This is a genomic window from Serratia sp. CY76391 (assembly GCF_052166695.1).
In the GTDB taxonomy this organism is placed as follows: Bacteria; Pseudomonadota; Gammaproteobacteria; order Enterobacterales; family Enterobacteriaceae; genus Serratia; species Serratia nematodiphila.
This window is the reverse complement of sequence record NZ_JBJNOJ010000002.1, coordinates 1-57116: the sequence shown is the minus strand read 5'-3', so window position 1 is coordinate 57116 and position 57116 is coordinate 1. Positions and strand designations below refer to the sequence as shown.

The following is a 57116-nucleotide window of genomic DNA, read 5'->3' as shown; positions in this document are numbered from 1 at the left end:
CGCGAAGGTATTGCTCAGCAGGATCGGCGTTTGCAACACCCCCAGCTCGTTCAGCTGCACCAACCCCAGCGGCTTGGCGAAGCCGTTGAGCACCGCGCTGCCGCACGGCAACGGCTGGTTAAACAGATCGCCCGGTGGCACGATGGCGGTAACGCCGGTCTGGCATTCGCCGTCGGCCAGCGTGTGATGCCCGACGCTGACGCCCGGCACGTCGCACAGGGTGTCGGTCGGGCCGGCCGGATAGCGCGCGCCCGGCAGGCGGCGATGGCGCCGCCAATAGCTCAGCAGATTGTCGAGGCTTTGTTGTTCAAACGCCTGGCTGTCTGTCATGGTTCCCTCATCCGCCGTCAGCCCATCAGAAAACCAGAATATCGCGCAATGCGCCGCGCCGTAAATTGAAAGCCGAAGCGAGCAGCAAAAATAGCCTTGCCCCATCGCCATTTATTGGGTTTTTAGGGGGGAAACAGTGTAAATGGCCGGTGCCGCGGGTGATATCCCCCCTTATCCCAAATGTATAACCCGATCTGCCGACGCAATGGTCGTTTCACGGTGGGCAATGATCAGCTTAGTGATATTGAGTCTCTTGATGGCCTGATTCACCACAGCTTCGCTCTCCTTATCCAGCGCGCTGGTGGCCTCATCCAGAAACAAAATAGCCGGTTTTTTGTAGATTGCCCGGGCTATGAATAGCCGTTGTTTTTGCCCGCCGGACAATCCTTCCCCCAACTCGCCAATCAGTGTTTCATATCCCATAGGCATGCGTAAAATCACGTCATGCAGATAGCTGGCACGGGCACAGGCTTGCATCCAGGCATCGTCCACCTCGTCCGCAAACCCGCAAATATTTTCCCGGATCGAGCCGGAGAACAGTTTGTCGTCCTGCATCACGCAGGCAATCATTTTGTGGTAGTTGTTGATGCCGAGCTGGCGGATATCGACACCGTTCACCTCAACCCGCCCTGAATCCGGGGTAAACAGTCCGCACAACACCTTCATCAACGTGGTTTTGCCGGTGCCGGACGGGCCCACAATGGCCACGCTTTCGCCCGGCGCAACGCTGATGTCCAGGCCATCAAAGATAGCCGGTGACTGGCTGTCGTAGCGATAGCTCAGGGCATGGGTCGTCAATCCCAAAGGTTGCAGCCCCGCCGTGTAAGGGAGATCGGGTTTACGCGCCTCCCGCGGATGCAGGGCGATATCGGCAATGCGCTCGTTATGCAGGCTCATCATGCGCAGCTGCAGCAAAAATTCCGTCAGCGACCCGATGCGGTCGGAGAACTGGCCCCGAAAGGCGCCGAACGCCACGAACATGCCGAGGGTCATCTGGTTATCGATCACCAGGCTGGTTCCCAGCCACAGAATGACGATCTGATCGCACGCCGCTATGAAGGTGTTGATCCCGCCAAACAGCATGTCCATCCTGGTGACGCGGATACCCGTGTTGATGGTGTCGATTTCAAGATTGAGCCAGTGGGCGATGCGGCGTTCTGCCATGCCCTGCATCTTGACGGTAGCGATACCGTACAGCGTTTCCATAAAATACGAGCCGGCCCGCGCCTCTCTCACCAGCGCCTCCTCGGACAGCTGACGGTAATATCCATAGGTCAGCAGCCGCATCAACACATAAAGCGCAGTGAAACTGAGCACTACCCAGGTCAGCCAGCCGCCATACAGCACCATCATCACCAACACACCGATCACCATGATGCCGTCCATGATGGCGCCGACGATACTGGTGGTGAAAGTGCTGCGCAGCGTATCCAGTGAACCGAAGCGTGATTGAATGTCACCCAGCTTACGCCGTTCAAAGTAACCGAGTGGCAGGCGCAGCAGATGGGTGAACAACCCGGACTGCCACTGCACGTTGATAAGCGTCGCCATGACCAATCCTGACCATGCCCGCACCATGCCGATGGCAGCCCGCAACAAGATAAACAGCATCAATCCGGCGCAGATGAGCGACAGTAACCCGCGATCTCCGGCAGGAATGGCGTGATCCATCACCAGCTGCGTGCCGATGGGCATCACCAGGTTGATGGTTTCGAACACCAGAGACAGGCAAAAGATTTTGCCGAGCGCCCCCTTGAGGCCATGCACGCTGCCGATCAGCGTGCGAAGATGAATACGATGGCGGACGCTGTCGGCGGTGAATTCGCTGCCGGGCCAGGCCTCAAGCGCTACGCCGGTGAAACTGTGCGACAGTTCCGTCAGGCTGACGGCCCGGCGCCCGCGCGCCGGATCGTGCAGCACCGCGCGGTGGCCTTTGACGCTGACCAGCACCACGAAATGGTTGAATTCCCAGTGCAGAATGCAGGGCAGTTTCAGCGCGTTGAGTTCGTCCAGATCCAGAGACAGAGGACGGGTGCTCAACCCCAATTGCTCGGCGATACCGGTCAGTCCAGCCAATGTGGCACCGCGGGATGACAGATTGAACTGCCGGCGCAGCGCGATCAGGTCGATGTTTTTGCCGTAATAACCGCAGATCATCGCCAGACAGGCCAGCCCGCATTCCGACGACTCGGTCTGGTGCATCATCGGAACCCGGTGGCGCAGCCGCAGATCCAGTTGGCTGACCCGCTGTTTGAATGTGCTCCTACTCATTGACCGGCCCCGTCGCACTGTGTTTCATGTCGTAGAACGGCGACAGCATCCATTGATACATCTTCCTTTTTTCAAGAAACAGAGTGCTTTGCGCTTTCATGCCGTTTTCCAGGCTCAGACGTTTACCATCGTAAGTAATGGATTGTTTTTCCGGGATAACGATTACCTTGTAGTACGGCACGGCGGCGGTCAGCGCCGCTTTGGGCGCCCCCTGGTAGGTCAGCATTTCCTGCGGTGAGGCCGGGGCTTTGGAGATGACGGACACTGTGCCGGCGAACTGGCCGAACTTCTCCGCCGGAAAGGCGTCATAGCGCACATTGACCTTATCGCCGGCGGCAATGTAGGGGATGGCGTCGTTGGGCACCCACAGTACCAGGGCATAGCGATCGATGTTTTGCGGAATAATCTGCAGCAGACTGTCGCCAATGTTGACCATCTGGCCAACCGTGACGCTCAGCGAATCGATGCGGCCGCCGGCCAGCGCGCGAACGATAATCTCGCCAGTGGCATCGATGTTTTGCCGCTCCTTTTGCAGCTCGTAGCGCTGCAGCTCCATCTGGTAGATCTGGTTGTCGAATTCGGCAGCCTGGATATGGATCTGGCTCTCCAGCGCGGTGATCTGCAACGCATTCTGTTCGTTCTGGCCAGACAGGCCCAGCAGGTTGTTCTGCTGCTGGTAATACAGCGCCACCTGATTGGTGAGCTGATCCTTATTGATCAGCCCCTGGGTCTGATAGTGCCGGTAGTTCTCCATGTTTTCCTTCATGATGCGTATCCCTTCCTGGGCGCGTTTGAGGATATCGGTAGAGCGGGTGAATGCAGCGGTGTATTGCGCCTTCTGTTGTTCCAGCATGATAAGCGTGGCCTGCTTGCTGCTTTCCAGCCGGTTAATGATTTGCGCAATGCGCGCCAGCTGGCCATCGATATCCCGGCGTTGGTTGTCGCTGAGCACACCGCTACGGGTACTCTTGCTGACGTCGATCTGGTAAATCGGGGCACCGGCGGCAATCACCTGCCCTTCAGTGACAAATTGTTTGACCACTATCCCCTGGACGGCGGAATAGACATTGGCGGCCCGCGGATAAGTGCTGATCTCACCGGTCACGTTGACCCGCCGGGTATAGGTGCCGGCGATCGCGAAGGTGAGAAAGGCGATGAAGAAAAACAGGCAGAGCCCTGCCGTGAGCCAAACGGGAATACCGGGTAGCAGGAGTGCCCGGCCACGCCATTTCATTTTCTGATTATCGATCGCTTCCTGGCGAAACATGATCAGCGTCCCTTATTGATAGCTAACATTCAAATTCACAGGCTATTGTATTGACAATAAAACAAGCAGAAGGTCAGTTCTGCATTTCAAGCCATCCTTCTTATTTGCGCCACGTGGAATAGGCGCCATCAGGTGTATCTATGTTGTGTTGAAACAATGCAATTCCAAAGTCAGGGTTTTGCATATATTCCGCAATGCTGGATGGCTCAATCAGATATCCAATATTAAAGACCTCATAAGCCAACCCCAATAAAACCTCAACAATTAAACCCGGCCCAGTTAAGACCGGGGTCACACAATAGTCCCTTGTTATTAACTCGGTCCTCCATGGTAAGATTCTGGTCAGATAACACCTTGACCCATCATCAACATAACAGTTAAATATGCAATTGTTTTTTTCTAAAAAACGGTATCTTTTTTTCATTGTTCTAAGAATGATTCTTACCGCCTTGGATTTTTTGTGAGAGGACATGAAATTATTAAAATAAACACCTTTAAATCTTCTGAGTGATCCTAGCGCCAATAAATTTTTATGAACGTATGTTTCACCCAATGGCAATATCATATCCAGGGAAAACTCAGAGAGATCCAGTTCGATAAGCCTTTTTATTTTTTTAAATTCAACAGCATCTACGCCTAACTCATTTTCATCGCAGCTGAACACGGCTTCAGGCAGTGCCTCTTCTGAATTTATCTTTTTTAAAAGACATAGGGTCTTAAATAACAAAAGCGAGTCACTCTCGACAATGCCCTCTTTTTCTATATGTTTATTTAGTTTATGATATATGTTATCAATGTATGGAAGCGTATCAACATCTATATAGGTGCCACCATGCAGATAGATAATTAAAAGTCTGGCAATATCACTTGCACTGGCAATGTTATTCCTTAGTATAATCTCATAATAATAATACTTCATAAAATCATCGAAACCATTGCAAAAAAGCTCCGCTATGCACTTTTTTATAAAACCTCTGTTACCAAACCATGAGTCTTCAATCGCTTTTGGCGGTTTCTGATAAGGAATTTCATTTTTTATTAAGAATTCGATAACCAGCTCATCAAAAGAAAAACCTGCCTTTATTTTTGGGTATATATAATTAAAGGCGTTATTTTTTATTTTCAATTCAGCATTAACTTTATTTTTGGTTTTTTTTGCGTTGACGAAATCGCGTATGGCATTGTTTAGTAAATGACACAGTGAAGCGTCTCTGTCATACCAAAAGAATATCTGCTTATCTTTATTTGTTTTTTTCCATATGTCGATATAATGAGTATTTACTTCATTTAAGTCACCAATCCATATAAAATGCAGGATGCCTGGAACGGATGACTTTTCTGTCTTTGATAAATCGATACCCAATGCCTGATGGCTCATTTAAATTACCACAAAATATAGTATGGAAAACTTGAATGATTCAATGCTGGATTATGGCTCAGCTCAAAAAATAGACTATCGCCATAGCAATAACACAAATAGAACAGAACCATAAATCACCGGAAAAATTCCTCAATGAGTCCAAGTAGTCATTGCTGTTCTTATTTAGTTTATTAATGGCATCACTTTCATTATCAGCCTCTACTTCGACATGATGCTTTCTGAACCCCTTCTGCCTCATCTCCTTAATTATTCCTCGTGTAACCGCTTCCTTTCTTAGCACTTTTGATTCATCACCCTTTATAAAAACAACATATCTATTCATCATACACCCCATAAAAGCACAGAATGTTACTTCTGTGCTGGAATTCCATCTGTTAATTAGCGTTTGGTTCCGAATTCTCTGGCCTCTCTCGGCCCAGTACCATTGCCGCCATAACCATTTCCTGTAGAACTGCCATTCCCCCAGAAACCACTGGCGCCGGAACCGCTGCCATACGGGCTGTTTTTTGACAAGAATGACTGAAGTCCACGATCGCCGCCGTTATTTCCACCGCGACCTGAAGAGCCAGACCCTCCGTTATCAGACGACCTTTTTCCACTCCCATCGCGATCCTGCCATCCTCCCGACACCGCATCGAATTGGCTACTTAAAATTTCCTTCATAAATACTCTCCTATGGGTTTACTGGTTTTACAGTCATTAAAAATAGCTGTAATGGCAAAAGTAAAACACACTAATAACAATCCATAACCATCCTGTATTTCATGAAAAAACCAATAAGAAAAGTGTGTTCTAAACATTGCAACCCATCATATTAAAATAAAACCCAGAATAATATACCGAACCTAATTACACGCAGATGCTATCGATTCAATTAATTGAATCGCCAAATAATCTCAACGCCCAAGATTAATAACCCAATAAAGAAAAGGCGGCGAAACAACTGCGGGCGACAATGACGGCGCACCCTCTCCCCCAACCACATGCCGGCCAACGCCGGCAACAGCGACAGCAAGGAAGCGCCGAGCAGCGAGCCGGGCAGCGCCTGATGCCAGGCTAATCCGGCGGCCAGCGCCAGCGTCGAGACGGTGAACGACAGCCCCAGCGCCTGCACCAGCTCATCGCGCGCCAGGCCCAACGCATTCAGGTAAGGCACCGCCGGAATGACGAACACCCCGGTGGCGCCGGTCAGCGTACCGGTCACCAGGCCGCACAGCGGCCCCAGCCAAGGCTCTGCCACGGCGGAAATGCGCCCATCGAAACGGGTGAATCCCAACAGGGCATAGCCGATCAGACACATGCCCAGCGCCAGCGGCGCCAGGCGGCCGTCGCCGGCAGTGAGCGCCCCCGCGCTCAACAATGTGCCCAGCGTGACGCACAGCATCATCGGCCAGAGCCGCCGCCACAGCGCCCACAGCGTCGGCCCGCACAGCAGTTGCCACAGGTTGGTGATCAGCGAGGGCAACAGCAGCAGCGCGGCGGCCTGCCCCGGCGGCATCATCAGGCTGAGCAACCCCATCGACACCGTCGGCAACCCCAGACCGATCGCCCCTTTGACCGTGCCGGCCAGCGTAAAAATGCCCGTCAGGGCGACAATTTCGAGTAACGTCAGCGACATGCGTCTATCCTTATGGCGAATCAACGGCTCGATTGTGGCCAGCGCCGCGCCGCGGCACAATGCGGCAATGACAGAGCCTGCCTGCGGCAAAGACAGAGGGAAAACGCATGCATTTTGACTTTATCGATCTGCGGCTGTTGGCGGCGGTGCTCGAGACCGGCAGCATCACCGCCGGCGCCGAGCGCGTCGGGCTGTCGCTGGCCGCCGCCAGCGCCCGCATGCGCGGGCTGGAGCAACAGGCCGGCGTAGCGCTGCTGACGCGCAATCCGCGCGGCGTCCAGGCGACGCCCGCCGGTGAGCGCCTGTTGCATCACGCGCGAGTGCTATTGCAGCAGCGCGACCGGCTGCGCGGTGATATGGCCGAGTTCGCGCCGGGCCAGCGCAGCCAGCTGCGCATCGTCGCCAATACCGTCGCCGCCGACGCCTTTTTGCCGGAGCTGTTGGCGGATTTTCTGATGCTGCACCCGCACACCGATATCGCGCTGGAAGAGCTGCCCAGCCCGGCCATCGCGCAGGCAATCGCCGAACGAGCGGCGGATATCGGCATCGTCGCGGATCACGCCGATCTGCGCGGGCTGACAAGTTACCCTTTTCGCCAGGATCGTCTGGTGCTGGCGCTGCCGCCGGGGCATGCGCTCAGCGGCCGCCGGCAGGTCAGCTTTGCGGACGCCCTGCCTTTTGATTTCATCGGCCTGCCGGAAGAGAGCGCGCTGCAACAGCATCTTGAGCAATTGGCGATACGCAGCGGCGGCCCGATGCGGCTGCGGGCGCGTGCCGCTCATTTCGACGCCATCTGCCGCATGGTGCTGCGCGGCGCCGGGCTGGCGGTGGTGCCGGAAGAGAGCGCACAACGCCAGCCGGAAATTCGGCACAGCGCACTGCCGCTGACGGACGATTGGGCGACCCGGCGCCTGTCGATCGCGGTGCGTGACCCGGCGCAGTTGCCGCTGCCGGCGCAGCGGCTGGTGGCGTTCCTGCGCCATGCCTGAGGCGGCTCAGTGCGTGCCCGGCTCTGCGCGCAGCCGCGCAACCTGCGCCTCCACGTCGCGCCAGGCCGGTTTGTCGCCGGCATAGCGTTGGCGTAAATAATTCACCAGCGCCGTTACCTGCCGATCGGAAAAACTGTCCTTAAAGCCCGGCATAAAGCCCAATTCGGCGGTGGCCGGTTTGGGGATCCCTTGCAGGATCACCTTGATCAGGTTATCGGGGCGATCGCTGAAGATGTTGGTGTTATTGGCCAGATCCGGGCTGACGCCGAACAGCTGCGGCCCGCCGGCGGCGGCGCTGTGGCAGGCCTGGCAAGCGCCCTGAAACAACCGCTCACCGGCAAGTTGCCCCACCGCCGGCAATGCGCGAGCCGCCAACTGCGCCTGCGGTTCCACGTTCAGCGTCGACTTGGCGCTCAGCGACATCACATAATTGGCCATCGCCCGCAGATCGCTCTGCGGCAACGTCGCCAGCTCGCTCACCACCGGCCCCATCGGCCCGGCCGCCACGCCGTGCTCGGCGGAATGCCCGCTGCGGAAATACTGAAACAGCTGTTCCTCGGTCCAGGGTTTGTCCGCGTTGGCCAATTGATTCAGCGCCGGCGCTTCCCACCCGTCCACCATCCCCCCCGCCAGGAAAGCCACGCCGCCCTTTTCCGCCCCCAGCAGGTTGCGCGGCGAATGGCAGGCGGCGCAATGGCCAAGCCCGTTGACCAGATAAGCGCCGCGGTTCCATTGCGCGCTTTGTTGCGGATCGGGTTGATATTCCCCCTGGCGCAGGAACAGCGCGTTCCAGCCGGCCATCAGCGGCCGCAGGTTAAACGGGAAACGCATCTGATTGGCCGGGTTGCTCTGGCGCACCGCCGGTTGCGACATCAGATAAGCGTACAGCGCCTGCATGTCGCCGTCGGTCATTTTGCTGAAGGCGGTGTAAGGAAATGCCGGATAGAGGTGGCGGCCGTCGCGGGCGATACCCTGGCGCATCGCCCGATCGAACGCGGTAAACGACCAGTTGCCGATACCGGTTGCCACGTCCGGGGTAATATTGGTGCTGTAGAGCGTGCCGAACGGCGTCGCCATCGCCAGCCCGCCGGCGTTGGTCGCCCCTTCCGATGCAGTATGGCAAACCGCGCAGTCTCCGGCGGCGGCCAGCTGACGGCCGCGCTCCAGCGTGGCGGCCGACCAGGTGCCGGCGCCGGGCGTCGCCACCGGCGCGATCTCCGCCCGCCACGGCAAGGCGCTGCCGGCGATGCCCAGCACGGCGCCGAACAGCCCCGCCGCGCCGCCGAACCACCATTTGCCACGCTTCTTTTTCTTGGGCGGCGCGGCCTGCCGTTCGGCATCCGGCCCGTTCAGCGCCTCACGCAGCTTGTCCGAGGTGATCGGCAGCTCGCGAAAACGAATGCCGGTGGCGTCGAACACCGCGTTGGCGATGGCCGCCGCGCTGGGCACCGACGCCGACTCCCCGGCGCCCAGCGGCGGATCGTAAGGGCGCGGCATCATCACCACGTCCACCTCCGGCACCTCCGGGAAGGTCAGGATCGGGTAGGCCCCCCATTCTTTGGCGGAGACCGTCGATTCCTCAAAGGTCACGCGCTCTTTCAATACCCGGCTGGTCGATTGCAATACATTGCCGTGAATTTGGTGGCGCACGCCGTCCGGGTTAACCATCATGCCCGCGTCGTGGCCGACCACGATGCGCGTCACCGCCACTTCGCCGCTGGCTTTGTCGATCGCCACGTCGGCCACCCAGGCGGCCCAGGCCGCGCCAAAGCCGGGAAACTTGCTGTGGATGTAACGGGCATAGGCAAAGCCGCGCCCGCGCAGCACGCCGTCTTCCGCCGGGGTCTGCATCGGTTCGGTATGCGGCGTCCAGCCGGCGCGTTCTGCAGTGCTGCGCATCAGTTCACTGGCGCGTTCATCATTGATGTAGCGCAGCCGATACTCCAGCGGATCGACGCCGGCGGCGTGGGCCAGCTCATCGATATAAGACTCGTGGGCGAAGGTGTTGGGCAAGGCGGAAACGCCGCGCATCCAGGAGGCACGCACGATCGGCGCCATGTCCTCGATGCTGACGCGCAGCGCCGGATACTCATAAGGCGGCACCGAAGTGCGATCGCCCATTTCATAGGCCACCGGCAGCGGCTCGACCCGGCCGGTCAGCAGCAGCGCCAGCGTCGGCGCGCCGTTGGAAGGATAATAGGTGCGAAAATCGTAGGCGACCGGGTGCCCGGCGGCGTCCAGCCCGCCGTCCACCTCCATCAGTTGCGCCGTGCCCTTCGGTTCCCACACATGCTCTTGCTCGCGGGTCAGCTGCACCCGCACCGGCCTGCCCACCGCGCGCGACAGCAGCGCCGCGTCGGCGCAGACGTCATCGGCGCAATTGCGGCCATAGCAGCCGGCCGCCTCCATGCGAACGATCTCGATCTGCGCTTCCGGGTACTCCAGCAGCCAGGCCAGATCGGCGCGCAGCAGGTGCGGGTTCTGGCTGCCTGACCAGACCTGCAGACGCTCCGGTCGGTAGTCCGCCAGCGCGCAGGAAGGGCCAATCGAGGCATGAAGCTGATACGGCCACAGGTAGCTGCGGGTGAAACGCCTGTCGGCCGCCGCCAGCGCCGCGTCCACGTCGCCGGTATCGTGCACCACCCGGGTCGAATGCGGGTTGTCGCGCAGCGCCTGCGCCACGTCGGTCATCTGCGGCAAATTGCGCCGCCAGTCTTTCCAACTGACCTGCAGCGCCTGCGCCGCCTTGACCGCCTGCTCTTCGCGCTCGGCGACAATGCCGATGAAATCGCCGATCACCACCAGTTTGACGATGCCGGGAATATGCGCGATCGAGGTTTCGTCCACCGCCAGCAGGCTGGTGCCGACAAATTCGCCGCTGTCGTACCCGGCATAGGGCGGCCGCACTACCCGGCCGTGCAGCATATTCGGCAACCGCATATCGTGTACGTAAGTGGTTTCGCCGGTCGCCTTGGCCGGAATATCGACGCGCGCGGCGCTGGTGCCCACCAGACGGTATTCCGCCTGCGGTTTCAGCGGCGCGTCGCCGGAAATCGACAGCTCGACATGACCGCCGGCCACCAATTCGGCGTAGCTGAGCGCCTGCCCCTGCGGGCTGCGGATCACGCCCTCCTCCAGCGTCAGCCGTTCCACCGGCGCATCGAAACGTTGCGCCGCCTGGCGCAGCAGCCAACGGCGCGCTTCGGCGGCGGCGTTGCGCAGCGGCACGGCGGCGATCTGCAGCGTGGCGCTGGCGATGGTGGCGCCCTGATTCGGCGTGCGCTCGGTATCGCCCAACACCATTTGCACCTGATCCATGCGCAGGTACAACTCTTCGGCGACAATCTGGCCGAGCGCGGTGCGCACGCCGGTGCCGAGATCGACATGGCCGTTAAAGGCATAGATTTCACCGCTGCCGCACAGGGCGATAAACAGCCCTTGCTCCTTGGGCTTCAGCACCGGCGCTTGCCCCTTGGGCACCAGCCCCGGCGGCGGTTGCACGCTGTCGACGATCAGCAGCACGCCGTCGCGCTGCAGCAATTCGGCCTGGCTCGGCGATGGGGTACGGGAATCAGTCATGATCGTGGGCGTCCTCATCGCGGCAGAGAATGATGGCGCGCTGAACCGCACGCAAGATTTCAAGATGGGTGCCGCAGCGGCACAGATTGCCGGACAGCGCCTGACGGATCTCCGCCTCACTCGGGGCGGGATTGCGATCCAACAGGGCTTTGGTGGTCATGATCATGCCATTGAGACAGTAGCCGCATTGCGCCGCCTGCTCTTCAATAAAGGCGCGCTGCACCGGATGCGGGCGCTGGCGAGTGCCGAGACCTTCCAGGGTCACGATCGCCCGGCCGGACACGCCGAGGGCCGGGATCACGCAGGAGCGCGCCGCCACGCCGTCGATCAGCACGGTGCACGCGCCGCATTCGCCCAGGCCGCAGCCGTATTTTGGGCCGTTGAGCGCCAGATCGTTGCGCAGTACCAGCAAGAGCGGCGTATCCGCCATCACCTGCGCATGAAACTGTTCGCCGTTCACCGACAGCATCAGCGGATGCTCCGTCAGCGTGGTTTTCGCGCCTTCCCTGGGCGATTGCACTTCAGATATCGCCATTGTCTGCGTCTCCGCCTGCACTTGATGGTCTTATGGGCTGGCCTCTCGCCACCGACCACCAGGCAACCGACGTTGCGCGGGCGAATCAGCCGGTGGCAGGGTCTTCCAGCATTTTATTCAGCAGGAATATCAGCGCTATCCGTTCGGCCGGGTTCAGCGTGCCGAACGTCAATTCTGTGATTTTCGCCGCCTGCGGCACCGTTTCCGCCAGCAGCGCGCCGCCGGCGTCGGTCAGGCCGACCACCACCTTGCGCCGATCCACCGGATCCGGCGTCACCGTGATCAGATCGCGCGCCTTCAGCCGCTCGACGATGCCGCGGATGGTGGCTTGATCCACCGCCGTCACCTGCACCAGCTCGGTCAGCGAGCTCGGCCCCATATCGCGCACCGCGCACAGGGTGATGAACTGCACCGCCGTCAGCTGCGAATCGCCGACGTTTTGCTGGAAAATCGCCACGTGGCGCTGATAAACCTTGCGCAGCAGGTGCCCGACTTGCTCGGTAAAATGATAATTTTCGGGTTGGCCGCTCACGGCTGACGGGTATTCGGGGGGCGTCATTGCGTTACTCTCACCATCTATGGAATCCACGAGAATAGTACAAACCCCCGCCGTTGGCAGCAACGATTACGCCCGGCGCACGCGCGACGCCTCCGGCGCCACCACTTCCCCGTCCGCCACCACCGTTTGCCCATCGAGACGAATGTCGCAGCGGCGCAGCGCGATGTCCATATGGCAAGGCGTTTTGCGCGTGCCGCCCACTTCGGTATTCGGCCCGGTGGAGAACAGGAAGTTGCCGTAGAACGCACGTGCGTCCATGCACATGCCGTCGTTCTTGTCGTGCAGGCCCATCGCCGTCCACTGGGCGCGAGGCTGCAAACCCCAGCCGATGTGCGAGATGCCGTACACTTCCGGATCGTCGAAGTATTTCATGTATTCGCGCAGGTATTCCGCCTCAAAACCGCCGTGAATGCGGGTGACGAACCCTTGTTCGATCTCCAGCGTGATGCGTTCGCGCGCATAGCTTTTGAACGGCAGCAAGATATCGCCAACCTCCAGCACCAACACGCCCTCCGCCTGCTCCTCATTCGGCCAGGTGAACAGGAAACCGCTCGGCCAGTGATCCCAGCGCCCCGGCTCATCGGCATAGCCGTACTCGGTCACCGTCGGATATTGCCCGAGCGGCGCGCGGAAATCGCTGCCGGCGGCGGAGGTCACCTGCATCAGCTTCGCCTGCTCCAGCACGGCGGCGGCGGCCAGCACCCGCGCTTTGTCCTCCGCGTTGGGCAACATGCGCGCCAGCACCTCCGGCGGCTCCACCGCCAGCAGGATGCGGGTGCCGGTTTTCAGGATCTGTTCCTGCTCCGGCGAATGCAGCAGCATCATGGTATCGACGATCAGGTCGGCGGCCTCCAGCGCACGCTGCGCCGCCAGGTTGCCGGTCAGCGCGGTATCGCCGCAATAGGCGGTCATGTCGTTGCCCATCGCCCGCGGATGGTTGAACGCCGGCAGTTCGACGGCATACACCCTGGCGCCCAGCCGCAGCGCCGCGTCGGTCGCGGCGCGCACCGTGCGCGCATCGGAATAATGGCTTTTCAAAATCGCCACGCTCTGCGAAGCATCGACCTTCGACAGCGTAAGCACCTGCTCGAACAGCTGTACCAACTGGGTTTCATTGACCGCCATGGCCTGTCTCCTGTCACGTCAAGGGTATCCGACGCCCGCAAGGCGGCGGTTATTTTTCAAACAATTTAAAGTGAACACACTCATTTTATCTAAGTCAAAAAAGGAAGAGAAAGCAAGCCACAGATGGCCATCATAAGAAAGTCCTATTTCATGCCTTATCAATCCTGTGATTAACATGAGTTTAACAGTGATGCGCTGTCAATTAGCGTGAGCAAGATCTGATTTAACACTTTTGCAACTTTGCGTTATCTAGTGCATACACTATAAATCAATCGTCCAGCCACGCGTTGGGCCTACGCTGAAAAAAGCCAACAGACAGGGGAAACATGATGAGCAAACAACCACGCATCGCCGTCGTCGGCGCCGGGCTGGGGGGCGCCGCCGCCGCCGGGCTGCTGCAAAAAGCCGGCTTTACCGTCGATCTGTATGAGCAGAGCCCGGCGTTCTCGCGCCTCGGCGCCGGCATTCACATGGGGCCGAACGTGCTGAAGATTTTCCGCCGTCTCGGTATTGAGCAACGGTTGGAGCAGATGGCGTCTCATCCCGATTTCTGGTTCAGCCGCGACGCCGAAAGCGGCGACTACCTGTCGCGCATCGAACTGGGCGCCTTCGCCCGCCAGGAGTACGGCGCCGCCTATGTGACGGTGCACCGCGGCGATTTGCAGGCGTTGCAGCTCTCCGCGCTGCAGCCCGGCACCCTGCACTTCGGCAAATGCCTGAGCAAGATTGAAGATCGCGGTGACGAGGTGGTGCTGAACTTCGTCGATGGCACCTCGGCCCACGCTGATATCGTGATCGGCGCCGACGGCATCAACTCGCGCATCCGCGAGCATCTGCTGGGCGCCGAAGCGCCGACCTACAGCGGCTGGGTGGCCCACCGCGCGCTGATCCGCGGCGAGAAGCTGGCGAAATACAACCTGACGTTCGAAGACTGCGTGAAGTGGTGGTCGGCGGATCGCCATCTGATGGTCTACTACACCACCCAACGGCGCGACGAATATTACTACGTCAGCGGCGTGCCGCACCCGGCCTGGGATTTCCAGGGCAGCTTCATCGACAGCAGCCGCGAAGAGATGTTCGAGACCTTCGCCGGCTACCATCCGATCGTGCAGGCGCTGATCGAATCCAGCGAACAGGTCACCAAATGGCCATTGCTGAACCGCAAACCGCTGCCGTTGTGGAGCGAAGGCCGTCTGGTGCTGCTCGGCGATGCCTGCCACCCAATGAAACCGCACATGGCGCAGGGCGCGGCGATGGCGATCGAAGACGCCGCCATGCTGACCCGCTGCCTGCAGGAAACCGGCCTCGGCGACTACCGCACCGCCTTCCAGCTGTATGAAGCCAACCGCAAGGAGCGCGCCTCCAGGGTGCAGGCGGTGTCCAACGCCAACACCTTCCTGCGCACCCAGGAAGATCCGGCCTGGGTTTACGGCTATGACCTGTACGCGCAAGCGCTGAAATCGGAGAACGCCGCATGAGCACCTTCCTCTACGGCGCCCACGTTCACGCCAACAACATTCGCCAGCACTATCTGCGCTACGGCGGCCACGGCCCGGCGCTGATCCTGGTGCCCGGCATCACCAGCCCGGCGATCACCTGGGGCTTCGTCGCCGAGCGGCTGGGGGAAAAATACGACGTCTACGTGCTCGACGTGCGCGGCCGCGGTTTGTCGTCCAGCGGCCCGGAACTGGCTTATGACGCAGAGACCTGCGCACAGGACGTCAACGCCTTCACCGCCGCGCTGAACCTGGACAGTTACGCCCTGCTCGGCCATTCGATGGGCGCCCGCTTCGCCCTGCGCGCCGCCGCTTTGCGGCCCGCCGGCGTGCGGCGGCTGGTGCTGGTCGATCCGCCGGTTTCCGGCCCCGGCCGCCGCGCCTATCCCGGCCAATGGCCGTGGTACGCCGACTCCATCCGGCAGTCGCTGCCGGGCATGAGCGCCGAGCAGATGCGCGCCTTTTGCCCAACCTGGAGCGAAGAACAGCGCCAGCTGCGCGCCGAGTGGCTGCACACCTGCTACGAGCCGGCTATCCAACGCGCCTACGACGATTTTCATCAGGTGGACAGCCACCGCGACTACCCGCAGCTGACCATGCCGACGCTGCTGATGGCCGCGGGCAAAGGCGGCGTCATTCAGCCCGAAGACCGGGCGGAGATCCGCGCGCTGCAGCCGGAGATCGCCATCGTCGAGGTCGAGAACGCCGGACACATGATCCCGTGGGACGATTTCGACGGCTTCTTCCGCGCCCTGGGCGATTTTCTGGATTAACTGAGGAACACCGACATGAGCAACCACTACCGCATCGGCCAGATCGTACCCAGCTCCAACACCACGATGGAAACCGAGATCCCGGCGATGCTGGGCGCGCGCCAGCTGATACGCCCGGAGCGTTTCACCTTTCACTCCAGCCGCATGCGCATGAAACACGTCAATAAAGAAGAATTGGCGGCGATGGACGCCGAGTCCGATCGCTGTGCGCTGGAGCTGTCCGACGCGCGGGTCGACGTGCTCGGCTACGCCTGCCTGGTGGCCATCATGGCGATGGGGCTGGGCTACCACCGCGAATCGCAGGCCCGGCTGGCGCAGGTGACGAAAGACAATCAGGCCGCCGCGCCGGTTATCAGCAGCGCGGGCGCGCTGGTCAACGGCCTGAAGGTGATCGGCGCCAAACGCATCGCGCTGGTGGCGCCCTACATGAAACCGCTGACCCAGCTGGTGGTGGACTACATCCAGCACGAAGGCATCGAGGTCAAGGTATGGCGCGCGCTGGAGATCCCGGACAACCTCGAAGTCGGCAGGCACGATCCGGCCAGGCTGCCGGGGATCGTCGCCGAGATGGATTTACGCGAGGTCGATGCTATCGTGCTGTCCGCCTGCGTGCAGATGCCTTCGCTGCCGGCCGTCCCGACGGTGGAGGCCCAAACCGGCAAACCGGTGATCACCGCCGCCATCGCCACCACTTACGCGATGCTGACCGCGCTGGAGCTGGAGCCGATCGTCCCCGGCGCCGGCGCCCTGCTGTCCGGCGCCTATTGAGGAGGCAGAATGAACGACACCCTCAGCGACAACTATCGCGGCGTCTGGGGCCAGCGCATCGGCTTCGGCCGGCGCCCGGCGCTGCTGGCGATCGACTTTATGCAGGCCTACACCACCGAAGGCGCGCCGCTGTTCGCGCCGGGCGTAGTAAGCGCAGTCGAGGAAAGCCGCGAGCTGCTGGCCTGCGCGCGCCGAACGGGAATTCCGGTGATCCACACCCACATCCGCTATCATGCAGGCCATTTTGCCGATGGCGGCCTGTGGGTCAAGAAAGCGCCGGTGATGAAGGACATGGTGGAAGGCAACCCGCTGGCGGCGTTCTGCCCGCCGGTGGCGCCGCTGGGCGATGAGGTAGTGCTGAGCAAGCAATACGCCAGCGCCTTCTTCGGCACCGCGCTGGCGCCGCTGCTGGTGGCGCAAGGGATCGACACGCTGCTGATGATCGGCTGCTCCACCAGCGGCTGCATCCGCGCCAGCGCGGTGGACGCGGTGCAGCACGGCTTTCGCGCCATGGTGGTGCGCGAGTGCGTCGGCGATCGTCACCCCGGCCCGCACGAAGCCAACCTGTTCGACATCGACAGCAAGTACGGCGACGTAGTGCACAAACGGGAGGCGCTCGACTATCTGAACCGGTTATGAATCAACGATTCACCTGCAACGACAATAACGAAGGCGCAGACAGCGCCTCAGGCGACCGCCCGAAACAGGGCGGCGTCCATGCAACGCAAACACAACAGGCGCCTCCTGCGGAGGCCAACACGCACCACCTGGAGACAACATCATGGCCATTGTCGACACCCCGCTGGCGGGGAAAGCGGACGCAGAATCGCTGCTGCTGTACCGCAAAATCACCTGGAAACTGATCCCGTTTCTTTGCCTGTGTTATCTGGCGGCCTACCTCGATCGCATCAACGTCGGGCTGGCCAAGCTGCAGATGGCCGACGCGCTGCAGCTGAGCGAAGCGGCCTTCGGCCTGGGCGCCGGGCTGTTCTTCGTCGGCTATATTCTGTTCGAGGTGCCGAGCAACCTGATCCTGCAGCGCGTCGGCGCCAAGATGTGGATCGCCCGCATCATGATCACCTGGGGGCTGCTGTCCACCGCCACCATGTTCGTCACCACGCCGACGCAGTTCTACGTCATCCGCTTTCTGCTCGGCGTGGCAGAGGCCGGTTTCCTGCCCGGCGTGCTCTTTTACCTGACGCTGTGGTTCCCGACCTATCGCCGCGGCCGCATCATCGCGCTGTTCATGATCGGCCTGCCGCTCTCCAGCGTGATCGGCGGGCCGCTCTCCGGCTGGATCATGGGCCATTTCGACATGCGCCACGGGCTGCACGGCTGGCAGTGGCTGTTTTTGCTGGAGGGCATTCCCAGCGTGCTGTTGGGCGTGCTGACCTTCTGGCTGTTGCCTAATACCTACCAGCAGGCCAAGTGGCTGACGCCCGAGGAAAAACAGCGCATCGCCGACGATTTGGCGCGTGACGACGCCGAGGCCGATCACGGCAAGCACAGCTTCCGCGACGGCTTCTTCAACCTGAAAGTGTGGATGCTCGGCGGCATCGACTTCGCCATTCTGCTCAGCGCCTACGCCATGGGCTTTTGGATGCCGACCTTCATCAAAACCGCCGGCGTCACCGACATCACCACTATCGGCTACCTGACGGCGATCCCCAGCGTCGCCGCCCTGCTCGGCATGCTGCTGATCGGCAGCAGTTCGGATCGGCTGCGCGAACGGCGCTGGCACATCATCGTGCCGTTTATCGTCGGCGCGTTGGCGATGGCCGGCAGCACCTTCTTTACCCACAACGCGCTGGCTACGGTGCTGCTGTTCTCCATCGCCCAGGCGGCGATCATCGGCGCGGTGCCGGTGTTCTTCAGCCTGCCGGCCACCTTCCTGCGCGGCACGGCGGCGGCGACCGGCTTCGCGCTGGCCTGTTCGTTGGCCAACATCGCCGGGCTGGTGAGCAATTCGCTGATGGGGCTGGCGCTGGATCTGACCGGCAAGAGCGGCGGCGCGCTCTGGGCCTTCGCCGGCTGCCTGCTGCTCAGCTCGCTGCTGGTGGTGGCCCTGCCGGCCAAGGTGGTGAACCGCTGACTTTCGGCCAAGCCAAAAAAGACGAAGGGCGCATAACGCGCCCTTTTGTTTGCTTACCGGGAATGGCCGTACTTACTCGTCCTTCAGCCCGCGGTTGATCAGCATCGGTTCGATGCTCGGCTCTTTGCCGCGCCAGTCGATGTACAGCTTCTCCAGATCCTGGCTGTTGCCGCGCGACAGGATCATGTCGCGGAAGCGCTGGCCGTTTTCGGCGGTCAGGCCCCCGTGTTCGGCGAACCACTGGAAGGCGTCGTCCGCCAGCATTTCTGTCCACAGATAGGCGTAGTAGCCCGCGGCGTAGCCGTTGCCCCAGATATGCTGGAAGTAGCTGGAGCGGTAGCGCGGCGGCACATAGCTGAGATCCACCTTGTCTTTTTGCAGCGACTCGGCCTCGAACTTGTCCACGTCCTGCTGCGGCTGATCGGCGGTCAGCATATGCCAGTGCATGTCCAGCAGCGCGGCGGACAGCAGCTCGGTCATGCTGTAGCCCTTGTTGAACTTGTCGGCCTTCTTGATCTTGTCGACCAGTTCCTGCGGCATCGCCTCGCCGGTCTGGTAGTGCTTGGCGAAATGGCTGAACACTTTCGGATCGCTGACCCAGTGCTCGTTGAACTGCGACGGGAATTCGACGAAGTCGCGCGCGGTGTTGGTGCCCGACAGGCTCGGGTACTCCTGATCGGCGAACATGCCGTGCAGCGCATGGCCGAACTCGTGGAACATGGTGATCACGTCGTCATACGACAGCAGCGCCGGCTGCCCCGGCGCCGGTTTGGTGAAGTTGGCGACGTTGTAGATCACCGGCCTGGTGCCGTTGAGCTTCGACTGATCGACGAAGTTGCTCATCCAGGCGCCGCCGCCCTTGTTGTCGCGCTTGAAGTAATCGGTATAGAACAGCGCCAGCGATTTACCGTCCTTGTCGAACACTTCATACACCTTGACGTCCGGCTGATACACCGGGATATCCTTGCGCTCTTTGAAGCTGATGCCGTACAGCAGGTTGGCGGCGTAGAACACGCCGTTGTTCAGCACATTGTTCAGCTCGAAGTAAGGTTTGATCTGCGATTCGTCCAGATCGTACTTGGCCTTGCGCACCTGTTCGGCGTAGAACTGCCAGTCCCAGGCCTGCACCTTGAAGTCGCCTTTCTGCTGATCGATCACCGCCTGTATGTCTTTGGCTTCACGCTCGGCGCGCGCGGTGGCCGCCGGCACGATGTTGCGCATAAAGCTCAGCGCGGCATCCGGCGTCTTGGCCATCTGGTTCTGCAGCTTCCAGGCGGCGTAGTTCGGGTAGCCCAGCAGTTTGGCCTGCTCGGCGCGCACCTTGGCCAGACGCGAAATGGTCTGACGGGTATCGTTGCTGTCGCCCTTCTCCGCACGCGTCCAGGAGGCGTCGAACAGCGCTTTGCGGGTGTCGCGATCTTTCAGGCTCTGCAGCAGCGGCTGTTGCGTGGTGTTCTGCAGCACCAACAGCCACTGTTTCTCCAGCTTGCGTTCGGCGGCCGCCTGCGCAGCCGCAGCCAGCTCACCTTCGGACAGACCGTCCAGCTTCGCCTGGTCGGTTATCGCCAGCGCGCCGTTTTTGCTCGCCGCCAGCAGTTTGTTGGTGAACTGGGTGCTCAGCGTCGCCGCTTCCTGGTTCAGCGCCTTCAGCTTGGCCTTGTCGGCGTCCGACAGGTTGGCGCCCGCCAGCTCGAAGTTCTTGTAGGTCACTTCCACCAGCCGGCGCGATTCCGGATCCAGCTTCAGCGCATCGCGATCTTGATAAATGGCCTTGATGCGCGCGAACAGCTTGCCGTTGAGCATGATGTCGTCGTTCAGCGCCGCCAGCTTCGGCGAGGTCTCTTCATCCAGCTTCTGCAGCGCATCGCTGGTGTTGGCCGAGGTCATGGCGCCGAACACATTCATCACCCGCGTCAGCAGCGAACCGGCCTGCTCCAGCGCCACGAAGGTATTTTTAAAGTTGGGCTTGGCCGGGTTGTTGGCGATCTTCTCCACCTCTTCCCGCTTTTGCGTGATGCCCGCCTCGATCGCCGGCGCGTAGTCGCTTTCCTTGATCAGGTTGAACGGCGGCGCCTGGAACGGCAGACGGCTTTGATAGAAGAACGGATTTTGGGTCTTTTGCTTGTCGTGCTGATTGGCTTCACCGGTCACGGTAGCCTCCTTCGCCTGGCCGCTGGGCAGCGCGCTATGGTCGGCGTGAGGTTGGGTTTCTGCTGCCTGTGCCTGCGCGCCCAGCGCCATGCCGATCGCCAGCACCAATGTGGATAAACGCATCAAATCGAAACTCCTCCATGTTCACGGAATAAGGTCTCGGGGAATGGCTCCCTCTGAGTCATCACCTAGCTTAGGCGCAGTTGGCAGTTTGAGCAAAAACAAGTGATTAGAAGTTAACCGCCTCGCCGACCGCGGCCAAACGCTTCTTTGACATCTTTATTTTTCATCATCGACACATAGTCACAAAAGGTAATCATTTTATGATTAATTAATTCAATACTATGATAAACAAAGAGGAATCATAAAATACCCTGTTGACTTATCAGGTTACCCAATGTAACTTGGTGTAAATTTTGATTAATGGAGCTAATCAAATTGTATCTTATAACGGAAATAGTTCTTATTGTCATTTTCATCCTCATTATCAGTGCGATCTATAAAAACGCGAAGAAAAAAGGCGTGCGCACGTACCACATCGTTATGCTGTTCTTGATATTTCCCCTTGCCGTATTTTTAGACTACTGCCTGCAGCGCCAGGCGATCCTTTTGGATACGGCCGCCCTTAAAACCACGGCCAGTTATGGTTTGCCGATGGCGATTATTTTTTCGCTTGTTTTATCTATCACCTCTCGCAAGAAGGAGTTTAAATGAGAGCCTTAGCGGAAGTTGAATTGTCATGTATTAACGGTTCTGACGGCAACGATTCTTATAATCCGACTTCGCTCATTGTCGGTAGCCTGAGCACAATAGCGAAATTACCCACCCCCGTATCCTTAGCCGTGGGCGTCGGGACGGAAATAGCTATTCAAGCCGCACCACACATGCCGGTTAACGTTGCTATTCCACAGGTTCCTATGGGCCCAACCTGGAATGGCAGTGGCGGTGGCCGCCCTTCACCTTCGTCTTCACTTTCAACACCTGATTCATCAAATTAAAAAAAACAGTCTTATTATTCCTTGTGCAATAAGGCCGGGATTTAACTTACTCTGCACCAATAAAAATAACGATTAAAAAATGACAAAGCTCGCCATGCTTCACGAAAGCTTGATCCCTTTCGTCGCAAAAAAGACAGGTTCTCAATTACTCTGGCACAATGCATTAAGCCCTGCTGAACAAGACGAACTGAAAAAAGAGACCAGCTATCTCATCGAAGAAAATAATCGCCATGCTATTTTTGATGATGGTACGCCGCGCTTAAACGATGAAAAAGTCTTTTTCGCCGAACGTTATGGCGGCGGCGCTATTTCGCGCAACGGCGGCGGAGCACGCTGTGGCTTTGATGGGCGTTGGCAGGTTAAAGGTATTGGGGCTAATGCGTTAGTCGGTCAAGGGGCAAAGCATGTCGATGGCGAGTTGACGATGACCGGCGCAGTATTGGAGGCATTATGGGGGAACGTCATGGCCAAACTGCTGCCTTACGGTGCCGTGCCCAATAAAGCGATCTTGGTGACCGATAGCCCCTTAGCCGCCATTTCTCCTGAATCGGCGAGAAGTCCCCATAACCGTAAGGCGTTGCTGGTGCGTGAGCCCGTCGTGCGCCCTGCACATTTTTGCCGCGCACCCTACTATCATCCTCATGATGCGATGCAAAGGCAGCCTTCGGATATTCAGCGGGTCGAAAAGCTGATTGTCACCGCACCGGCTTTTCTGCCTCGTCCCCCGGAGTTTGACGCCGCAAGCTGGTTGGCATTGCCCCAGGAAGAACAAGCATTCTACGGACTCTGCGAGCTTGCCCGGCGTCTCGCGACGCAGATCGCGTACTGCCGCACCCGGCATTTGGTGATGATGACCTCACCCTCCAATTGCGATATGGCCGGTAGGCTGCTGGACTTTCATGGTGTTCGCAGTGTTTTTCCCGCAGAACGTCGCGATCCCGGGCGCAGCTACATTCAACACAACAAGCTCAATGAAGACGCCCCTTTGTTGCTGAGAGGCTTGCAAGATCTCGCTTTTTATTTAGCCAAGCATCAATTCGGCCCGGCATTTCTCGCGGCAGCGCACCAAGGCATCGGTGCGGCCTTCAACATGGCCTATAAACGAGCCTGCCTGCTGGATAATCTCGGTATGGCGGGTTTTGACCCTGCATTTTTACAACGCCTGTCTCTCACCGCCGAGTGGTTCGCCTTAGGCGAACGCTTGCAAAAAATGTTCGATTTGGCTCCCGGCGTCTTTACCCGTCGACAAGGTCTTGGCCTGGGGAATGCTCATCCGGCGATTGCCCTATTGCACCGGCTCATCGACGCACCCGTAAGGGTTCCCGCCGAACAACAGGGTACGACCGCGGAGGAGAGATTTTCTCTGGCGTTCCGTCGGTTATACGCGCAATACCTTCAGGAAACATCAGCAGTTCAAACCTCCGCCGGATTACAACTGGCGATGAAACAGACCGTCACCAGAAGGTTGGGTTCCCGCACGTTCATGCGCCGTGAAGTGATTTTTCAAGAAATTTCCGGCTGGCGCGGCGAAGTCAGCGAGATCACCGAACAATTGCAAACCTATCTCGACCGTTTCGAGCGCCAGGCGATCAACGTATTACAATAACAACGCTGAGGATATTTCGTGAGTTTTATCAAAGAAAACCAGCAGGGTAAAAGTAGGTTCAGTCAATACGAGAGCCTGGGCTTCGCCGTTAACTGTATGTTGATGAATAAAAATTACAGTTTGTACCATATAAAAACGTTGCAGCTATGGACTCAGGAAGCGATTAATCAAAACCAATTTAAAATATTATTCGACCATTTGGATAACCCGATAGGGTATATAACCTGGGCCTACCTGAGAGATGAGACGCTGAGTCGATTTATTAACGATCCGCAGTTTCTTCTCCATAACTCAGAATGGGATGAGGGCGGTACGCTGTGTATTTTAGATTTTTGCTGCAAGCCAGGCAGCGCGCATTTATGTTTGGAACACCTTAAAAGAGTTCACCCCATCGTAGAACGCCGCACGGTTGTGTGGCGCTCCCGCCGAACGGGCAGACTGATGACTGTAAAAAATAAAGAAAAATAATTGTCAGGGATGAGGCAATGAGCAAACATCAATTACTGGATTCACAGGCAGGATTTTACTATGGCACCAAGATCGGCGATGATAAATCGAGCTATAATATCGCGGAATATGTCGAAATAAATCACACTCTCGATATCGCAAGAATGAAACGTGCTATTCATCGTGTCATCAGCCAAACCCCTACGCTGCACGTTCTGTTTGATGAGAATAACGGCACGCCTTATCAATATTCCGTCACCGCCAATATCTCAGTGGAATGGGTAGATCTTTCGCAGAGCGCCAACGATATGGCCACCGCTATCGAATTAATGGAAGCGGATGCTAAGCGCCCCTTCTCGCTGGACGCAGCGCCGTTATTCAGACAAAAAATCATCAGGCTGGGTGAGAAACGCTTTCTGTGGTATTTCTGCAGCCACCATCTGCTGCTTGATGGTTACGGCACTTATTTGCTGATCCATCAAGTGGCGCAGGCCTACCGAGACCAGACACAACAACCGCAAGACGTACCGGCGATCGATGCCTTGCTCAGGGCTGAATCTGAGTATAAACAGTCAGCCGCCTATCAAGCAGACCGACATTTTTGGCAAGCGGCCAGCGCCTCACTGCCAGACCCGATGACATTAGCCTGCGCCAATATTCCCTCGGGACAGACCATCCGCCATGTGACGTCGTTGCCCTATCCTGCCGAGCGGCTTGCGCTGCAAACCGAACATCCTTCTTGGCTGGCGCGCACTTTTGTAGCGGTGATGGCGTATTTGTACCTATGTACCGGCGAGAAGCAGCAAACGATCGGCGTCCCTATGATGGCGCGAACAGACGCCCTGTCGAGGCAGGCGCTAACCTGCAAGACCAACGTTGTTCCTTTGACTCTCGATATTGAGGACACCGCTTCATGCCGACAGTTGGCGCAAACCATTGAACACGCGCTCAAGCAACTCAAGAAACATCAAGCGTTTCGTTACGAAGAGATAAAAAGTCTGAGGAGCGTCGCCAGCCGCTCGCCGTTGTTCAACATCGTGGTCAATATCATTCCCTTTGAAGCGGCAGCCTCATTCTCTCCCGCTCAGCGTAGTGAAATCCGTAACTTACGCTCAGGAGGCGCGCAGGATCTGGTCTTCAACATGCGTCCCGATCTCGATAACCAAACGCTGCGGCTGGAGATCGATGCCGACTCAGGGCTTTACGATGCGGCCAGTCTGGTGCGGCACAGCCTGGGGATACAGACCTTGTGCACCTTGCTGTACGACGATCCGGAAAATCTTTCCGTCGCGGCATTGCGACAACGTTTCCCGCTCTCGCTGCTGGGTAAAACAGCCAACGACAACGTGGTCGATATCATGCAGCGTATCGATCGTGCCGTCGTTCAAGCGCCGCAACGCACGGCGATCCTCACGCCTGAACACGCTTCGTCATCGCTCAGAACGCTGTCTTATGCCGTTTTGCAGCAGCAGTGGCGTGCGCTGGCCGATGTCCTGGCTCCCGTTCGCGCCGCACATACCGTACTGTTGCTCGACTTGCCGCAAGGGCCGGAGGCCATCATCTGCATGCTTGCTGCGTTGCAATTGAAAATGCCCTTCGTCAACCTGAATGCCAAAGGGGATGGAGCGGCTTACCGTCAACTGCTTGAACAGTTTAGCGACGCTATCCTGATTACCGATCGCACGCGTCCCTCCGTTCATTCCGAGCCTGGCGCATTGGCGCATTGGCGCGCATCGACACTCAATATGCCGACGGATTTCGCACACTTCACCGTGTTTCGCCGGCAAACATCGACTGAGGCGCCGGCGTTCCCGGTCGGTACCAGCTATATAATGTTTACCTCCGGTTCGACGGGAATGCCTAAAGGCGTGATAGGCGCCCGACATGCTCTCAACGTTTTTGTCGATGCGGCGATAAAATGCTATGGCATTCAACCGCACGAACGCGTGTTGCAATTTGCGCCCTTGCATTTCGATGCCTGCATCGAAGAAATTTTCATGACGCTGGGGGCCGGCGCCCACCTGTGTATCGCCCCCGAGACCGTCAAGCACAGCTTTGCCGCTTTCTTCACATTCTGCGACGATCATCACATCAGCCTGTTGGATCTGCCGACCGCCTACTTTAATGAAATGCTGTTCGCCTCCGGCGGTGAACAGACGCTACCGCCGGCCGTCACTACCGTTATCATCGGCGGCGAAAGCCTTTCACCGCGAGCCAAAGAACGCTGGTTCGCGCACTACCCCAAAGGCAGGAAATTATTCAACTCCTACGGCCCAACCGAAACAACCGTGGTGGCGACGGCCGCAGAAATCAAAAACGATGGCGCCGCCGTGACGATAGGCACACCGCTGGATGGTATATACACGGCGATCGTCGGCGAGGATCTCAGGCCGTTGCCGCTCGGCTGCAGCGGCGAATTACTGATAGCCGGAGCGACCGTCGGCCTGGGATATTGGCATCAGCCAACGCTGAGTGCGGAAAAGTTCGTCACCCTTGAGGCCAACGGCCATCTCATGCCCGCCTTTCGTACCGGCGATATCGCCTGCCAGCGCCAAGATGGGCAGTTGGTGTTCCTTGGCCGCAAAATTCGTGAAGCGAAAATCGCCGGGCAGCGCGTCAATATGGGTGAGATAGAAAGCTGTCTGGCCCGCTTGCCCTCCATTGTCGAGATTGCCGTACTGGCCAAAAGCGGCGACGCGGGAACGGAACTGTACGCGCATTATCACAGCCGGCAGCCGCTCAGTGAGGCAATGCGCCGCACACTGTACGGCGAACTGCCCAATGCCCATATTCCTCAGCGCTTCGTGCATCATCCAACGCCGCTGGTCAAACTGGCTAACGGCAAGATTGATTATCGCACCCTGGAGAGACAATCCCGGATGCCTGAACCCACACGGGAGTTGCGTTCGACGACATTCAACACCCTGGTGCATGAAGTTTGGCTGGCGACGCTGGGCAGTGACGATGGCGACTTCTTCACGCTCGGCGGCGAGTCCCTGCAGGCCATAAAAATCATTAACGTGCTTAACGCCCACTGTCGGTTGGATCTGAACCTGAGCGACATTCTTGAACATCCAAGACTCGCCGATTTCTGCCGACACCTGACGCAGTTGGCCCATGCACGCTATGGTCTGGATCCGCAGCATCTGGACATCCGTTGCGCTATCGGCCGCTGTCTATCAACCGAGGCGCCGACCAGCAGCAGGCTGTTTATTCAATCTCCCGAAGGCACAGATGAACGGCTTTTATTGGCCGCCCTCGCCGACAAACGCGGTGTGGACATTCTGTCACCGCAGGCGCTGCCGTTGCCTGCTGAATGGTCGCTGAACGCGGCCATATTCAACGTACCGAACGAAGCCACTCAATATGCCAGTTGGCTAGATGCACTTTCGGCCCTGCTGCACACCCTGCCCGGCCGAGTTAACCACATGATCTTTATGCATGATACGGCCGGCGGAGCCAGACTCACGCAAGGCCTGCTACGCGATTTCCGGCATGAGCGACTACTGTTGCTGCATAAAGTCGATGCGCGCCGCCAAGCCGTCGACGCCGGCGTTACAGAGTTGATAGCCCTCTCTGCGCGGCTGGGTTATTTCCCGCACATTCGGTTCGATACGGCCAATGAGCGATTGAACGGCTGCGTACTGAGGATCTTCGGTTTCGATGATGGCGAGAATATCGACCATCGCGCCGCCTTCACAATGGCGCAGCGGAGAAACCCGGGAGTGCAGTTGTGTAGCTTAGCGCATTGGCTGAATTTGATTTCCGCCCACAGCGACAAACGCCCGAATAAAAGCGGTCGAACAGCGAAAACTATCGACGTCAACATGGAAGGAGCGCACTGATGAGCGTCATCGGCTTGATCAATCTGATGGAAATGGCGAAACAGGGAGCAAAATTCGGCGAGCTGTCGCCTCGACGCCAAACCATCGAGCATGTTGACGCCGCCGCACTCAGTGCGGTGCAGGAAGACATTACCGCATTTTTATCTGTCTGTACGCCAGACAATTCAGAGCGGCACACCGGCGAGAAGCCTTGTTACACCGTCAATCACTACGCGGGCCAATACCTGTGGCTGTATGAAAACTTCACCAAGAACAGCCCGCTGTATAACATTCCGATCGCTAAAGAGATCCTGGGGCCCTTTGAACCCGAGCGTTTGCTCGCCGCGTTGAAAAAACTGCTCAAGCGGCACGGTGCGCTTTGCGGCCGCTACCGGCTAGACGGTGAAGCCATCACCGTTGACATCGTGCATCCTGATGAAACCATTTTCGAACACAGCCTCGAGGACATCAGCAGGCTGAACAGTGAAGAGCAGCAAGAAAATATGCTGGCGGCGCTTAACGCCCAGTGTACGATTCCGTTTGACCTCGCGGCTGAGTATCCCCTGCGCTGCCGGATCTTGAGAAAGAGCGCGCAGCACCACTATCTGTTCTTGACCTTCCACCATTGCGTGGTCGACGGCTGGACGGCCAATTTGCTGGTGGATGAACTGAGTCGTGACTATCAAGCGTACGAAGAGCATTGGCATTATGACAACGGCCAGGCGTTTTTCCGCTATCTTGAAGACCCTTTCCTCGCCGTCGCCAATGTCGATGACAGCATGGCGTTTTGGCGCGATGAACTGGATGGTGCACCGGAAAAACACGCGCTTGAATACGATATCGCCATCACCGCGGCAGGCAAAACACAGAATATCGTCAGAACATCGCTGACGAACGAACTGCAGTCGGCCCTGGCCCAGTTAGCCAAACATAACGGTACGACGCTGTTTACGCTGTTGCACTCCGCCTTCGCGTTACTGATTGCCAGAGAATCGGCGACGGATCGCGTGGTCATCGGTAGCCCGATCGCCAACAGGAACGAGCCGACGTTAAACGACGCCGTTGGCAGCTTCGTCAACACGATCGCTCACCAATTTATCATCACTGGCGACGACAGTTTCACCGCGCTGCTGCAAAAGAACGCCAATAAATTTGCGCGCGCTTTCAAACATCAGGGATTGCCCTTCTCTTACCTGGTTGAACAACTCAAGCCCACGCGCGGCAAGTTCCACCCCATTTTTCAAATCATGTTCGTCTGCCAACATCGCAAAAGCAACGAGCTAAATCTTGGCGGTGCGCAGGTTAACACCCTGCCAAGACGCTATGCGCCGCCCAAGTTTGATCTGGTTCTGGAAGTAATTTCTGGCGCAGAGGGCATTCAGTTGGAGTGGCAATACAACGCCAAGCTGTTTACGCCGGAGCGTATTAACGGATTGGCGCAAGCTTACGTTTTGCTGTTGCAGCAAATTGCCTGCGATCCTTCGCTGGCCGTCGACCACTATTCGCTGGCGCCAATGGCCGATAACCGGCAATTGCGGCAGCTCTCCGTCGGGCAGGCGATGCCGGTATGCTTGCGGCAACCTCTTTCCGATCGGCTGTTACGCGCTGCCCACCAGCATGGGGATCGCCCGGCGTTGTTCGAGGGAGATCAGGTGTGGCATTACGATCGGCTATTGCGGCACGCCGGCCTCGTGGCGCATTGGCTGAACGCCCATACCGCCCCTGGCACACTCATCGCCATCGATCTTCCACGCGGCGCTCATCAAGCTATTGCGGCGCTCGGCGTGATCCTCGCCGGACGCGCCTACTTGCCGTTGGCCGAAGGATTACCGGATGCCCGCGCAGCGGCCATTATGCGAATATCGGGTTGCGCCTGGGTTTTGAGCAATCGGGCTCACCATCGCGCCCGCTATCCGCAGACAACCCGCGTTCAGGATCTGGAGGCGCTGTTTTCTCCCTCTGCCACAGGCACAGCAACCTTCCCATCAGGCGAAGCGGAAGCACTCGCCTATGTCATTTATACATCGGGGACGACAGGCACGCCAAAAGGCGTGGCGATGGAACACGGCGCCGTCACCAATACCTTGCTGACCATGAATCAACTGTTTAACGTTTCACATCGTGACAACGTATTGGCGCTCGCCGACCTGGCCTTCGATTTATCGGTCTATGACCTGTTCGGCAGTTGGCTAGCCGGCGCATCGGTAACCGTGTTATCGCCGCACGACGCTAAAGAGCCGTCAGCATGGCTACATGCGATACGCCAGCGGAAAATCAGCATCTGGAACTCGGTTCCCGCCATCTTGCAAATGCTGGTGCAATACTGCGCACAAGAAAACATCCTTTCGCTGCCTCAACTGCGGCATATCTGGCTGAGCGGCGATCGTATCTCTCCGCGGCTGATCGCCGAAGCACATCGGCTTTGCCCCAACGCCACCATCACCAGCCTTGGCGGTGCCACCGAAGGGGCAATATGGTCAATTTATCATCCACTTACACGAGATACGCACTACAGAAACGCCATCCCCTATGGAACCGCATTGCCGAATCAAAGCATGTGGGTGTTGAATGAAAAACTCGAGCCGTGCGGTTTCGGCGTTACCGGCGACATTTATATCGGTGGCGTTGGCGTTGCCCGCGAGTATTGGCGCGATAGGCAAACCACCGCCGGCAGCTTTGTTCTTCTCCCAACCACCGGAGAACGCGTGTACCGCACCGGCGATCGTGGCCGTTGGCATCGCAGCGGTTACATCGAATTCCTCGGCCGCGAAGACCAACAGGTGAAACTGCAGGGTTTTCGCGTCGAATTGGGTGACGTCGAATTCGCGCTCAAAAGCAGCGAACTGGTCGCTGAAGCGTGCGTCGTCTGTCGCGATGAAACCAGGAACGGCACACCGTATCTGGAAGCCTATATCACATTGACCGAGGCGGGGAAAGCCAGCGTCCAGGCGGAGCAAAGAATACGCGAGCTGGTTACGGCCGCATTGCCCGCGTATATGGCGCCATCCCACTATCATCTTATTGAACGTTTCCCGCTTTCACGCAACGGCAAATTGGATCGCACCTTGCTATCGCCAGGCACCGAACGGAGCCAGGCCAGCGAGGTTGTTCCCGCCGCGTCCGCGGAACTCATGCTGCTACGTGAGTTGTTGGCGGATACGTTAGGCTGTGCTCCAGACAAGATCGACCCCTATGCCAGCTTCTTCAGCAATGGCGGCAGCTCGCTTTCCGGCATTACGTTTTTGGGTAACATCAAGCGCGCCCTTAATGTGGAATTAACCCTGGCGGAAATCCTTGGCTACTCACAGCTCGATAAACTTGCCGAGCGTCTGCGCGATAACGCGCCCCTGCCGTTATCGATGTTGTCCGGCGCAGCCGATCGCCCCTCTCTGCCCACCTTGTATTTGGTGCATGGTGCCGGTGGCCAGGTACATCAATATGCAAAGTGGACAAAACAACTTTACGCCTGCGCCAACATCATCACCATCGCCAGCCCGGGGTTGGCCGCGCCAGGCGCAGACGACACACTCACCCTGCAGCGATTGGCCGCCTCCCATTTGGCGGCCATACCGCGTGCCAAACGCGACACTGCCGTTATCGCCGGCTGGTCATTGGGCGGCCAATTAGCTGTCCATATGGCGGCGCAGGCTACGGAACAAGGCGCGCCCTTTGCGCATGCGGTGCTTGTCGACAGCGGTTTGCCCACCCAGCCCCCCTCAGTGAATCGAGGTTTCAGCGTGGCGCAAAGTTACCTCAGCCTGTTCGACTCTCTCGGTATTGCGCGCCATTTGTGTCGGCATCAAGAAACGGACGCGATAGACAGCTTCGCCAACGAGATAAAAATGCACTATGCGCTGAATCAGAGCGTGCTTGCGGAGAAGATCACGCTGGAACATGCCGAAGCCTTTTGTTGGGCGCTGAAAAAATCCTTTGATCTGACGAACAACGCCGGCCCTCTGCCACAGATAGCGATACCGCTGACGCTTTGGCTCAGCCAGCAACGTCAGCGTAAACACCCCAATCTTGCACAACGCTGGGAGAAGCAATCCTCTCATGACGTTCAACTCAATTATTGTGCAGAAACGCATTACAGCATTTTAAACAACGCTCAACTTCTTCGAGCGCTGTCGCGGATGCTGCGCGCGTTGTCCACATCATTGGAATAGCGCGAGAAGATACCCCTGGCCATTCAAACCTATCGAGGCACTGATGAAATTACCCAGCAGTTGGATTTTTTTGTTCTGCTTTTACTACACATTCATGGATATTTTTTATTCGTTATTTTTTTCCGAAGACAGGAGGTTTACCAGCACAATCATTCAATCCTTTATCTTTTCAACCTTGCTAGTGGCATTTTTCTGGTATCGGAAAACTGTAAAAACCAAAAACCAATAATATAAGGAAGTCGTTATGAGAGAACTTACGATTAATGAAGTGAACTTTATCGCAGCCGCTGGGGATTTCAGCTATGCGGAACTGGGCGGGGCCGTCGCTGCCGGCGCGGTTGGTGGAGCGATGACCGGCGCCATGGCTGGCGGTGTCGGTGCCGGCCCAGGCGCTGTTGCCGGTGCCGTTATCGGTGGTGCCGCCTATACCGCTGGCAAAATGGTGGAATCCATGTTGGGTGGCAATAAACAAACATCGACGAACAATCCTGCCGACAGTAACTAATACAGGAAGATTCGTGTTCATCATATGAAAAAGTCACTTATTGTATTGTTCGCCATTTTAATTGGGCTTGTTGCTGGCACGATTGCGGATTATTTCACCCTCAATCGCTTCTTGAAATACGCCCTTATCGCCGTTGCCGTTATCGGCACGCATAAATTGCTCAATAGCGATCGCGGGCAGCGCTCGGCATGATAAACGTGGCTTATTTGAAAATTTAATGATTAAGGAGCAAATATGCGCAATCTTACCTCTGAAGAATGTTCAATCATTTCCGGTGCAGGAGATCGCAGCGGTACATTGACGGTTTCCGCGGAAACTGTCGGCGCAGCGATCGGCGGTGGCATCGGCTCTATCGGTGGCGTGGCGGGCGGCGTTGTCGGCACCATTGTCGGCGGTGCTGTCGGTAACTACGTCACCGGCGATCGTGCCCCCGGCTCTGTTGGCCCATCAGGCATTCCCTGGGGCGGGAGCAACGGCGGCGGTACCATGTGGGGGAACAACAACAATACCGATTCGAACTGATCGGGGCCCTGCAAGCCACACGGCTGACCTCCCCGGTTAACGTTGGCTTCAGCGCCTAAAGCGTCATTTCATGCCAGGGTTATCGTTATGATAACCCTTTTTGTCATGGGCCCACCACAGGGGGAGCAACGCGGTTGGCGTAGCGAATGTCGAGATGAAGAAGCCAGGTGAAGCGAAGCTGACGTTACCCGAGTTGAATGACTCTATCCGCAGAGGCAATCGTCGATGGACGGTGCGCAATAATCACGCGGGTAATGTTCAGTTGTGAAATAGCGCGGTTAATATGTGTTTCATTATCGAGATCCAGGTGGCTGGTCGCTTCGTCCATAAACAGAATGCTGGGGCGACGATAGAGCGCACGGGCTATCAATAAACGCTGTTTCTGTCCGCCAGAAAGGCTTCCCCCCAATTCGCCGATCAATGTTTCGTAGCCCATTGGCATGTTTTGAATATCATCATGCATATTGCAACGCCGTGCGCACGCCTCAATACGTTTCAGATCCATTTCGGCGTCAAATCCTGAAATATTTTCAGCGATAGATCCCGCCAGCAGCTTGTCATCCTGCAGCACGCAAGCGATACATTGGCGATAATTATTAACGCCAATGTTGCTGATATCCATACCATCGACCAGCACGGCCCCTTCATCCGGCGACAGCAACCCACACATTAACTTCATCAATGTGGTTTTACCCACGCCGGAGGGGCCGACAATCGCCACGCTTTCTCCCGCAGCAATGCTGAGATTCAAATCCGTGATAATGGGTTTCGCCAAACGATCATACTGGTAGCGCAGATTCCGCACCTGAAGCTCTGCGGCGTTGCCTTTTGTGAAGAGCTGACGCGCGGGCATTTGCGGTTCCGGTGACGAAAGCACAATGTCCGCCACCCTTTCATTGTGCAAGCTTAACATTCGCAGCTGAAGCATCATGTCGATCAAGCTGCTGGCACGCTCCGAGAACTGCCCACGGTAGGCGTTAAACGCGATAAACATGCCGATCGTCATTTGATTGTCTATGACCAATGCCGCTCCGAGCCAAAGGATGATCACCTGATCGCAGGTGGCAATAAACGCCCCCAAACCGCCAAACATCATGTTTAACTTGGTCAGCTTGATACCCGCATTGATCGTTTCTACATTTAGATTCAGCCAATACTGTGAACGAGTTTCAGATAACCCCAACGCCTTTAACGTACTGATGCTATATAACGTCTCCATGAAATGAGACCCGGCCCGCGCGCCCTTCACCAACTGCTCTTCCGACAGCTGCCGATAATGTTGATAAGTCGACAGCCTGAGAATGACGTATATCGCCGTAAAGCCGAGCACCACCCAAACTAACCAGCCGCCATAGAGCAGCATCATGACAAATACCCCGACAGACATGATGCCATCAATAATGCTGCTGACGATGCTGGTAGTGAAAGTCGCTCTTATCGTATCCAATGAGCCGAAACGGGATTGAATATCACCCAACTTGCGCTTCTCAAAGAAGGAAAGCGGCAATTTCATCAGATGATCAAACACTCCCGCCTTCCATTGCACGTCTATCAACGCGCCCATGACGATAGAGATCCACGAGCGCAACATGGATACGCCAGTGCGGAATAAAATAAAGAACAGCAATCCTATACAAATCAGCGCTAAAAGATCATGATCGCCGGCCAAAATCACATGGTCCATGACCAACTGCGTACCAACGGGCAACAGCAGATTAACCGCTTCAATCACGATCGACAGACAGAAGATCTTTAGCAAGGCTCCCTTAAGGCCGCGCACATTGCTCATCAGCTTACGAAAGCGCAATCTGCTTTGCTGTTTGATCGGCTGAAATTCACTGTCTGGCCATAGCTCAAGCGCTACGCCGGTAAAATGCCGCGACAGTTCATGCAACTCCAGCACTTTACGGCCAAAGGCAGGATCATGGATCACCGCCCGCCCTCGGCTGACACTGACAAGCACCACGAAATGCTTCATGTCCCAATGCAGAATACAGGGCATTTTCAACGCTTTAAGCTCATCGATATTCAGCGATAACGCTCTGGATTGCAGCTTGAGTGCGCTCGCGATGTCAATCAACGCGGAAAGCGTCGCCCCGCGTGAAGAAAAGCCGTAGCGGCTGCGCAGATTAAACAGATCGATTTGCAAACCATGGTAATGGCATACCATCGCTAAACTGGCCAGCCCGCATTCCGAGGCTTCAGTTTGCAGGATCTGCGGCACTTTGCGGCGCAGCGACAAATTGAGTTTGCCCTTTAGCGCGTCTAAATAAGATTCAGTCATTGATTGGCCCCATCAGGCTGTTTTTCATATCGTAGAAAGGTGAGAACATCCATTGATATAGAGGCCTTTCTTCCAGAAACAGCGTGGATTGAGCCCGCATGCCGTTAGTGAGCTGCAACGCTTTGCCCTGGTAACTGATATGCGTTTTATCCAGGGAAACGGTCACCTTGTAAAAAGATGCCGTTTGCGCGCTGGGTTGATGCACGGGAGAACTGCTGTAAGTTGACATTTCTTGAATGGAGGCCGGTACATAAGCGATGCTTTCTATTCTGCCTGGAAACTGACCGAACTTCTCATAAGGGAAAGCGTCATAGCGAATGTTAATGCCGTCCCCCGCTGAAACATAAGGCACACTGGTGTTCGGCAACCATAAAACTAGCTGATAAATCGCGCCATTACGTGGAATAATCTGTACCAAGCTGTCACCGCTATTGACCATCTGACCCGGCGTAACGCTGAGAGACTCAATGCGGCCATCGCTTGGGGCATTCACGATCAATGCGCCGCTGGCATCGGCTTCCGCTAACTGCCGTTGCAAATCATTGCGCTGAAACTGGTACTGCGAAATTTGGTTATCGAAATCTGCCGCGCGCGTAACGATGTCACTTTCCAAATTCGTAATTTGCAACGACTCCTGAATGTGTTGACTATGCAGGTTTTGGAACAGACTTTGTTGTTGATAAAATGAATAGGTTTGCCCGCTAAGCTGATCTTTGGTAATCAGACCGCGTTGCTGATATTCCTTATAGGAACGCATGTTGTCCTGAGCAAATGCCACCCCCTCTCGTGCATTATCCAACAGCTGTTTGGACTGCATATGCGCCAATTCATACTGTTTTTTTTGCGCGCGTAGATTTTCCAGCGTCATACGCTTGTTGTCTTGCAACTTTAGAATGATGCTGTCGACATGTTTTAACTGGTTTTCAAGCGCCAGGCGCGTATTGGCGCTCACTTTCCCGTTATCCGTCACTCGGCTGACATCAATCTGATAAAGACGCTGGCCTTTTTTAACCACATCCCCCACTTCGACGAAGCGTTCCGAGATAAAACCCTGTTGGGGCGCAAACACGTTGACTGAGCGGGGGAAGGTGGTGATTTCACCATAAACATTAATGCGGCGTGTATAATGACTGAATATAAGAAAAGAGAGGAAAACAAGAATAAATAAAAACGATAAAAGACCAAAGCACCAGGCAGGCAAGCCGTTTATCAATAAAGCCTTACCCGCCCATTTCGCCCGCTGATGATCCGTGGCTTCCTGTCGAAACAAATCACGCATGACATCCCTTTCCAGAAATAAAATTCAAGCCAGCCTTGGCTCGTAAAATGCGGAAGCATATCGAAAAACAGCAGCAGAGATTAAAACAGGTCTGTTGTTTTTAATTAGCGATATCGTAAAGATAATTATTCTCATTATGATATCGGGCGTTCCGAAGAAATGCAATGTTTTTTACGCACTTACCCAGCCACATAGCCGTATATCACTATGCATATCGATAAAAAACCAATAAAGAGCCTCCTAATCAAATAACGTTATTCATTCTATCTCTCGCCATATGTAATATGCAGCGGCGTAACCGCCGGATCGAGCAGCAATGTGGATAAACGCATCAAATCGAAACGCCTCCATGTTCACGGAATAAGGTCTCGGGGAATGGCTCCCTCTGAGTCACCTCCTAGCTTAGGGCAGTTGGCAGTTTGAGCAAAAACAAGTGATTAGACGTGAGCCACCTCGCCGACCTGCTGTATCAGAAAGGTCAGCAGCGCGCGCGTTTTGGCCGGCAGATAACGGCGGCCGGGGTAAACGGCATACAGCTGCAGCGGCGCCGGCGGCAGTGCCAGCGGCACCTCAACCAAACGTCCGTCGGCCAGAAACGGCCGGCAGCCGAGCTCGGAGAGCATGGCGAACCCCACGCCGGCCAGGGCCGCCTTCAGCGCCATCTCCCCGCTATTGACGCGATAGCGCGCATTGACCGGGACGGTAACGAACTTGCCGTCCGGGCGGACGAATTGCCACGGCATGCCCTTCAGCGCATCCACCGTACTGATACAGGGCAGTTGCGTGAATTGCTCAATCTCCGACGTCGGCGGCCACTGCGCCAGCAGCGCCGGCGCGGCCACCACGATGCAGGGAAAGGTCGCCAGCGGCTGCGCGACATAGTCGCTGTCGTCCAACAGGCCCCGGCTGACCATGACCGCCAGATCGACATCGTCAAGCAGCGACGCCATGCCCGCCAGATTGGTGACGCAGCTGATTTCGATCTGCGGATGCTGCAGGGCGAAGGCCGCCAACGGATCGCCCAACAGATATGGCCCCACTTCATTCGGCACGCACAGGCGCAGCGGCCCGCGCAGCTGTTGCTGCCGTTCGCTGAGGGTTTGCGCGGAGTGTTCCAGCGACGCCAGCAGCGGCTGGGTGCGTTCATGCAGCAACTGGCCGTTCGGCGTCAGCCGCATCGAGCGGGTGCTGCGTTCGATCAACCGCTGCTCAAGCTGGCGCTCCAACTGAGAGATATAGCGGCTGACGTTGGAGGTTGGCATCGCCAGCGCCTGAGCGGCCCCGACGAAGCTGCCTTGCTCCACCACCGCCACGAAAATGCGTAACAGGTTTAAATCCAATTTGGCGCGCATGATTATCCCACATTTGATAACAAACCATGCCATTTCTACCACCTAATCCCGCTCAACGCCAAGCGCTACACTGCCGGCCTGGTTCTGCAACCGATGGATGCTTATGACACCCACGAGAAAGCTGACGGCGATAGCGCTGGTCATCGCCTTTATTCAATTCACCAATGCCCTGGAATACATGGTGTTCAATCCGATATTTCTCTATATGGCCGCCGACTTTTCCGTGCCCGTCAGCTACGCCGGTTATGTCAGCGCGGCCTATACGCTGGCGGCGGTGATTTCCGGTATCGGCGCGTTCTATTGGATCGGCGGCGTTGAGAAGCGGCGTTTTCTGCTGCTCAACGTCGCGCTGCTGGGGGTGACGACCTTACTGATCGCCGCAACCCAGCAGTTTTATTGGCTGTTGGCGCTGCGGCTGCTGGCCGGTCTGCTGGGCGGCACCACGATGGGCGTGGGGATCGGCTTGCTGCTCAACGCCGCGCCGGCCGCGCTGCACGGCCGAATGCTGGCGACGGTGATTTCGTCCTTTTCGCTGGTGAGCATTGTCGGCATGCCGGGCATGCTGTACCTGTGCGAGGTGGCGAGCTGGCGCGTTGCGCTGGTGGCGATCGGTGGGCTGTGTCTGCTGGCGGCGGTGTTGGTGGCACTGTTCGTTCCCGGGGATGCGCCGCAGCCGCAGGCCGCCGCCCCCGTCACGCTCGATCGCCGTTTGTTGCTGTTCGCCTCCGCCGCCGGCCTGACGCAGTTCAGCCCGATGCTGCTGATCCCGGTGCTGGCGCCGCTACTCACCCAGCGGCTACAGGCAGCCAATGCGCATTTGCCCTGGCTGTTTCTCATCGGCGGCGTAGCCGGCTATCTGGCGACCGTGCTGGCGGGCCGCTGGCTGCAACGCTTTGGCGCCGTGACGCTGACGGTGGGCGCCACGCTGTTGCTGCTGGGCAGCCTGTGGCTGGCGGCGCGCGGTGGCGATCGCGGTGAACTGTTCATGGTCGCGTTTCTCGCGGCGGCCTATGCGCGACTGGTGGCGATCTCTTCCCTGAGCATGCGCTGGCCGGACCATCGGCAACGCGCGGCCTTCGGCGTGCTGCAAACCGCCCTGATACACCTGAGCGCCACGGCGGCCTACTTGCTCTCCTCCGCGCTGCTGAGCGGTGGCCTCACCCCGCTCAGTTTGCAACGCCTGCTGTGGCTGTGCGCACTGAGCGCCGTCGTCGCCGCGCCGCTCATCGTTTGGCTGCAGGCGCGGCTGCGTCAGCGCGCCGCCTGATAAACCACCTTGCCGTCCACATAGGTGCAATAAATATTGCGATCGTCCCCCAGGGTCATCAGCACGAAGCCTTGTTCCGCCGACGTGGCGCTGTTGGCGTAGCGCAACTGCTGCAGCGGCGTGACCGCCGGATCGAGCACCACGAAATCCGCCTCTTTACCGACGTTGAAGTTGCCGATTTTGTCGTCCAGCGCCAGCGCGCGGGCGCCGCCCAGGGTGGCATGATAGAACGCTTCTACGGCGGAGAGCCGGTAATGCTGCAGCTGGCCGACCTTGTACGCCTCGCCTAACGTGCGCAGCATATTGAAGGTGGTGCCGGCCCCCACGTCGGTGCCGATGCCGAGCTTCACCCGCTTGCGCCAGGCCTGCTGCAGATCAAACAGCCCGCTGCCGAGAAACAGGTTGGAGGTGGGGCAAAAGGCGATCGCCGAGCGGGTATCGCACAGGCAGTCCCACTCCTGTTCCTCCAGGTGCAGGCAGTGGGCGAACACGCTTTTATCGCCGGTCATGCCGTAGCGGTGGTAAACATCCAGATAGCTGCGGTGCTGCGGAAACAGCGCTTTTACCCAGGCCACTTCCTGCGGGTTCTCGCTCAGGTGCGTCTGCAGCCAAACGTCGGGATACTCTTCGCGCAGCCGCTGCACCTGCGCCAGCAGCGCCGGCGTACTGGTAGGCGCAAAGCGCGGCGTAATGGCGTAACCGAGGCGGCCTTTGCCGTGCCAACGTTCAATCAGCTCGCGCGTCTGGCGGTAACTCTGCGCCGGCGTTTCCAGCAGCGCCTCCGGCGCATGGCGATCCATCATCACCTTGCCGGCGATCAGGCGCATGTTCAGCGCTGCCGCCTGGCTGAACAGCGCATCGACCGACCGCGGATGCACGGTGCCGAACACCAGCGCGGTGGTGGTGCCGTTACTCAGCAACTGCTGCAGAAAGAAGGCCGACATCGCATCAGTGTGCTGCTCACAGTCATAACGGCTTTCGGTCGGGAAGGTGTAATTGTTTAACCAGTCCAGCAGTTGGTCGCCATAGGCGCCAATCATTTCGGTTTGCGGGTAGTGGATGTGGGTATCGATAAATCCCGGCACGATCAGCTTGTCGCGATATTCCGTGACCGTGAAGCCCGGCGGCAGCAGCGCCTCGCCCTGCTGCCAGCTGCCGAACCAGACGATGACGCCGTCGTTCAGCAGCAGCAAACCGTCGGGAACATGCCGCAGGCGTTCCTCAAGCTGTTGCGGCGCCTCCACACAGGCTGCGATATCAAAAAAATTGCCACGAATAGCCGTGGTGAATTGCAGTGCCATTATTTTCTTCCTTGTGACGACCGGCCAAGCTCACCCGCGAAATAACCTGCGCCGATGAAACAAGGCTTTTTTGCCCAAACGCAAAGACCGGATTAAGCATAGCAAGCCGCATGCCAACAGGCGGCGATAAAATACATTTTCAAATAAAAACAATTAATTAGTAATTAATCCAAAAGCATAGGCCGGCGAAAGAGAATAAGACCCACGCTCAGCCTTCACCGGCAGATTAATAGCAACCGTTTGCCTGCCAAAATAACATCGCGCCGCTGCACCTTGAATGGGCAAGCGAATATCTTCACGGCGCACGGCTTATTTCAACAGCGCGCCTGGGGGTTGAATCTCGGCCTAAGGACAACGGCCAAACTTGAAACGATAACCATTCTCAATTATCATCCGCGCATCTTTTTGACCAGCAATGCGAAAATCATGTCCGCCACCGCTTCTGCCCCGCACGCCGCGCTGTCGCGCCTTTACGCCACCCATCATGCCTGGTTGCAGGGATGGCTGCACCGCCGGCTGGGCTGCGCGTTCGATGCGGACGATGTGGCGCAGGACACCTTTATGCGCCTGCTGAGAAGCGACGCTGCGGCGACCCTGCGCGAACCGAAAGACTTTCTGGTCACCGTCGCCAAACGGGTGATGGTCGATCTGTTCCGCCGCAGAACGCTGGAGCGCGCCTATCTGGAGATGCTGGCGCTGATCCCGGAAGGCTACGCCCCGTCGCCGGAGCAGCGGCAGAGCCTGCTGGACAGCCTGCAGCAGATCGACGCGATGCTCGACGGCCTCGGGCCGAAGGTAAAACAGGCCTTTCTGTTGTCGCAGCTCGAAGGTTTGGGCTATGTGGACATCGCCGCGCGCCTCGGTGTCTCGGTCAGCTCGGTTAAAAAATACATGGCCAAAGCCACCGAACATTGCCTGCTGTTCAGCCTGGAAAACGACGTTTTCTCATGAGCAACGCCATCACTCCCGAGCAGCGCCAGGCGCTGAAAATGGCCGCACACTGGTATGCGCTGCTGTGCGACGAGCACGTCACCGAGCGCCAGCGCCAACAGTGGCACGCCTGGCATCAGCAGCATGACGATCACCGCTGGGCCTGGCAGCGCGTCGAAGCGCTGCAGAGCCAGTTGCAGGGCGTGCCGGGCAAATTCAGCTATCGCGCGCTCGATCGCGCCGGCCGTCAATCGGCGATCGATCGCCGCACCCTGCTGAAAAGCCTGCTGTTGTTGCTCGGCGTGGGCGGCGGCGGCTTCTTCTACCGGTCGCCACTCGGCCAGGAGCTGCGCGCCGACTACCGCACCGCCACCGGCGAAATCAAACCCATTGTGTTAAGCGACGGCACCCAGCTGGTGCTGAACACCGCCAGCGCGGTGGACGTGCATTACGACGATCGTCAACGGCTGATCCGCTTGCACGCCGGGGAGATCAGCCTGATTACCGGCCGCGACCCCCGGCCGCTGTGGGTGCAAAGCCCGCAGGGGGCGATGCGCGCGCTCGGCACCCGCTTTTTGGTGCGTGAGAGCGCCGGCGAAACGCGCCTGACAGTGCTGGAGCATGCGGTCGAGGCGCAGCTGGCGCAAAACGCGCAACAACAGCGCCGGGTGAACGCCGGTGAACAGATCAGCTTCAGCGCGACGGCCTTCGGCGACAAGCAATCGGCTGCGGCGGAGGACGGCTGGCTGCGCGGCGTGCTGAGCGTCAGCCAGTGGCGGCTGGACCGGGTGATCGCCGAACTGGCGCGCTACCGGCGCGGCCACCTGAGCTGCGATCCGGCCATCGCCGGCCTGCGCGTCAGCGGCAGTTTCCCGCTCAACGATACCGATCGCGCCCTCGTCCTGCTGAGCCAGACGCTGCCGGTTCGTCTGCAGAGCTTTACCCGCTATTGGCTGCAAATCGTCCCCGCCTGAATTTTTTTAAATAAAAATGATAAAAAATCGCATTCTTGATTGTCCCTTTTGCGTTGCTCATCCGACTCCCAGGAAAACACTGCAGCAATAAATAAAAAATGATTCAGGAGAAGGTATGAACAACGCTTGGGGAAAGGCCGCTCCGGCTTCGCTTTGGGGAAAACGGGCCACGCCGCTGGCCATGGCCATTGGTCTGGCCTTCGCTGCACCGCTGACGGTGAGCGCCGCCAGCGCCGCTGCCACCTATCACATTCCGGCCGGTGAGCTGGACGGGGCGCTGAACGCTTTCGCCGCTCGCGCCGGCATCGCACTCTCGGTGGACGGCACGCTGACCGCCGGCAAACGTTCGCCGGGCCTGAACGGCAGCTACGGCGTCGACGACGGCCTGAACGCCCTGCTGGCGGGCAGCGGCCTGCAGGCTAAAGCGCTCGGTGACAACGGTTACACGCTGGCCACACTGCCGCAGCCGCAGAAGGAAGAGGACATCACGGTAGTCGGTGACTGGCTGGCGGAAGGCCGCCAGATCGACGTGTTCGAACACCCCGGCGCGCGCGACGTGGTGCGCCGCGAAGACTTCGCCAAAACCGGCACCACCACCGTGCGCGAAGCGTTGAACCGCGTGCCGGGCGTGGTGGCGCCGGAGAACAATGGCACCGGCAGCCATGATATGGCGCTGAACTTCGGCATTCGTGGCCTCAACCCGCGCCTCGCCAGCCGCTCCACCGTGCTGATGGACGGCATCCCGGTGCCCTTCGCCCCTTACGGCCAGCCGCAGCTGTCGCTGGCGCCGATCTCGCTCGGCAATATGGACGCGATTGACGTGGTGCGCGGCGGCGGCGCCGTGCGCTATGGGCCGCAGAGCGTCGGCGGCGTGGTCAACTTCGTCACCCGCGCCATCCCGAAAACCTTCGGCATGACGGCCGGCATGCAGGGGCAACTCAGCCCGACCTCGCGCCAGGATCACCCGAAAGGCACCGGCAACCTGATGATCGGCGGCACCGCCGACAACGGCTTCGGCGCGGCGCTGCTCTACTCCGGCACCCGCGGCAGCGACTGGCGCGAGCACAGCGCAACCAAGATCGACGACGTGATGCTGAAAAGCCGCTACGCGCCGAACGAGGTGCACACCTTCAACAGCCTGCTGCAATACTACGAAGGCGAAGCGAACATGCCGGGCGGCCTGAGCCGGGCGGACTACAACGCCAACCCGTTCCAGTCGACGCGCCCGTACGACAAGTTCTGGGGCCGCCGCCAGTTGGCGAACTTCGGCTACCAGTATCAGCCGGATCGGCAGCACAAGTTCGACGTGCAGAGTTTCTACACCTACACCCTGCGCAGCGGCTATCTGGATCAGGGCAAGAACCTGACGCTGTCGCCGCGCGAATACTGGGTGCGCGGCGTGGAACCGCGCTACAGCCAAAGTTTCCGCTGGGGAGATTCCGCCCATGAGGTCGGCGTCGGCTACCGTTACGTCAGTGAATCCACCCACGAACTGCGCTACACCAGCAAGGCCAGCACCGGCAGGCTGCCGTCCACCGCCAGCCCGTACGATCGCGACACCCAGTCCGGCACCGAGGCGCACGCGTTCTATATCGACGATCGCATCGACATCGGCGACTGGACCCTCACGCCGGGCATGCGTTACGAATACATCAAGTCGTATCAGAACAACTACATCAAGAACAACCGTCTCGACGTCAGCTATAACGCGCCGCTGCCGGCGTTGAACGTGATGTACCACCTGAACGAATACTGGAACTTGTACGCCAACACCGAAGGCTCCTTCGGCACCGTGCAATACAGCCAGATGGGCAAAGCGGTGGACAGCGGCAAGATCGAACCGGAGAAGGCGCGCACCTGGGAGCTGGGCACCCGCTACGCCGGCGATGCGCTGACCGGCGAAATCGGGCTGTTCCTGATCAACTTCAACAACCAGTACGACTCCAACCAGGTGACCGACAGCGTGACCGCGCGCGGCAAAACCCGCCACGCCGGGCTGGAAGGCAGCCTGCGTTACGATCTGTCGCAGCTGACGCCGAAACTGGACGACCTGACCGCCTACGCCAGCTACGCCTACGTCAACGCCACCATCCGCGAAGACGGCGGCTACAAGGGCAACCAGGTGCCGTTCTCGCCGAAGCATAAAGGCACGCTGGGGCTGGACTACACGCCGGGCAACTGGGCGTTTAACCTTAACGGCGAGTTCCAGTCCAGCCAGTTCGCCGACAACGCCAACACCGTGGCGGAAAGCGCCGACGGCAGCACCGGCCGCATTCCCGGCTACATGCTGTGGGGCGTGCGCGCCGCCTATGATTTCGGCCCGGAAATGGCCGGCCTGAATCTGGGCGTCGGCGTGAAAAACCTGTTCAACCACGAGTATTTCACCCGCGCCTATGACGACAACAACAAGGGTCTGTACATCGGCCAGCCGCGCACGATTTATCTGCAAGGTTCGGTGAAGTTCTGATCCTCAACGGCGGGTGCGGTTAACCGTGCCCGCCGCCTTTCCCATCAACGTGACGCCGTCACATAACACCCTTCCTCCGCGCCGTCGCAGCGGCGAAAAATAAGTCGCTTCTGCCGCCAATGCGCGTAATATCGACGATCCGCCCCGACTTATGGGCGCGGATTTTTTTGCCATTCTGGCCTGAAAAGCGAGGGAATAAGATGAATCATAATGACCTTTCTCAGTGCCGCGTTGACACCGACCGTTTGTTGATTGCCCCCTTTACCGCAGCAGACGCCGACGATGTTTACCAGGCGATCACCCCCACTCTGACGCGCTTTATGACCTTTGAGCCGGAGGCGTCGCCGGAAGATTTCGCCAACGTCTGGCAAGGCTGGCTGCCGTTGATGCGCGAAGGTGAAGAAGTGATCTTCGTCGCCCGTCGGCGCGAAGACCGGCAGTTCGTCGGCGTCGGCGGCGCGCATAATCTGCGCAGCCACACCCCGGAGCTGGGCATCTGGGTGAAAGAGAGCCTGCATGGCCAGGGCTACGGCCGCGAAATCGTGCAGGGCATCGCGCGCTGGGCCAGCGAGCGCTTTCAGCCGCCGCACTTTCTCTACCCGGTGGCCGAGCAGAATACCGCCAGCCGCCGCCTCGTCGAGTCGCTGGGCGGCGTGCTGGCCGGCCGTTGCGAGCGCATCAAGTATGACGCCGTGGTGTATCACCTGCCGCCTCAGCGCTAGTCAGCATCGGGCCGCCGGCCCGGTGTCATCTTTTTTGCTTTCCGCCGTGATAACCCCTGCCACTGCCTGCGGGTTTGTGCTAATGATAGAGGCATGTAGGGTAAAAACAGTTGAGGAACAGCAACATGATTATTTTTGTTACCGGCGCCACCTCCGGTTTCGGCGAGGCGATCGCGCGCCGTTTTATCCGTGAAGGCCACCAGGTGATCGCCGCCGGGCGCCGCCTTGAGCGTCTTGAAGAGCTGCAGGAAGAACTCGGCCAAGCGCTGCACATCGTGCGGCTCGACGTGCGCAACCGCGCCGCCATTCAACAGGCGATCGAAGCACTGCCGGCCGAGCTGCGCCAGATCGACGTGCTGGTGAACAACGCCGGGCTGGCGCTGGGGCTGGAGCCGGCGCACAAGGCCAACGCCGATGACTGGGAAACCATGATCGACACCAACGCCAAGGGGCTGGTGAACATGACGCGCGCGCTGTTGCCGGCCATGGTCGAGCGCAACGTCGGCCATGTGATCAACATCGGCTCCACCGCCGCCAACTGGCCTTACGCCGGCGGCAACGTGTACGGCGCCACCAAGGCGTTCGTCAAACAGTTCAGCCTGGGCCTGCGCGCCGATCTGCACGGCACGCGCATCCGCGTGACCGATATCGAGCCGGGCCTGGTGGGCGGCACCGAGTTCTCCAACGTACGCTTCAAGGGCGATGACGGCAAGGTCAACAAAACCTACGAAGGCGCCGATGCGCTGACGCCGGAAGACATCGCCGAGTCGGTGTTCTGGGTCGCGACGTTGCCGGCGCGCGTCAACATCAACACGCTGGAAATGATGCCGGTCAGCCAGTCCTTCGCCGGGCTGAACATCCACCGCGGCGCCTGAGCCGCGACGGCGGGAGGCGACTCCCGCCGCGTTTCCTCAGGCCGCGCGCCAGCCGGAAACGATAATCAGCATGCCCGCCAGCGCCACCCCGGCGCCGACCCAATCCAGCGCAGACAGCTTCACGCCGTCCACCACCCGCAGCCACAGCAGCGCCGTCGCCACATACACACCGCCGTAGGCCGCATAGACCCGCCCGCTGGCCGCCGGATGCAGCGTCAACAGCCAGACAAACAGCATCAGGCTTAATGCCGCCGGCAGCAGCAGCCAGGCGCTGCCCTGCTTCTTCAGCCACAGGTAAGGCAGGAAACAGCCGATAATTTCAGCCAGGGCGGTGGCGAAAAACAACAGCGTGGTTTTTAACATCGGTCGCAGTTTTCTCTCGGTAAAGTAAACGAATCGGCGCTTGGCTGGTGAATTCCAGGAGCGCGGTGGTATATTTATCACCACGCCTGCGGGCGAGGTAACGCCAGTGTCGCCATCATCAGGCGCACTCACTCATAAGGATGAAACGATGAAAACATTTTCGACCCAACGACTGCTGCGCGGGATGCTGCCGGTCGCCATGCTGGCCGTCATGGGCGCCTGGCAGGCGCCGGCGCTGGCCGCCACCTGCACGCAGGGCAGCACCTGCGTCACCGTCGATGGCAAAGGCAGCGGCGCGATGAGCACCGAAGAAGCGCGCCAAAGCAAAGAGCAGTGGAATGATACCAAATCCCTGCGCCACAAGGTCAACACTCGCGTCGAGAAAGAGTTCGACAAGGCCGATCGCGCGGCGGATGACGAAGACCGCTGCAACGACAGCAACAACGTCAACGCGTACTGGGAACCGGACACCCGTAAATGTCTGGATCGCCAGACCGGGCGTCGGATTAATCCTTAATCCGCCTGCGGCGGGCGGGCAAGCGTGAAACCCGGCCGCCGTTGCTGCTATCCTGTTACAGGAAGTTCATTGTCTAAAAGGATGACGTGATGAAGAAAACGCTGATATTAACCGCTGTCTTGCTGGCCGGCGCCCCATTGGCGGCTCTGGCCTCCTGTGAAAGCGTGAAAGCGGACATTTCGCAAAAAATCGTCAATAACGGCGTTCCGGAGTCCGGCTTCAAACTGGAGATCGTGCCTAACGATCAGGCCGATCAAGCGGGCGGCCAGGTGGTCGGCCACTGCGAAAACGACACCCAGAAGATCGTTTATACCCGCCTGAACAACGGCGACGATAGTGGTGACGCGGCGCAGACCGGCACCAGCCAGGACACCTCCAACGCGCAGTAAGCCGCATCGGCTACCCAGGGCGCGCAACAGCCGCGCCCTTTCCTTTTCCTTTACGCCTGCTCCGCCTCTTCCTCTTCGCCTTGCGGCCGACAACGCGCCGGGATCAGCATCGCCGCCGCCAGCGCCAGCAACGACACCAACGCCGACACCAGGAACACCCAATGCAGCGAAGCCGCCACCTGCTGGATAAGCTGCGCCAGCGCTTCGCTCCCCATGCTGTGCCGCACCGCCGGCTCCATCAGCCGCTGCACCGGATCGTCAATCTCCGGCAAACGCCACTGCAGGTTGAGGTTCAGCGTGGCGCCCAAAATCGCGGTGCCGATGGCCGAGCCCACCATGCGGGTAAACACCGTACAGGCGGTGGCGATGCCGCGAATGCTGTAATGCGCGGCGTTCTGCACTGACACTAAAAACGTCGTGTTGCACAATCCCATGCCGGCGCCGACCATAAACGCCGCCACCCGGCCCCACAGCAGGCCGCCGTCCGGCTGCAGCATCAGCAGGATCAGGCCGCCCGCCACCAGCAGCAGCGCGCCCAACAGCGCCGTGGCGCGATACGAAGTCATCAGCATCAAACGGCCGCTCAGCGTGCTGGCCAGCGGCCAGCCGATCGACATCAAGGCCAGCGTGGTGCCCGCCTCCAGCGGTGAGCCCCCCATCACGCCCTGAATGAAGGTGGGCAGAAAGGCGCTGATGCCCATCATCGCCGCGCCAATCACCAGCCCGCCGATGTTGCCGGCGACGATCACCCGGCTTTGCCACAGCGCCAGCGGGAACAGCGGCTCAACCGCGCGCCGCTCCTGGCGGATCAGCAGCGCCAACGACGCCGCCGCCAGCGCCAGCAACGGCACCACCCACCATCCGAGACTGTCCATCTGCAACAGCGCCAGCAGCAGCGCCGAAACGAACAGCGTCAGCCAGGCGGTGCCCGCCAGATCCAGCGCGTGCCGCCGCAGTTGCTGATGCGCCGGCAGATAGCGCCAGAGGAAGAACATCGCCAACAGGCCGATCGGCAGGTTGACCCAGAACACCAGCGCCCACGGCAGGTGTTGCACGATAAACGCGCCCAGCAGCGGGCCGATGATCGCCGATACGCCCCACACGCTCGACAGGTAACCCATCACCTTCGGCCGCTCGGTGGCGCTGTAGATGTCGCCGATGATGGTGGACGCGATCGGCATGATGGCGCCGGCGCCCAATCCCTGCAATAAGCGGAAGCCGATCAGCCAATACATGTCGGGGGCGAAGCCGCACAACACCGATCCCAGCAGGAACAGCGTGGCGCCGAAGAAGAACACCCGCTTGCGGCCGTAGAGATCCGCCAGCCGGCCGTAGATGGGAATGGTGATCGCCTGCGCCAGCAAATAGACCGCGAACACCCAGCCCAGCAGCGAGAAGCCGCCGAGATCGCCGATGATGGTCGGCATGGCGGTGGCGACGATGGTGGCTTCGATCGCCGACATGAACATCGCCAGCATGCAGGCGATCAGGATCAGCGGGCGGTGGGCAATGGGTGCGGGTGAAACGTTATCTGTCATGGCGTTATGCAGGTTTCCTGGCGTTTTTATTTTTCCTGAGTATATCAGCAAGCGCCTGTGCCAAGTCTATCCGCCCTCACATCCTGCCTTTGCCGGCGGCGAATCGCACCATTTGGACTAACTGTTACGGCGTAACGTTTTGCCGTGGATTTTTTTCACTTTACCCGCATCCCAGCGCTGACGCGGGCTGCGGCGCCAATACGGGCAAACTCAATCAGCTGATTTTGTTCATAAAACTTGGCACGGTCAACGACAGGGTGCTATACCTTTCCTAGCCGGCGCCTTTGGGCTTCGTGCTTTCTCGGGTTTAAATATCAGTATCTTATGCTGATTAACTCACGTATTGAGCCTACGTTCAGCACGCTGTGCCGAACGCACCCTTCGCTCAATGTCGCTAACCTCATGCGAAACGCCCGTTTTGTACCGCCACGCCCGCCGGGCCGTGGGTAACAATCAGAGCGGAATGCGCCGTCTCGTCGGCCGCTCCGCGCAACGGAGGACGCAACATCATGCACAAGTCAGCGCCATACCGGCGCCTGCTCCTCGGGAGCCTGCTGTTTATCGCCGTCATCGCGCTGCTGGTTTACGGCATCGGTTGGGAAACCCTGAAGTCGCGCCGGGAAGATTTGATTTACCTCGGTCAGCAGCACATGTTCCTGGTGGTGTGTTCGATGCTGCTGTCGCTGCTGGTCGGCATTCCCAGCGGTATCTTGCTGAGCCGCCCTTTTGCCCGCCGCTGGGCGGAGCACGTGATGCAGATCTTTAACGTCGGCAACACCCTGCCGCCGCTGGCAGTGTTGGCGTTGGCGATGGTGATCATCGGCATCGGCGACCGGCCGGCGGTGGTGGCGTTGTTCCTCGCCTCGCTGCTGCCTATCGTGCGCAATACCTATGCCGGCCTGCGTTCGGTGCCGCCGGCGCTGGTCGAGGCCGCCAACGGTATTGGCATGACCGCCGGGCAGCGGCTGCGCCAGGTCGAACTGCCGAGCGCCCTGCCGGTGATCTTCGCCGGGGTGCGCATCGCGATGGCGATTAACGTCGGCACCGCGCCGCTGGCGTTTTTAATCGGCGCCAGCAGCTACGGCGAGCTGATCTTCCCCGGCATCTACCTGAACGACTTCCCGACGCTGATCCTCGGCGCCGCCGCCACCGCGCTGATCGCCCTGCTGCTCGATCTGGCGCTGGCCGGTCTCGGCCGCCGGCTCAGCCCGCACACCGCATCCTGATGGGAGAAACGCGATGACTCGATGGTTACAACCACTCCGCCACGCGCTGCTGTTCTCCTTGCTGATGACCGGCGCGGCCGCCTGGGCCGCCCCGCTGACGCTGGCGAGCAAGAACTTTACCGAACAGCGCATTCTGTCGGCGATCACCGTGCAATACCTGCGGGCCAAGGGTTTTCAGGTCGAACCCAAAACCAATCTGGCCACGGTGATCACCCGCAACGCGATGATCAACAAGCAGATCGACATGACCTGGGAATACACCGGCACCTCGCTGATCATCTTTAACCACATCAATAAGCGCATGTCGCCGCAGGAAACCTACGACACGGTGAAAAAGCTCGACGCCAAACTCGGCCTGGTGTGGCTGCAGCCGGCGGACATGAACAACACCTACGCCTTCGCCATGCAGCGCCGGCGCGCGGAAAAAGAGCAGATCCGCACGATGTCGCAGCTGGTGGCCAAAGTGGAACAGGTGCGTAAAACCGACCCGAAACACAACTGGCTGCTGGGGCTGGATCTGGAATTTGCCGGCCGCTCGGACGGCCTGAAGCCGATGCAGGCGCTGTACGACATGCCGCTGGATCGCCCGCAAATCCGCCAGATGGATCCCGGCCTGGTCTACAACGCCATCCGCGACGGCTTCGTCGACGCCGGGCTGGTATACACCACCGATGGCCGGGTGAAAGGCTTCGATCTGCAGGTGCTGGAAGACGACAAAGGCTATTTCCCGAGCTATGCGGTCACGCCGGTGGTGCGCGCCGACGTGTTGCAAAACACGCCGGGGCTGGAAGCGGCGCTGAACACGCTGTCGAAACAGTTCAACAATCAGGTGATCACCGAGCTTAACGCCAGGGTGGATATCGACTACCAGACGCCGCAACAGGTCGCCGACGCGTTTCTCAAGCAGCGCGGCCTGATTTAAGGAGGCATGATGAATACCTTACTTTACGCCTGGCAAAACTGGGCCTATATCGCCGGGTTGACGCTGGAACACCTGCTGCTGGTCGGCATCGCCGTCGGCCTGGCGATCCTGATCGGCGTGCCGCTCGGCGTGCTGATCGTCCGCCACAAATGGCTGGCGACGCCGGTGCTGAGCCTGGCCACGCTGGTGCTGACCGTGCCCTCCATCGCCCTGTTCGGGCTGATGATCCCGCTGTTTTCCTTAATCGGCCACGGCATCGGCTACGTGCCGGCGATCACCGCGGTGTTCCTCTATTCGCTGCTGCCGATCGTGCGCAACACCCACACCGCGCTCGACAACTTGCCCGGCGGGCTGCGCGAAGCCGGCCGCGGCATCGGCATGACGTTCTGGCAACGCCTGCGCTGGGTGGAGATCCCGGTAGCGCTGCCGGTCATTTTCGGCGGCATTCGCACCGCCGTGGTGATGAATATCGGCGTGATGGCGATAGCCGCCGTGATCGGCGCCGGCGGCCTCGGCCTGCTGCTGCTCAACGGCATCAGCAGCAGCGACATCCGCCAGTTAATTACCGGCGCCGTGATGATCAGCCTGCTGGCGATCGTCCTCGATTGGTTATTGCACCGTTTGCAAATTGCGCTCACGCCCAAGGGGATCCGCTCATGATTAAATTGGAAAATCTGACCAAACAGTTCATGCAAAAGAACGGCACGCCGTTCAACGCCGTCGACAACATCAATCTGGACGTGCCGGAAGGTGAAATTTGCGTGCTGCTCGGCCCTTCCGGCTGCGGCAAAACCACCACGCTGAAGATGATCAACCGCCTGATCGAACCCACCGGCGGCACCATTCTGATCAACGGCGAAGACACCAGCGCGCTGGATACCGTCAGCCTGCGCCGCAAAATCGGCTACGTCATCCAGCAGATCGGCCTGTTCCCCAACATGACCATCGAGGAGAACATCACCGTGGTGCCGCGCATGCTGGGCTGGGACAAAAAACGCTGCCACGATCGCGCCGAGGAGCTGATGAGCATGGTAGCGCTGGATCCCAAGCGCTTTTTGCACCGCTACCCGAAAGAGATGTCCGGCGGGCAGCAGCAGCGCATCGGCGTGATCCGCGCGCTGGCGGCCGATCCGCCGGTGCTGCTGATGGATGAACCCTTCGGCGCGGTGGATCCGATCAACCGCGAAACCATCCAGAACGAGTTTCTCGACATGCAGCGTCAGCTGAAGAAGACCGTGATGCTGGTCAGCCACGACATCGACGAAGCGCTGAAGCTCGGCGATCGCATCGCGGTGTTCCGCCAGGGCAAGATCGTGCAGAACGCCAGCGCCGATGAGCTGCTGGCGCGCCCGGCGAACGACTTCGTCGCCTCCTTTGTCGGCCAGGATCGCACGCTGAAGCGCCTGCTGCTGGTGCAGGCCGGCGACGTGGCAGACCAACAAGAGACGGTGACGGTACGCCGGGAAACGCCGCTGACAGAGGCATTCGGATTGATGGACGATATCGACGCCCGTTCGGTGACGGTAGTGGACGCCGACGGCAAACCGCTGGGTTACGTCAAACGCCGCGAGGCGCGCGGTGCGCCGGGGGTATGCGCCGACAGCCTGCACCGCTTTCGCGTCACCGCCCGCGCGGAAGAGAACCTGCGCGTGGTGCTGTCGAAGCTGTATGAGCACAATACGTCCTGGATGCCGATCGTCGATGAAGACGGCCGCTACAGCGGCGAAATCTCGCAGGATTATATCGCCGACTACCTCAGCTCCGGCCGCACGCGCCGGGTGCTGACGCCACAATAACCCCCGCCGGGGCGCCGACCGCCCCGCCCATGCCGCAGTTTGATAAAGATTCACTGGTCATCGGCCGGAGCGCCAAGCACAATGCGCTGATGACCCTTTGATTTTTCTCACGACGCCGCCCACGCATGAAAAGATTGGTCCACCTGCACCACTATCGCGCCCTGCTGCGCAGCCTGTTTATCGCCGTGTTCATCGGCGTCGCCGCCGCCCTGGCGGTGTGGCTGTTCCACCGTTCGATGATTGGCCTCGAGTGGCTGTTGCTCGGCAATGCCGACGGCAGTCTGGTGGCCGCCGCCGCCGCGCTGCCCGGCTGGCGGCGCGCCCTGACGCCTGCGTTGGGCGGGCTGGCGGCGGGCCTGCTGCTGTATGTTCACCAGCGCTACCGCCACCAGCGCCCGGCGGCGCCCACCGACTATATGGAAGCGATCGAGACCGGCAACGGCAAGCTGGACACCGGCGCCAGCCTGGTGAAATGCCTGGCGTCGCTGCTGGTGGTGTCGAGCGGCAGCGCCATTGGCCGTGAGGGCGCGATGATCCTGCTGGCGGCGCTGGTGGGTTCGCTGTTTGCCCAGCGCTTTACGCACGAGAAAGAATGGAAACTGTGGGTGGCCTGCGCCGCCGCCGCCGGGATGGCCAGCGCCTATCATGCGCCGCTGGCGGGCAGCCTGTTTATCGCCGAGATCCTGTTCGGCACCCTGATGCTGGCCTCGCTCGGCCCGGTGGTGATCGCCGCGGTCAGCGCCCTGCTGATGACCAACCTGCTCAACGGCGGCCAGGCGCCGCTCTACCTGGTGACGCCGCTCGCCGCCCCCTTGCCGACGCAATACCTGCTGATGGCGCTGGTCGGCGTGGTGGCCGGCGCCGGCGGGCCGCTGTTTTTATGGTTGATGACCGCCACCGGCCGCGCGTTCCGATCGCTGCGCCTGAAGCCGCCGCTGCAGCTGGCGCTGGGCGGCCTGATCGTCGGGCTGCTTTCGCTGTTGTTCCCGCAGGTATGGGGCAATGGCTACAGCGTGGTGCAGGCGCTGCTGATCGCGCCGCCGGGGGTGTTGCTGCTGGGGGCGATCCTGGTATGCAAGCTGCTGGCGATCCTCGCCAGCAGCGGGTCGGGCGCGCCCGGCGGGGTCTTCACCCCGACGCTGTTCGTCGGCGCCGCGCTCGGTTCGATGATCGGCCAGCTGTTCGGCCTGTGGCCGGGCATGGATGCGGCGGTACCGCTGCTGCTGGCGCTGACCGGCATGGCCACCCTGCTGGCCGCCACCACCCATGCGCCGATCATGGCGGCGCTGATGGTGTTTGAAATGACCGGCGAATACGCGCTGCTGCCCGGCATTCTGCTGGCCTGCGTGATCGCCACCACCGTGTCGCGCGGCCTGCGGCCGGTATCGGTGTACCACACCGCGCCGCCGCCCAAACGCGAGGCTTAAAACTCGCCCTGCTGCAGCAGCTTCCTGAACTGCGGGCACTGCAGGTGCTCCGGTTCAGGGCAATCGACCATGTGCTGCAAACCGGCGCGCACCTGCCCCAGACGCCGCAGGGTGCGATCCAGTTCTTCAATCCGCGCCGCCAGCAGCCGGCGATCGAGGGCGATGCGCCCCCGCTCGTCAAACAGCGAGGCGATCTCATCCAGCGTGAATCCCGCCAGCCGCCCAAGGGCGATCAGCTTCAGTTGCTCCAGCACGCCGGCGGCGTATTGGCGACGTAAACCGTTGCGGCCTATCGAGGCGATCAGCCCCTTTTTCTCGTAATGCCGCAGCGCCGAGGGCGCGATACCGCTTAAACGCGCCACCTCGCCAATATCCAGTTCTTTTTCCATTGACTTGAAGTCGACTTTAAGTTGCACACTGTGCGCACATTACACCATGAGTGACTTTAAGGACACGAAAATGACGACAGAAATTTTACTGATGATTGTGCTGACCGGGGTGGGCGCCACGCTGTGCACCGACCTGTGGGCCATCGTGCAAAAGCGCGTGCTGGGCATCCCGCCCCTTAACTACGCGCTGGTCGGCCGCTGGTTTATCGGCCTGTTCGACGGCCGGTTTTATCACGCTCCGATCATGGCGGCGCCGGTGCGGCGGGGAGAAAAAGCGATGGGATGGCTGCTGCACTACGCGATCGGCGTCGCCTTCGCCTTTATCCCGCTCGGCTTGGCGGGCATCGCGTGGTACGCAGCGCCGACGCCGCTGGTCGCGCTGTTGAGCGGCTGGCTGAGCCTGGCGGCGCCCTTCTTCGTGATGCAGCCGGCGTTGGGCTTTGGCGTGGCGGCGGCGAACACCCCCAATCCGACGCGTAGCCGCATCATCAGCCTGCTGGTGCATACGGTATACGGCCTGGGGCTGTTTGTCTCCGCCCGTTTGTTGGCCCCTTTGCTGGCCTGAGCGTGCTAGCGCAGCAGCGTGGAGATGTCGAGGTAGTGCGCCAGTTCGCGCTGCTCCGCGCGCGGCAGATACGGGATCTCACCCAGCAGCGGCGCGGAAATGCGCTGCTGCAGCGCCGCGATGGTTTCAGCATAGTGAGCCAACCCCGGGTTGATGCGGTTGGCGACCCAGCCCAGCAACGGCAGGCCGTCGTTGATAATCGACTGTGCGGTCAGCAACGCGTGGCTGACGCAGCCCAGCTTGATACCCACCACCAGTACCACCGGCAGCTGTTCCTGCACCACCCACTCGGCGTAAGGCCGCAGATCGTTCATCAGCACCCGCCAACCGCCGCTGCCTTCCACCACCACCGTATCGGCTTTGGCCGAAAGATCCCGCAGACCGCTGCTCATCACGCCATAGTTGATGTCCTCGGTCGCATGCGCGTGAAACACCTCATCCAGGCAGGTGATGGGATTGATCTCCTCGTAGGACAGCGGCAGGGTTGAAGATGCCTGCAATACCAAAGCGTCTTTATTGCGGATGCCCTCGCTGGTTTCCTGGCAGCGCGCGGCGATCGGCTTGTAGCCGGCCACCGAACGGCCTTCGGCGGCCAGCGCCTGCATCAACCCGCGGGAAACCACGGTTTTACCGACGTCGGTATCCGTGCCTGTCACAAATAAACGCTTCAACATGAATAAAATGCCCCAGAATGCCCCGTTAACAATGTATCGCCGCACCGGCGGCGAAGAAGTCTTTCGGAAAAATTCTAGGGGATGCTGCCGCGTAGGGGCTTGAGGTAGCTCAATCTTTTGCGGAATTAATAAGAGGTTCTGATGTTAGCCTTGCAGCAGCTGCACCAGCAATGAACCGTTATACAGCGCCTCTTTCACCAGCGCCGCGCCGGGCATGGTGCCCTGATTGAAGAACTGCGTGGATTCGACCTTGACCTGTTCGCTGTAGGCCGGCAGCGACTGCTGGCGAATGCAGGAGGCGATGGCCGGGTGCAGGATCTCCGCCGCGCGGTTGAGCGGCGAGCCCACCAGGATCTTCTCGGGATTGAACAGGTTGACCATGATAGCCAGAATGCGCCCCACGCTGTGGCCGACGCCGAGAATGATGTCCCGCGCCAGCTGATCGCCCGCCAGCGCGGCGTCGCACAGCGATTCGACGGTCAGCGGCGCGCCGTGCAGGCTGGAGCTCATCGAGCCGCTCAGCCGCTGCTGGGCGATCTCCAGCATGTTCTCAATGCTGGCCACGGTTTCGAGACAGCCGTGGTTGCCGCAGTAACAGCGTTTGCCGTAGGGATCGACCTGGGTGTGGCCGATCTCCACCACGCTGTGGCTGCCGGCGTGCAACACATGGCCGCCGGTGATCACCCCGGCGCCGACGTTGTGGTCGATCACCACCTGAATCACGTTCTGGCTGCCGCGCGAGGCGCCGTACAGGGGGGGGGGGGGGGGGGGGGGGGGGGGGGGGGGGGGGGGGGGGGGGGGGGGGGGGGGGGGGGGGGGGGGGGGGGGGGGGGGGGGGGGGGGGGGGGGGGGGGCTG

Annotated in this window: 51 protein-coding genes (1 of these 51 running past the window's edge); 30 read left to right on the top strand and 21 right to left on the bottom strand. The window is 59.2% G+C overall.

Annotated elements, in window-relative coordinates:
* From ACJ8PN_RS07495 to ACJ8PN_RS07465, 7 genes are all read right to left on the bottom strand, one after another.
* Positions 1-330: the 5' end (the start) of a P1 family peptidase gene (locus ACJ8PN_RS07495; RefSeq protein WP_154870448.1), read on the bottom strand. The gene continues 735 nt to the left of window position 1, outside the view; 330 of the gene's 1065 nt are visible here — the first part of the coding sequence; it begins with the start codon at positions 328-330; its stop codon lies beyond the left edge, outside the window.
* Between the two features lie 171 nt (positions 331-501).
* Complete coding sequence (locus ACJ8PN_RS07490) at positions 502-2601, bottom strand: peptidase domain-containing ABC transporter (protein ID WP_171453969.1); 2100 nt, start codon at positions 2599-2601, stop codon at positions 502-504.
* Positions 2594-3868 carry an HlyD family secretion protein gene (locus ACJ8PN_RS07485; RefSeq protein WP_171453968.1) on the bottom strand — a complete coding sequence of 425 codons (1275 nt, stop codon included), beginning with the start codon at positions 3866-3868 and terminating at the stop codon, positions 2594-2596. The genes ACJ8PN_RS07490 and ACJ8PN_RS07485 overlap by 8 nt, the downstream gene beginning before the upstream one ends.
* Before the next feature lie 100 nt (positions 3869-3968).
* A complete protein-coding gene (locus ACJ8PN_RS07480; protein ID WP_351110256.1) occupies positions 3969-5246 on the bottom strand; it encodes a TcdA/TcdB catalytic glycosyltransferase domain-containing protein in 1278 nt (425 codons plus the stop codon).
* 58 nt (positions 5247-5304) lie between these two features.
* On the bottom strand, positions 5305-5571 hold the full coding sequence (locus ACJ8PN_RS07475) for a hypothetical protein (protein WP_253718547.1): 267 nt from the start codon (positions 5569-5571) through the stop codon (positions 5305-5307).
* A gap of 56 nt (positions 5572-5627) precedes the next feature.
* On the bottom strand, positions 5628-5912 hold the full coding sequence (locus ACJ8PN_RS07470) for a hypothetical protein (protein WP_351110254.1): 285 nt from the start codon (positions 5910-5912) through the stop codon (positions 5628-5630).
* A gap of 211 nt (positions 5913-6123) precedes the next feature.
* Complete coding sequence (locus ACJ8PN_RS07465) at positions 6124-6867, bottom strand: sulfite exporter TauE/SafE family protein (protein ID WP_351110252.1); 744 nt, start codon at positions 6865-6867, stop codon at positions 6124-6126.
* Positions 6868-6974: 107 nt separating this feature from the next.
* On the opposite strand from ACJ8PN_RS07465, the gene ACJ8PN_RS07460 reads away from it, so the two are divergent.
* Positions 6975-7856, top strand: coding sequence for a LysR family transcriptional regulator (locus tag ACJ8PN_RS07460; protein WP_004940783.1), 882 nt, complete (start codon positions 6975-6977; stop codon positions 7854-7856).
* 6 nt (positions 7857-7862) lie between these two features.
* Here the strand turns inward: ACJ8PN_RS07460 and ACJ8PN_RS07455 are convergent, their stop codons facing one another.
* The 4 genes from ACJ8PN_RS07455 to ACJ8PN_RS07440 all read right to left on the bottom strand — a co-directional run bounded on the left by ACJ8PN_RS07455 (position 7863) and on the right by ACJ8PN_RS07440 (position 13654).
* Positions 7863-11435, bottom strand: coding sequence for a molybdopterin cofactor-binding domain-containing protein (locus ACJ8PN_RS07455; RefSeq protein WP_442534774.1), 3573 nt, complete (start codon positions 11433-11435; stop codon positions 7863-7865).
* The gene (locus tag ACJ8PN_RS07450) at positions 11428-11970 is read right to left on the bottom strand and encodes a (2Fe-2S)-binding protein (protein ID WP_049278394.1); all 543 of its coding nucleotides are present in this window, start codon (positions 11968-11970) and stop codon (positions 11428-11430) included. The genes ACJ8PN_RS07455 and ACJ8PN_RS07450 overlap by 8 nt, the downstream gene beginning before the upstream one ends.
* An 85-nt stretch (positions 11971-12055) precedes the next feature.
* Positions 12056-12529, bottom strand: coding sequence for a MarR family winged helix-turn-helix transcriptional regulator (locus tag ACJ8PN_RS07445; RefSeq protein WP_004938613.1), 474 nt, complete (start codon positions 12527-12529; stop codon positions 12056-12058).
* Positions 12530-12595: 66 nt separating this feature from the next.
* Entirely contained in the window at positions 12596-13654 is a 1059-nt protein-coding gene (locus ACJ8PN_RS07440) for a 2,5-dihydroxypyridine 5,6-dioxygenase (protein WP_015377796.1), read from the bottom strand.
* A 326-nt stretch (positions 13655-13980) separates the two neighbouring features.
* Here ACJ8PN_RS07440 and ACJ8PN_RS07435 point away from each other — a divergent pair, with 326 nt between their 5' ends.
* The 5 genes from ACJ8PN_RS07435 (at position 13981) to ACJ8PN_RS07415 (ending at position 18783) form a co-directional block, all read left to right on the top strand.
* The gene (locus tag ACJ8PN_RS07435) at positions 13981-15132 is read left to right on the top strand and encodes an FAD-dependent monooxygenase (protein ID WP_033633118.1); all 1152 of its coding nucleotides are present in this window, start codon (positions 13981-13983) and stop codon (positions 15130-15132) included.
* On the top strand, positions 15129-15923 hold the full coding sequence (locus ACJ8PN_RS07430) for an alpha/beta fold hydrolase (protein ID WP_351107890.1): 795 nt from the start codon (positions 15129-15131) through the stop codon (positions 15921-15923). The genes ACJ8PN_RS07435 and ACJ8PN_RS07430 overlap by 4 nt, the downstream gene beginning before the upstream one ends.
* A 15-nt stretch (positions 15924-15938) precedes the next feature.
* Positions 15939-16691, top strand: coding sequence for a maleate cis-trans isomerase family protein (locus ACJ8PN_RS07425; protein ID WP_015377793.1), 753 nt, complete (start codon positions 15939-15941; stop codon positions 16689-16691).
* A 9-nt stretch (positions 16692-16700) separates the two neighbouring features.
* Positions 16701-17330 (top strand): N-carbamoylsarcosine amidohydrolase, encoded by a 630-nt coding sequence (locus ACJ8PN_RS07420; RefSeq protein ID WP_015377792.1) that lies wholly within the window; start codon positions 16701-16703, stop codon positions 17328-17330.
* A gap of 142 nt (positions 17331-17472) precedes the next feature.
* Positions 17473-18783, top strand: coding sequence for an MFS transporter (locus ACJ8PN_RS07415; protein WP_004938595.1), 1311 nt, complete (start codon positions 17473-17475; stop codon positions 18781-18783).
* A gap of 72 nt (positions 18784-18855) precedes the next feature.
* Here ACJ8PN_RS07415 and dcp read toward each other — a convergent pair whose 3' ends face one another.
* On the bottom strand, positions 18856-21057 hold the full coding sequence (gene dcp, locus ACJ8PN_RS07410) for a peptidyl-dipeptidase Dcp (protein ID WP_351107887.1): 2202 nt from the start codon (positions 21055-21057) through the stop codon (positions 18856-18858).
* A gap of 300 nt (positions 21058-21357) precedes the next feature.
* Between dcp and ACJ8PN_RS07405 the strand changes: the two genes are divergently transcribed.
* From ACJ8PN_RS07405 to ACJ8PN_RS07365, 9 genes are all read left to right on the top strand, one after another.
* Complete coding sequence (locus tag ACJ8PN_RS07405; RefSeq protein WP_025302735.1) at positions 21358-21648, top strand: hypothetical protein; 291 nt, start codon at positions 21358-21360, stop codon at positions 21646-21648.
* On the top strand, positions 21645-21932 hold the full coding sequence (locus tag ACJ8PN_RS07400; RefSeq protein ID WP_442534773.1) for an E492 group microcin: 288 nt from the start codon (positions 21645-21647) through the stop codon (positions 21930-21932). The genes ACJ8PN_RS07405 and ACJ8PN_RS07400 overlap by 4 nt, the downstream gene beginning before the upstream one ends.
* A gap of 79 nt (positions 21933-22011) precedes the next feature.
* Positions 22012-23538 carry an MchC protein gene (locus ACJ8PN_RS07395; protein WP_351107883.1) on the top strand — a complete coding sequence of 509 codons (1527 nt, stop codon included), beginning with the start codon at positions 22012-22014 and terminating at the stop codon, positions 23536-23538.
* 18 nt (positions 23539-23556) lie between these two features.
* A complete protein-coding gene (locus tag ACJ8PN_RS07390; RefSeq protein ID WP_025302733.1) occupies positions 23557-24006 on the top strand; it encodes a toxin-activating lysine-acyltransferase in 450 nt (149 codons plus the stop codon).
* Positions 24007-24023: 17 nt separating this feature from the next.
* Positions 24024-27830 carry an AMP-binding protein gene (locus ACJ8PN_RS07385; protein WP_442534772.1) on the top strand — a complete coding sequence of 1269 codons (3807 nt, stop codon included), beginning with the start codon at positions 24024-24026 and terminating at the stop codon, positions 27828-27830.
* Entirely contained in the window at positions 27830-31975 is a 4146-nt protein-coding gene (locus tag ACJ8PN_RS07380) for a non-ribosomal peptide synthetase (protein ID WP_351107875.1), read from the top strand. The genes ACJ8PN_RS07385 and ACJ8PN_RS07380 overlap by 1 nt, the downstream gene beginning before the upstream one ends.
* A gap of 244 nt (positions 31976-32219) precedes the next feature.
* Complete coding sequence (locus ACJ8PN_RS07375; protein WP_016927848.1) at positions 32220-32480, top strand: hypothetical protein; 261 nt, start codon at positions 32220-32222, stop codon at positions 32478-32480.
* Between the two features lie 24 nt (positions 32481-32504).
* Positions 32505-32672, top strand: coding sequence for a hypothetical protein (locus ACJ8PN_RS07370; protein ID WP_016927849.1), 168 nt, complete (start codon positions 32505-32507; stop codon positions 32670-32672).
* 42 nt (positions 32673-32714) lie between these two features.
* Positions 32715-33002, top strand: a complete 288-nt coding sequence (locus ACJ8PN_RS07365; RefSeq protein WP_025302730.1) for a hypothetical protein — start codon at positions 32715-32717, stop codon at positions 33000-33002.
* A gap of 184 nt (positions 33003-33186) precedes the next feature.
* On the opposite strand, the gene ACJ8PN_RS07360 is transcribed toward ACJ8PN_RS07365, so the two are convergent.
* The 3 genes from ACJ8PN_RS07360 to ACJ8PN_RS07350 all read right to left on the bottom strand — a co-directional run bounded on the left by ACJ8PN_RS07360 (position 33187) and on the right by ACJ8PN_RS07350 (position 37917).
* The gene (locus ACJ8PN_RS07360; RefSeq protein WP_016927850.1) at positions 33187-35286 is read right to left on the bottom strand and encodes a peptidase domain-containing ABC transporter; all 2100 of its coding nucleotides are present in this window, start codon (positions 35284-35286) and stop codon (positions 33187-33189) included.
* On the bottom strand, positions 35279-36565 hold the full coding sequence (locus ACJ8PN_RS07355; RefSeq protein WP_016927851.1) for an HlyD family secretion protein: 1287 nt from the start codon (positions 36563-36565) through the stop codon (positions 35279-35281). The genes ACJ8PN_RS07360 and ACJ8PN_RS07355 overlap by 8 nt, the downstream gene beginning before the upstream one ends.
* A 437-nt stretch (positions 36566-37002) precedes the next feature.
* Positions 37003-37917, bottom strand: a complete 915-nt coding sequence (locus ACJ8PN_RS07350) for a LysR family transcriptional regulator (RefSeq protein ID WP_442534771.1) — start codon at positions 37915-37917, stop codon at positions 37003-37005.
* A 103-nt stretch (positions 37918-38020) separates the two neighbouring features.
* Here ACJ8PN_RS07350 and ACJ8PN_RS07345 point away from each other — a divergent pair, with 103 nt between their 5' ends.
* Positions 38021-39184: an MFS transporter gene (locus ACJ8PN_RS07345; RefSeq protein ID WP_442534770.1), complete on the top strand. Its 1164-nt coding sequence runs from the start codon at positions 38021-38023 to the stop codon at positions 39182-39184.
* Here the strand turns inward: ACJ8PN_RS07345 and guaD are convergent.
* On the bottom strand, positions 39169-40485 hold the full coding sequence (guaD, locus tag ACJ8PN_RS07340; protein ID WP_442534769.1) for a guanine deaminase: 1317 nt from the start codon (positions 40483-40485) through the stop codon (positions 39169-39171). The two genes, ACJ8PN_RS07345 and guaD, sit on opposite strands and share 16 nt — an antisense overlap.
* A gap of 426 nt (positions 40486-40911) precedes the next feature.
* Here guaD and fecI point away from each other — a divergent pair, with 426 nt between their 5' ends.
* From fecI to ydfG, 5 genes are all read left to right on the top strand, one after another.
* Positions 40912-41436, top strand: coding sequence for a ferric citrate uptake sigma factor FecI (gene fecI, locus ACJ8PN_RS07335; RefSeq protein WP_171453953.1), 525 nt, complete (start codon positions 40912-40914; stop codon positions 41434-41436).
* On the top strand, positions 41433-42389 hold the full coding sequence (gene fecR, locus ACJ8PN_RS07330; RefSeq protein ID WP_351107854.1) for a ferric citrate uptake sigma factor regulator FecR: 957 nt from the start codon (positions 41433-41435) through the stop codon (positions 42387-42389). The genes fecI and fecR overlap by 4 nt, the downstream gene beginning before the upstream one ends.
* 115 nt (positions 42390-42504) lie before the next feature.
* Positions 42505-44856: a TonB-dependent Fe(3+) dicitrate receptor FecA gene (fecA, locus tag ACJ8PN_RS07325; protein ID WP_434093371.1), complete on the top strand. Its 2352-nt coding sequence runs from the start codon at positions 42505-42507 to the stop codon at positions 44854-44856.
* 200 nt (positions 44857-45056) lie between these two features.
* Positions 45057-45578 (top strand): GNAT family N-acetyltransferase, encoded by a 522-nt coding sequence (locus tag ACJ8PN_RS07320; protein WP_004938571.1) that lies wholly within the window; start codon positions 45057-45059, stop codon positions 45576-45578.
* A 125-nt stretch (positions 45579-45703) separates the two neighbouring features.
* Positions 45704-46453: a bifunctional NADP-dependent 3-hydroxy acid dehydrogenase/3-hydroxypropionate dehydrogenase YdfG gene (gene ydfG, locus ACJ8PN_RS07315; RefSeq protein ID WP_016927858.1), complete on the top strand. Its 750-nt coding sequence runs from the start codon at positions 45704-45706 to the stop codon at positions 46451-46453.
* Positions 46454-46489: 36 nt separating this feature from the next.
* Here the strand turns inward: ydfG and ACJ8PN_RS07310 are convergent, their stop codons facing one another.
* Positions 46490-46816 (bottom strand): YnfA family protein, encoded by a 327-nt coding sequence (locus tag ACJ8PN_RS07310; protein WP_004938563.1) that lies wholly within the window; start codon positions 46814-46816, stop codon positions 46490-46492.
* A 148-nt stretch (positions 46817-46964) separates the two neighbouring features.
* On the opposite strand from ACJ8PN_RS07310, the gene ACJ8PN_RS07305 reads away from it, so the two are divergent.
* Both ACJ8PN_RS07305 and ACJ8PN_RS07300 read left to right on the top strand, forming a co-directional pair.
* Entirely contained in the window at positions 46965-47333 is a 369-nt protein-coding gene (locus ACJ8PN_RS07305) for a DUF1283 family protein (RefSeq protein ID WP_004938560.1), read from the top strand.
* Between the two features lie 89 nt (positions 47334-47422).
* Entirely contained in the window at positions 47423-47722 is a 300-nt protein-coding gene (locus ACJ8PN_RS07300; RefSeq protein ID WP_004938557.1) for a DUF1161 domain-containing protein, read from the top strand.
* Between the two features lie 50 nt (positions 47723-47772).
* Here the strand turns inward: ACJ8PN_RS07300 and ACJ8PN_RS07295 are convergent, their stop codons facing one another.
* On the bottom strand, positions 47773-49260 hold the full coding sequence (locus ACJ8PN_RS07295; RefSeq protein WP_351107851.1) for an MDR family MFS transporter: 1488 nt from the start codon (positions 49258-49260) through the stop codon (positions 47773-47775).
* Here ACJ8PN_RS07295 and ACJ8PN_RS07290 point away from each other — a divergent pair.
* The 6 genes from ACJ8PN_RS07290 to clcB all read left to right on the top strand — a co-directional run bounded on the left by ACJ8PN_RS07290 (position 49242) and on the right by clcB (position 54631).
* Positions 49242-49535 (top strand): hypothetical protein, encoded by a 294-nt coding sequence (locus ACJ8PN_RS07290; RefSeq protein ID WP_442534768.1) that lies wholly within the window; start codon positions 49242-49244, stop codon positions 49533-49535. The genes ACJ8PN_RS07295 and ACJ8PN_RS07290 overlap by 19 nt on opposite strands.
* Positions 49536-49769: 234 nt before the next feature.
* Complete coding sequence (locus ACJ8PN_RS07285) at positions 49770-50486, top strand: ABC transporter permease (protein WP_171453949.1); 717 nt, start codon at positions 49770-49772, stop codon at positions 50484-50486.
* Between the two features lie 64 nt (positions 50487-50550).
* Positions 50551-51408, top strand: coding sequence for a glycine betaine ABC transporter substrate-binding protein (locus tag ACJ8PN_RS07280; RefSeq protein ID WP_198509697.1), 858 nt, complete (start codon positions 50551-50553; stop codon positions 51406-51408).
* A 9-nt stretch (positions 51409-51417) separates the two neighbouring features.
* Positions 51418-52068, top strand: coding sequence for an osmoprotectant ABC transporter permease OsmW (gene osmW, locus ACJ8PN_RS07275; RefSeq protein WP_004938544.1), 651 nt, complete (start codon positions 51418-51420; stop codon positions 52066-52068).
* Entirely contained in the window at positions 52065-53204 is a 1140-nt protein-coding gene (gene osmV / locus ACJ8PN_RS07270) for an osmoprotectant ABC transporter ATP-binding protein OsmV (protein WP_021505258.1), read from the top strand. The genes osmW and osmV overlap by 4 nt, the downstream gene beginning before the upstream one ends.
* Before the next feature lie 125 nt (positions 53205-53329).
* Positions 53330-54631 carry a voltage-gated ClC-type chloride channel ClcB gene (gene clcB / locus ACJ8PN_RS07265; RefSeq protein ID WP_033633138.1) on the top strand — a complete coding sequence of 434 codons (1302 nt, stop codon included), beginning with the start codon at positions 53330-53332 and terminating at the stop codon, positions 54629-54631.
* Here the strand turns inward: clcB and ACJ8PN_RS07260 are convergent.
* Positions 54628-55020, bottom strand: a complete 393-nt coding sequence (locus ACJ8PN_RS07260) for a helix-turn-helix domain-containing protein (protein ID WP_044031310.1) — start codon at positions 55018-55020, stop codon at positions 54628-54630. The genes clcB and ACJ8PN_RS07260 overlap by 4 nt on opposite strands.
* Before the next feature lie 70 nt (positions 55021-55090).
* Here ACJ8PN_RS07260 and ACJ8PN_RS07255 point away from each other — a divergent pair, with 70 nt between their 5' ends.
* Positions 55091-55585: a DUF2938 domain-containing protein gene (locus tag ACJ8PN_RS07255; RefSeq protein WP_085336954.1), complete on the top strand. Its 495-nt coding sequence runs from the start codon at positions 55091-55093 to the stop codon at positions 55583-55585.
* A gap of 5 nt (positions 55586-55590) precedes the next feature.
* On the opposite strand, the gene bioD is transcribed toward ACJ8PN_RS07255, so the two are convergent.
* Complete coding sequence (gene bioD / locus ACJ8PN_RS07250; protein ID WP_004938529.1) at positions 55591-56259, bottom strand: dethiobiotin synthase; 669 nt, start codon at positions 56257-56259, stop codon at positions 55591-55593.
* A gap of 144 nt (positions 56260-56403) precedes the next feature.
* Positions 56404-57116, bottom strand: a 713-nt coding sequence (locus ACJ8PN_RS07245; protein WP_442534767.1) for an ROK family protein, incomplete at its 5' end; no start/stop codon positions are given.

What these genes read in the sequence shown, in the direction of transcription:
- ACJ8PN_RS07490 (WP_171453969.1), bottom strand. Translation starts at nt 2,601, where the DNA reads ATGAGTAGGAGCACATTCAAACAGCGGGTCAGCCAACTGGATCTGCGG.
- ACJ8PN_RS07485 (WP_171453968.1), bottom strand. Translation starts at nt 3,868, where the DNA reads ATGTTTCGCCAGGAAGCGATCGATAATCAGAAAATGAAATGGCGTGGC.
- ACJ8PN_RS07480 (WP_351110256.1), bottom strand. Translation starts at nt 5,246, where the DNA reads ATGAGCCATCAGGCATTGGGTATCGATTTATCAAAGACAGAAAAGTCA.
- ACJ8PN_RS07475 (WP_253718547.1), bottom strand. Translation starts at nt 5,571, where the DNA reads ATGAATAGATATGTTGTTTTTATAAAGGGTGATGAATCAAAAGTGCTA.
- ACJ8PN_RS07470 (WP_351110254.1), bottom strand. Translation starts at nt 5,912, where the DNA reads ATGAAGGAAATTTTAAGTAGCCAATTCGATGCGGTGTCGGGAGGATGG.
- ACJ8PN_RS07465 (WP_351110252.1), bottom strand. Translation starts at nt 6,867, where the DNA reads ATGTCGCTGACGTTACTCGAAATTGTCGCCCTGACGGGCATTTTTACG.
- ACJ8PN_RS07460 (WP_004940783.1), top strand. Translation starts at nt 6,975, where the DNA reads ATGCATTTTGACTTTATCGATCTGCGGCTGTTGGCGGCGGTGCTCGAG.
- ACJ8PN_RS07455 (WP_442534774.1), bottom strand. Translation starts at nt 11,435, where the DNA reads ATGACTGATTCCCGTACCCCATCGCCGAGCCAGGCCGAATTGCTGCAG.
- ACJ8PN_RS07450 (WP_049278394.1), bottom strand. Translation starts at nt 11,970, where the DNA reads ATGGCGATATCTGAAGTGCAATCGCCCAGGGAAGGCGCGAAAACCACG.
- ACJ8PN_RS07445 (WP_004938613.1), bottom strand. Translation starts at nt 12,529, where the DNA reads ATGACGCCCCCCGAATACCCGTCAGCCGTGAGCGGCCAACCCGAAAAT.
- ACJ8PN_RS07440 (WP_015377796.1), bottom strand. Translation starts at nt 13,654, where the DNA reads ATGGCGGTCAATGAAACCCAGTTGGTACAGCTGTTCGAGCAGGTGCTT.
- ACJ8PN_RS07435 (WP_033633118.1), top strand. Translation starts at nt 13,981, where the DNA reads ATGATGAGCAAACAACCACGCATCGCCGTCGTCGGCGCCGGGCTGGGG.
- ACJ8PN_RS07430 (WP_351107890.1), top strand. Translation starts at nt 15,129, where the DNA reads ATGAGCACCTTCCTCTACGGCGCCCACGTTCACGCCAACAACATTCGC.
- ACJ8PN_RS07425 (WP_015377793.1), top strand. Translation starts at nt 15,939, where the DNA reads ATGAGCAACCACTACCGCATCGGCCAGATCGTACCCAGCTCCAACACC.
- ACJ8PN_RS07420 (WP_015377792.1), top strand. Translation starts at nt 16,701, where the DNA reads ATGAACGACACCCTCAGCGACAACTATCGCGGCGTCTGGGGCCAGCGC.
- ACJ8PN_RS07415 (WP_004938595.1), top strand. Translation starts at nt 17,473, where the DNA reads ATGGCCATTGTCGACACCCCGCTGGCGGGGAAAGCGGACGCAGAATCG.
- dcp (WP_351107887.1), bottom strand. Translation starts at nt 21,057, where the DNA reads ATGCGTTTATCCACATTGGTGCTGGCGATCGGCATGGCGCTGGGCGCG.
- ACJ8PN_RS07405 (WP_025302735.1), top strand. Translation starts at nt 21,358, where the DNA reads ATGGAGCTAATCAAATTGTATCTTATAACGGAAATAGTTCTTATTGTC.
- ACJ8PN_RS07400 (WP_442534773.1), top strand. Translation starts at nt 21,645, where the DNA reads ATGAGAGCCTTAGCGGAAGTTGAATTGTCATGTATTAACGGTTCTGAC.
- ACJ8PN_RS07395 (WP_351107883.1), top strand. Translation starts at nt 22,012, where the DNA reads ATGACAAAGCTCGCCATGCTTCACGAAAGCTTGATCCCTTTCGTCGCA.
- ACJ8PN_RS07385 (WP_442534772.1), top strand. Translation starts at nt 24,024, where the DNA reads ATGAGCAAACATCAATTACTGGATTCACAGGCAGGATTTTACTATGGC.
- ACJ8PN_RS07380 (WP_351107875.1), top strand. Translation starts at nt 27,830, where the DNA reads ATGAGCGTCATCGGCTTGATCAATCTGATGGAAATGGCGAAACAGGGA.
- ACJ8PN_RS07375 (WP_016927848.1), top strand. Translation starts at nt 32,220, where the DNA reads ATGAGAGAACTTACGATTAATGAAGTGAACTTTATCGCAGCCGCTGGG.
- ACJ8PN_RS07370 (WP_016927849.1), top strand. Translation starts at nt 32,505, where the DNA reads ATGAAAAAGTCACTTATTGTATTGTTCGCCATTTTAATTGGGCTTGTT.
- ACJ8PN_RS07365 (WP_025302730.1), top strand. Translation starts at nt 32,715, where the DNA reads ATGCGCAATCTTACCTCTGAAGAATGTTCAATCATTTCCGGTGCAGGA.
- ACJ8PN_RS07360 (WP_016927850.1), bottom strand. Translation starts at nt 35,286, where the DNA reads ATGACTGAATCTTATTTAGACGCGCTAAAGGGCAAACTCAATTTGTCG.
- ACJ8PN_RS07355 (WP_016927851.1), bottom strand. Translation starts at nt 36,565, where the DNA reads ATGCGTGATTTGTTTCGACAGGAAGCCACGGATCATCAGCGGGCGAAA.
- ACJ8PN_RS07350 (WP_442534771.1), bottom strand. Translation starts at nt 37,917, where the DNA reads ATGCGCGCCAAATTGGATTTAAACCTGTTACGCATTTTCGTGGCGGTG.
- ACJ8PN_RS07345 (WP_442534770.1), top strand. Translation starts at nt 38,021, where the DNA reads ATGACACCCACGAGAAAGCTGACGGCGATAGCGCTGGTCATCGCCTTT.
- guaD (WP_442534769.1), bottom strand. Translation starts at nt 40,485, where the DNA reads ATGGCACTGCAATTCACCACGGCTATTCGTGGCAATTTTTTTGATATC.
- fecI (WP_171453953.1), top strand. Translation starts at nt 40,912, where the DNA reads ATGTCCGCCACCGCTTCTGCCCCGCACGCCGCGCTGTCGCGCCTTTAC.
- fecR (WP_351107854.1), top strand. Translation starts at nt 41,433, where the DNA reads ATGAGCAACGCCATCACTCCCGAGCAGCGCCAGGCGCTGAAAATGGCC.
- fecA (WP_434093371.1), top strand. Translation starts at nt 42,505, where the DNA reads ATGAACAACGCTTGGGGAAAGGCCGCTCCGGCTTCGCTTTGGGGAAAA.
- ACJ8PN_RS07320 (WP_004938571.1), top strand. Translation starts at nt 45,057, where the DNA reads ATGAATCATAATGACCTTTCTCAGTGCCGCGTTGACACCGACCGTTTG.
- ydfG (WP_016927858.1), top strand. Translation starts at nt 45,704, where the DNA reads ATGATTATTTTTGTTACCGGCGCCACCTCCGGTTTCGGCGAGGCGATC.
- ACJ8PN_RS07310 (WP_004938563.1), bottom strand. Translation starts at nt 46,816, where the DNA reads ATGTTAAAAACCACGCTGTTGTTTTTCGCCACCGCCCTGGCTGAAATT.
- ACJ8PN_RS07305 (WP_004938560.1), top strand. Translation starts at nt 46,965, where the DNA reads ATGAAAACATTTTCGACCCAACGACTGCTGCGCGGGATGCTGCCGGTC.
- ACJ8PN_RS07300 (WP_004938557.1), top strand. Translation starts at nt 47,423, where the DNA reads ATGAAGAAAACGCTGATATTAACCGCTGTCTTGCTGGCCGGCGCCCCA.
- ACJ8PN_RS07295 (WP_351107851.1), bottom strand. Translation starts at nt 49,260, where the DNA reads ATGACAGATAACGTTTCACCCGCACCCATTGCCCACCGCCCGCTGATC.
- ACJ8PN_RS07285 (WP_171453949.1), top strand. Translation starts at nt 49,770, where the DNA reads ATGCACAAGTCAGCGCCATACCGGCGCCTGCTCCTCGGGAGCCTGCTG.
- ACJ8PN_RS07280 (WP_198509697.1), top strand. Translation starts at nt 50,551, where the DNA reads ATGACCGGCGCGGCCGCCTGGGCCGCCCCGCTGACGCTGGCGAGCAAG.
- osmW (WP_004938544.1), top strand. Translation starts at nt 51,418, where the DNA reads ATGAATACCTTACTTTACGCCTGGCAAAACTGGGCCTATATCGCCGGG.
- osmV (WP_021505258.1), top strand. Translation starts at nt 52,065, where the DNA reads ATGATTAAATTGGAAAATCTGACCAAACAGTTCATGCAAAAGAACGGC.
- clcB (WP_033633138.1), top strand. Translation starts at nt 53,330, where the DNA reads ATGAAAAGATTGGTCCACCTGCACCACTATCGCGCCCTGCTGCGCAGC.
- ACJ8PN_RS07260 (WP_044031310.1), bottom strand. Translation starts at nt 55,020, where the DNA reads ATGGAAAAAGAACTGGATATTGGCGAGGTGGCGCGTTTAAGCGGTATC.
- ACJ8PN_RS07255 (WP_085336954.1), top strand. Translation starts at nt 55,091, where the DNA reads ATGACGACAGAAATTTTACTGATGATTGTGCTGACCGGGGTGGGCGCC.
- bioD (WP_004938529.1), bottom strand. Translation starts at nt 56,259, where the DNA reads ATGTTGAAGCGTTTATTTGTGACAGGCACGGATACCGACGTCGGTAAA.